Annotated in this window: 39 protein-coding genes and 1 pseudogene; 21 read left to right on the top strand and 19 right to left on the bottom strand. The window is 64.1% G+C overall.

Annotated features, from left to right (window positions below):
* The 3 genes from APH30_RS08905 to APH30_RS08895 all read left to right on the top strand — a co-directional run.
* The coding region (locus APH30_RS08905; RefSeq protein WP_156326395.1) for an aldehyde dehydrogenase family protein at window positions 1–439 on the top strand (439 nt) is incomplete at its 5' end.
* A gap of 155 nt (window positions 440–594) precedes the next feature.
* Window positions 595–1,776 (top strand): hypothetical protein, encoded by a 1,182-nt coding sequence (locus APH30_RS08900; RefSeq protein WP_054912280.1) that lies wholly within the window; start codon window positions 595–597, stop codon window positions 1,774–1,776.
* A gap of 99 nt (window positions 1,777–1,875) precedes the next feature.
* On the top strand, window positions 1,876–4,644 hold the full coding sequence (locus tag APH30_RS08895) for an amino acid adenylation domain-containing protein (RefSeq protein WP_054912279.1): 2,769 nt from the start codon (window positions 1,876–1,878) through the stop codon (window positions 4,642–4,644).
* Here APH30_RS08895 and APH30_RS08890 read toward each other — a convergent pair.
* On the bottom strand, window positions 4,641–5,120 hold the full coding sequence (locus tag APH30_RS08890; RefSeq protein ID WP_054903815.1) for an isochorismatase family protein: 480 nt from the start codon (window positions 5,118–5,120) through the stop codon (window positions 4,641–4,643). The genes APH30_RS08895 and APH30_RS08890 overlap by 4 nt on opposite strands.
* Before the next feature lie 178 nt (window positions 5,121–5,298).
* Between APH30_RS08890 and APH30_RS08885 the strand changes: the two genes are divergently transcribed.
* Window positions 5,299–6,162, top strand: a complete 864-nt coding sequence (locus tag APH30_RS08885; RefSeq protein ID WP_054912278.1) for a sensor domain-containing diguanylate cyclase — start codon at window positions 5,299–5,301, stop codon at window positions 6,160–6,162.
* A 6-nt stretch (window positions 6,163–6,168) separates the two neighbouring features.
* Window positions 6,169–6,282: pseudogene (locus APH30_RS29480) on the top strand (class I SAM-dependent methyltransferase); the annotation flags it as partial.
* A 25-nt stretch (window positions 6,283–6,307) separates the two neighbouring features.
* Here APH30_RS29480 and quiC read toward each other — a convergent pair.
* Window positions 6,308–8,215, bottom strand: coding sequence for a 3-dehydroshikimate dehydratase QuiC (gene quiC / locus APH30_RS08880; protein ID WP_054912277.1), 1,908 nt, complete (start codon window positions 8,213–8,215; stop codon window positions 6,308–6,310).
* Window positions 8,216–8,506: 291 nt separating this feature from the next.
* Here quiC and APH30_RS08875 point away from each other — a divergent pair, with 291 nt between their 5' ends.
* Window positions 8,507–9,880: an MFS transporter gene (locus tag APH30_RS08875; protein ID WP_029885538.1), complete on the top strand. Its 1,374-nt coding sequence runs from the start codon at window positions 8,507–8,509 to the stop codon at window positions 9,878–9,880.
* Between the two features lie 33 nt (window positions 9,881–9,913).
* Here APH30_RS08875 and APH30_RS08870 read toward each other — a convergent pair whose 3' ends face one another.
* From APH30_RS08870 to tam, 4 genes are all read right to left on the bottom strand, one after another.
* Window positions 9,914–11,326: a DOPA decarboxylase gene (locus APH30_RS08870; RefSeq protein WP_054912276.1), complete on the bottom strand. Its 1,413-nt coding sequence runs from the start codon at window positions 11,324–11,326 to the stop codon at window positions 9,914–9,916.
* A gap of 164 nt (window positions 11,327–11,490) precedes the next feature.
* On the bottom strand, window positions 11,491–12,435 hold the full coding sequence (locus tag APH30_RS08865) for a LysR family transcriptional regulator (RefSeq protein ID WP_054903811.1): 945 nt from the start codon (window positions 12,433–12,435) through the stop codon (window positions 11,491–11,493).
* Between the two features lie 116 nt (window positions 12,436–12,551).
* Window positions 12,552–13,262, bottom strand: coding sequence for a YebC/PmpR family DNA-binding transcriptional regulator (locus APH30_RS08860; RefSeq protein ID WP_009685578.1), 711 nt, complete (start codon window positions 13,260–13,262; stop codon window positions 12,552–12,554).
* Between the two features lie 153 nt (window positions 13,263–13,415).
* A complete protein-coding gene (gene tam / locus APH30_RS08855; protein ID WP_054912275.1) occupies window positions 13,416–14,192 on the bottom strand; it encodes a trans-aconitate 2-methyltransferase in 777 nt (258 codons plus the stop codon).
* Between the two features lie 111 nt (window positions 14,193–14,303).
* Between tam and APH30_RS08850 the strand changes: the two genes are divergently transcribed.
* A complete protein-coding gene (locus APH30_RS08850) occupies window positions 14,304–14,483 on the top strand; it encodes a hypothetical protein (RefSeq protein WP_009685580.1) in 180 nt (59 codons plus the stop codon).
* A 3-nt stretch (window positions 14,484–14,486) separates the two neighbouring features.
* On the opposite strand, the gene APH30_RS08845 is transcribed toward APH30_RS08850, so the two are convergent.
* On the bottom strand, window positions 14,487–15,899 hold the full coding sequence (locus tag APH30_RS08845) for an amino acid permease (RefSeq protein ID WP_009685581.1): 1,413 nt from the start codon (window positions 15,897–15,899) through the stop codon (window positions 14,487–14,489).
* Window positions 15,900–16,224: 325 nt separating this feature from the next.
* Here APH30_RS08845 and APH30_RS08840 point away from each other — a divergent pair, with 325 nt between their 5' ends.
* A complete protein-coding gene (locus tag APH30_RS08840) occupies window positions 16,225–17,649 on the top strand; it encodes a PLP-dependent aminotransferase family protein (RefSeq protein WP_054912274.1) in 1,425 nt (474 codons plus the stop codon).
* Between the two features lie 159 nt (window positions 17,650–17,808).
* Here the strand turns inward: APH30_RS08840 and APH30_RS08835 are convergent, their stop codons facing one another.
* Genes APH30_RS08835 through APH30_RS08825 form a run of 3 tightly spaced genes read right to left on the bottom strand, consistent with a single transcriptional unit; the run spans window position 17,809 to window position 21,407 of the window.
* Window positions 17,809–18,831 (bottom strand): histone deacetylase family protein, encoded by a 1,023-nt coding sequence (locus APH30_RS08835; RefSeq protein WP_054912273.1) that lies wholly within the window; start codon window positions 18,829–18,831, stop codon window positions 17,809–17,811.
* Window positions 18,831–20,072 (bottom strand): Zn-dependent hydrolase, encoded by a 1,242-nt coding sequence (locus APH30_RS08830; RefSeq protein WP_054912272.1) that lies wholly within the window; start codon window positions 20,070–20,072, stop codon window positions 18,831–18,833. Before APH30_RS08830 ends, APH30_RS08835 begins: the two co-directional genes overlap by 1 nt.
* A 30-nt stretch (window positions 20,073–20,102) precedes the next feature.
* Window positions 20,103–21,407, bottom strand: coding sequence for an MFS transporter (locus APH30_RS08825; RefSeq protein ID WP_054912271.1), 1,305 nt, complete (start codon window positions 21,405–21,407; stop codon window positions 20,103–20,105).
* A gap of 172 nt (window positions 21,408–21,579) precedes the next feature.
* On the opposite strand from APH30_RS08825, the gene APH30_RS08820 reads away from it, so the two are divergent.
* Both APH30_RS08820 and APH30_RS08815 read left to right on the top strand, forming a co-directional pair.
* Window positions 21,580–22,488 (top strand): LysR family transcriptional regulator, encoded by a 909-nt coding sequence (locus APH30_RS08820; protein WP_054903805.1) that lies wholly within the window; start codon window positions 21,580–21,582, stop codon window positions 22,486–22,488.
* A gap of 162 nt (window positions 22,489–22,650) precedes the next feature.
* Window positions 22,651–23,193 carry a WYL domain-containing protein gene (locus APH30_RS08815; RefSeq protein WP_054912270.1) on the top strand — a complete coding sequence of 181 codons (543 nt, stop codon included), beginning with the start codon at window positions 22,651–22,653 and terminating at the stop codon, window positions 23,191–23,193.
* A 15-nt stretch (window positions 23,194–23,208) separates the two neighbouring features.
* Here APH30_RS08815 and APH30_RS08810 read toward each other — a convergent pair whose 3' ends face one another.
* The gene (locus tag APH30_RS08810; RefSeq protein WP_054912281.1) at window positions 23,209–24,090 is read right to left on the bottom strand and encodes a LysR family transcriptional regulator; all 882 of its coding nucleotides are present in this window, start codon (window positions 24,088–24,090) and stop codon (window positions 23,209–23,211) included.
* Window positions 24,091–24,280: 190 nt separating this feature from the next.
* On the opposite strand from APH30_RS08810, the gene argC reads away from it, so the two are divergent.
* Both argC and APH30_RS08800 read left to right on the top strand, forming a co-directional pair.
* Entirely contained in the window at window positions 24,281–25,222 is a 942-nt protein-coding gene (gene argC, locus APH30_RS08805; protein ID WP_054912269.1) for an N-acetyl-gamma-glutamyl-phosphate reductase, read from the top strand.
* Between the two features lie 81 nt (window positions 25,223–25,303).
* Window positions 25,304–25,990: a GNAT family N-acetyltransferase gene (locus APH30_RS08800; RefSeq protein WP_054912268.1), complete on the top strand. Its 687-nt coding sequence runs from the start codon at window positions 25,304–25,306 to the stop codon at window positions 25,988–25,990.
* 60 nt (window positions 25,991–26,050) lie between these two features.
* Here the strand turns inward: APH30_RS08800 and APH30_RS08795 are convergent, their stop codons facing one another.
* The 5 genes from APH30_RS08795 to APH30_RS08775 form a co-directional block, all read right to left on the bottom strand.
* Entirely contained in the window at window positions 26,051–26,806 is a 756-nt protein-coding gene (locus tag APH30_RS08795) for an ABC transporter permease (RefSeq protein ID WP_009685594.1), read from the bottom strand.
* A complete protein-coding gene (locus APH30_RS08790; protein ID WP_054912267.1) occupies window positions 26,806–28,011 on the bottom strand; it encodes an ABC transporter substrate-binding protein in 1,206 nt (401 codons plus the stop codon). The genes APH30_RS08795 and APH30_RS08790 overlap by 1 nt, the downstream gene beginning before the upstream one ends.
* Window positions 27,998–28,819, bottom strand: coding sequence for an ABC transporter ATP-binding protein (locus APH30_RS08785; RefSeq protein ID WP_054912266.1), 822 nt, complete (start codon window positions 28,817–28,819; stop codon window positions 27,998–28,000). Before APH30_RS08785 ends, APH30_RS08790 begins: the two co-directional genes overlap by 14 nt.
* Entirely contained in the window at window positions 28,816–29,880 is a 1,065-nt protein-coding gene (locus tag APH30_RS08780; RefSeq protein ID WP_054912265.1) for an acyl-CoA dehydrogenase family protein, read from the bottom strand. Before APH30_RS08780 ends, APH30_RS08785 begins: the two co-directional genes overlap by 4 nt.
* 98 nt (window positions 29,881–29,978) lie before the next feature.
* Complete coding sequence (locus tag APH30_RS08775; RefSeq protein ID WP_009685599.1) at window positions 29,979–30,539, bottom strand: carboxymuconolactone decarboxylase family protein; 561 nt, start codon at window positions 30,537–30,539, stop codon at window positions 29,979–29,981.
* Between the two features lie 101 nt (window positions 30,540–30,640).
* Here APH30_RS08775 and APH30_RS08770 point away from each other — a divergent pair, with 101 nt between their 5' ends.
* Entirely contained in the window at window positions 30,641–31,552 is a 912-nt protein-coding gene (locus APH30_RS08770; RefSeq protein WP_054912264.1) for an AraC family transcriptional regulator, read from the top strand.
* A 276-nt stretch (window positions 31,553–31,828) separates the two neighbouring features.
* Complete coding sequence (locus APH30_RS08765) at window positions 31,829–33,454, top strand: methyl-accepting chemotaxis protein (protein WP_054912263.1); 1,626 nt, start codon at window positions 31,829–31,831, stop codon at window positions 33,452–33,454.
* Window positions 33,455–33,555: 101 nt separating this feature from the next.
* Here APH30_RS08765 and APH30_RS08760 read toward each other — a convergent pair whose 3' ends face one another.
* The 3 genes from APH30_RS08760 to APH30_RS08755 all read right to left on the bottom strand — a co-directional run bounded on the left by APH30_RS08760 (window position 33,556) and on the right by APH30_RS08755 (window position 35,911).
* On the bottom strand, window positions 33,556–33,807 hold the full coding sequence (locus APH30_RS08760; protein ID WP_054912262.1) for a DUF3077 domain-containing protein: 252 nt from the start codon (window positions 33,805–33,807) through the stop codon (window positions 33,556–33,558).
* Entirely contained in the window at window positions 33,797–34,072 is a 276-nt protein-coding gene (locus APH30_RS27715; protein ID WP_082416133.1) for a hypothetical protein, read from the bottom strand. Before APH30_RS27715 ends, APH30_RS08760 begins: the two co-directional genes overlap by 11 nt.
* Window positions 34,073–34,504: 432 nt before the next feature.
* Complete coding sequence (locus tag APH30_RS08755; protein WP_054912261.1) at window positions 34,505–35,911, bottom strand: cytosine permease; 1,407 nt, start codon at window positions 35,909–35,911, stop codon at window positions 34,505–34,507.
* A gap of 316 nt (window positions 35,912–36,227) precedes the next feature.
* Between APH30_RS08755 and APH30_RS08750 the strand changes: the two genes are divergently transcribed.
* The 7 genes from APH30_RS08750 to APH30_RS08720 all read left to right on the top strand — a co-directional run.
* Window positions 36,228–36,713 carry a flavin reductase family protein gene (locus APH30_RS08750; RefSeq protein ID WP_054912260.1) on the top strand — a complete coding sequence of 162 codons (486 nt, stop codon included), beginning with the start codon at window positions 36,228–36,230 and terminating at the stop codon, window positions 36,711–36,713.
* A gap of 75 nt (window positions 36,714–36,788) precedes the next feature.
* The gene (locus APH30_RS08745; RefSeq protein ID WP_009683733.1) at window positions 36,789–37,829 is read left to right on the top strand and encodes an LLM class flavin-dependent oxidoreductase; all 1,041 of its coding nucleotides are present in this window, start codon (window positions 36,789–36,791) and stop codon (window positions 37,827–37,829) included.
* A gap of 322 nt (window positions 37,830–38,151) precedes the next feature.
* Entirely contained in the window at window positions 38,152–38,748 is a 597-nt protein-coding gene (locus tag APH30_RS08740; protein ID WP_029613156.1) for an amino acid synthesis family protein, read from the top strand.
* A gap of 68 nt (window positions 38,749–38,816) precedes the next feature.
* Window positions 38,817–39,650 carry an alpha/beta fold hydrolase gene (locus tag APH30_RS08735; RefSeq protein ID WP_029887620.1) on the top strand — a complete coding sequence of 278 codons (834 nt, stop codon included), beginning with the start codon at window positions 38,817–38,819 and terminating at the stop codon, window positions 39,648–39,650.
* Window positions 39,647–41,128: an aldehyde dehydrogenase gene (locus APH30_RS08730; protein WP_054912259.1), complete on the top strand. Its 1,482-nt coding sequence runs from the start codon at window positions 39,647–39,649 to the stop codon at window positions 41,126–41,128. The genes APH30_RS08735 and APH30_RS08730 overlap by 4 nt, the downstream gene beginning before the upstream one ends.
* 13 nt (window positions 41,129–41,141) lie before the next feature.
* Window positions 41,142–41,627: a flavin reductase family protein gene (locus tag APH30_RS08725; RefSeq protein WP_047150252.1), complete on the top strand. Its 486-nt coding sequence runs from the start codon at window positions 41,142–41,144 to the stop codon at window positions 41,625–41,627.
* Between the two features lie 151 nt (window positions 41,628–41,778).
* On the top strand, window positions 41,779–42,133 hold a 355-nt coding region (locus APH30_RS08720), incomplete at its 3' end, for a carboxymuconolactone decarboxylase family protein (protein WP_054912258.1).

Genomic DNA, 42,133 nt, shown 5'->3' with positions numbered 1-42,133 from the left:
GTTCTTCTTCCCGGCGCTGTTGTACCCGGTCAACCACAGCATGCGGGTGTACCACGAAGAACAGTTCGGCCCGCTGGTACCGGTGGTGCCCTACCGCGACCTGCAAACGGTGATCGACTATGTGCTGGACTCTGACTACGGCCAGCAACTGAGCCTGTTCGGCAACGACCCGCAGACCATCGGCAGCCTGGTCGATATATTCGCCAACCAGGTCGGGCGCATCAACATCAACGCGCAATGCCAGCGGGGCCCTGACACCTACCCGTTCAACGGCCGCAAGAACAGCGCCGAAGGCACGTTGTCGGTGGATGATGCCTTGCGGGTATTCTCGATCCGTACATTGGTCGCCACACGCTTCCAGGACGCCAACAAGGAACTGATCAGCGACATCATCCGCAATCGCCAGTCCAGCTTCCTGACCACGGACTACATCTTCTGACCGCTCGCTTTTGCGCCTGCATGACCGATTCCAGGCAACAGGGCACCGCACCGGTGCCCCTTGCCCAGGAGCATCGACTCGGCGGTAACCGAGCGGCCAGTTGAAAGCGGCAGCGCTTTGCTTGAAGCTTGAGGCTCGTAGCTTGGAGCTGCTTCATGCGAATCATCGACAAAACCGCCACCCAGGTGCGCAGCCTGACCCCCGCCGAAGAAGAGCTGCTGGTCGGCTTTGCCACCGGCACCCTGGGCGGCCCGCGCCTGCTGCAGGCCAACCAGCTGCTGATGAAGGTGCGCAATGCCAACCAGTGGCTGGCTTGCGATTGCCGCAACGATGCCTTGCCGGTGCTGAATGTCACGCTCAATGGCAACACCGGCACGCTGTTCCTGAAGAACAACCCGGGGACCGCCGAGCATACGGCCGGTTGCCCCTTCAGCAAAGACGAGCGCGAAGCCGCCGAGCGCGAAAACGACCCCGCGCCACCCGCCGCCTGGCTGCCACCCGACACGCCCCTGCGGCTGATTGGTGATTTCCGTGCCGGCAGCGCTGGCGACGGTGGCGAAGGCAGCGAGCGACGCGCACAGCAGCGCCTGCTGGCGCTGTTGCTGACCTGGATCGAGACCAGTGGCCTGAACCTGTATGCCACGCACCTGAAGAAGGACCTGACCGGGCAGTTTGCCGAACTGCGCAGCGTGGCGAGCCGTTACCCGCTGCTGGAGCGGGTGCCGGCCAGCAACTACCTGGAAACCCGCCTGGACATGAAGCACATGATGATGCTCAAGGCGCGGTTGCGCGAAGCCAAGGTGTTCGGCAACCACCGCCGGCACGGCCTGTTGCTTGACTGCGTCGATCAGATCAAGGGTCGCAAGCTGTTCAACAACCGCAACGAAGACGGGTTCGATTTCCAGGGGCATCACTTGTACTGGGGCGGCAGCCGCACCAGCGGACCGCTGCTGGCACTGATGCTGTACTCGCCGACCAGTGCCGGCAGCCACTACTACGAGCTGATCCATGTGGCCAGCGTACCCGTGCTGTCCCGCGCCCACCTGTTCCCCGTGTACCGCGACGAGGAGCGCGAGCCGCTCAAGGCGTTGGTGTCGCTGGTCGACTGGATGGCCAGCAAGGGTGTGAAAGTGCAGATGCGCCGGCCGGTGATCGGCGGCGCGCTGGCAGACGAGTTGGTGATGACCTCGGATCAGGACCGGGTATTGTCGATATCGCTCCTAGAGCAACCGCTGGGCCCCGAGCCGGACGCGGAGAACTTCAAGCGCTACGCCGATTTCAAGAGCCCGGAAACCTTCCGCAAGTTCGTTGCCGGGTTCTTCATGCGCGAACGCTGATAATCGCCTGTTGTTCGCACCCATTGGCGCCATGGGCCAGCCTGCACTAGCGTTGTGCTACCAGCCAGGCAAAACGTTCATGCGGAGCCCCAACCCATCATGCCGGACCTGCGCCCGAACCCGACGCTGTGCCTGCAGTACCGTGCCGAGCAGCCTATTCACCAAGCCTTCCTGCAACAGGCTGAGCGTCGCCCCGAAGCCCCTGCAATCATCACCGCGCACAAGCTTTGCACATACGCCCAGCTGGCGCAGATCAGCCAAGGCATCGCTGCGTATTTGCTGGAAAAAACCGTCAATAGCGACGATCGTGTGCTGATTGTTGCCGAGCGGGGCGCGGCATTGGTCTACGCCATGCTTGGCTGCCTGCGCGCCGGGCGGGCGTTCAGCGTGGCCGATGCGGCCTACCCTGCCGCCCGCCTGCAGCAGCTCGCCAGCAGCTTGGCACCTCGGGTAGTCCTGCGTTGTGGCCAGGCACACGTCGAAGCCGCAGACGCCTGTGTGGTAACTGTGCCTCAGGACCCGGTCGAGGCACTGCATGCCTTTCACCGGCCAACGGCGCAACTGCCCGCGGTCAGCGCAGGGCAACCGGCCTACATCACCTTCACCTCGGGCAGCACCGGCGAGCCCAAGGCGATCGTTACCCATCACGCGCCGCTGGTGCACTTCATCGACTGGCATGTGCACCAGCACGGGCTGACCCAGGCGGATACGTTCTCGCTACTGTCCGGCCTCGGCCACGACCCGGTTTATCGCGATGTGTTCACGCCACTGTCGCTGGGCGCCAGCATTGCCTGCCCGGCCCAGGCCAGCCTTACCGACCCTGCACAGCTGGCCAGCTGGATTGCGTTGCACCGCGTCAGCGTCATTCACCTCACCCCACCGCTGGGCAAGCTGATCGAGACCGGCGCGCAGCTGCAGGGCCAGCTGTTCAGGCAACTGCGTTACCTGTTCTGGGGCGGCGATGCACTCAGCCCGGCGCTGTACCAGCAAATGCGTGCCGTGGCGCCGAATGCCGTCAACGTAAATTTCTATGGCACCACCGAAACCCCGCAAGCCATGGCGTACCACACGCTCGACCCGACCGCGGAACAGGCCCGGGTGCCCCTGGGCAAAGGCATCGCCGATGCGCAACTGCTGGTCGTGAACGCGGCCGGGCAACTGGTGGGCGAAGGTGAAACCGGCGAAATCCTGATCCGCAGCCCCTACCTGTCCCTTGGCTATTGGGGCGACCCGGCGCTGACCGAAGCCAGGTTCATCACCAACCCGTTCACCGGGCTGGCCAGCGACCGCTGCTACCGCACTGGCGACCTGGGCACTTACCTGGCCGATGGCAGTGCCTGTTTCCTCGGCCGGGCTGACGGCCAGGTGAAAGTGCGGGGGCACCGCGTGGAACTGGCGGAGATAGAAAACACCATCAGCCGCCTGCCTGCCGTCCGGCAGTGCGTAGTACTGGCCAACCATGACCACCCACTGCCCCGCCTGATTGCCTACTGCGTGTTGCATCAGCCCGGCAGCGCCGACGACCTGCGCCTGGCTATCGCCCGCCAATTGCCGGACTACATGGTGCCGGCACTGTTCATCTTCGTGCAGGCCATACCGCTCACCCCGAACGGCAAGGTCGACAAACGCGCCCTGCCCGCCCCGATTCAAGCGCCGACCAGCCAACCCTCGTCAGCGCTGGCCGAGAAGCTGTGCAGCGAGTGGGCACGAATACTGCGGGTGCCGCGCCTGGACCCACGCTTGAGCTTTGTCGAGCTGGGCGGTGACTCGCTTTCATTCGTACAGGCCTCGAGGGTGCTCGAGCGGTTGATCGGCCACCTGCCAGACCGTTGGGAAAGCCTGTCGGTCAACCGCCTGGCTGAGCTCAGCGCACCGCATGAAGGCGGGTGGCGGGTCATGGAGATGCCGGTGTTCGTGCGTATGCTCGCCATCATCCTGATCGTGGTCGGCCACCTCAGCGGCATGACCCCTTGGCCGATCGTGGGCGAAACGTCGGTACTGTTCCTGGTCTCTGGCATCAGCCTGGCGCGTTTCCAGCTCAAGGCCATTGAAACCCGGGGGGATGCACGCACACTGCTGCCGTCCCTGGCCGCCATCGTGGTGCCGACCGTGCTGTATACCGCGCTGCTGCAACTGGTGTTCGACCGGGTGCATTGGCAATCGCTGCTGTTGGTGTCCAACTGGTTTGCGACCGGCGAGGTTGGCCTGTTCAACTACTGGTATATCGAAGTGCTGGTGCAGATGATCGTGATCATTGGCCTGGTGTTGTCGAGCAAGCGGGTGCGTCACGCCGTCAACGCCGCCCCGTTCCGCTGGCTGATCCTGGCTGCCTGTACGCTGGTAGCGGTGGATGTGTTGCTCAACCGCTGGGTGTTCGACGCCAGTGGCCTGCTGCACCGGGTGCCGCAACACTTCCTGGCGGTGATGGTGCTGGGCATGGCCGTGCACCATGCCGATACCCCCGCCAGCAAAGCGGTGGCCAGCGCGGTCGCGGTGCTGGTGGTCGCAGAACTGGACCTGATGGCGGTGGCCGGTATTGGCTGGCAGGCCGTCACCCACTATGTCGATATTGCCTTGCCGGCGATGCTGGCGCTGATCTGGCTGCGCGCAATCCCCGTACCCGCCTGGCTGGCACGTGCGGGTGCGGTGATTGCTTCGGCCACCCTGTTCATCTACCTGACCCACTTCCAGTTCCAGTCGGTGGCGGAGCGTATCGCCCCGAACCTGCTGTTCGAGGTTGCCTTGGCCATCGCCGGGGGCGTGGCGGTGAGTGTGGCCTGGAATACCGCCACGCGCTGGCTGCTCAGCCGCTGGCGCGCTGGCCGAAAAACGCGCCGGGATGATGACGGGGTGCAACGCGTGACCTAGCCCGCCAGTTCAGCCAGGACTTCAGCCGACGTGGTGACCTGGCGGAAGTGGTGCTGCCATAGCTCGATGCCAAGCTTGCCGGAACGGTCCAGCGAGGAGCCGACCGTCATGTCGGTGACCAGGGTAGGCATCAGCCCGGCATCGAACAGGGCAAAGCCGGCGGCCAGCACACAGGTTTCGGTCTGCAGGCCACACACCAGCACGCGCTCCACGCCCATTTGCCGGATGTGGGCGATCGCTTCGGCACTTTGCCCGTAGCCGTGCTTGACGAACACCTGGTCAGCCTCCACCAGGCTTTCGTCCTCTGCCGCCGGGTGCCAGCCGAGCTGGCGTGCAAACGGCGTGACCCGCTCGTCGTGCAGTTCGACCGAGGCTACGGTAGGAATATTGGCTGACAACCGACGCAGCCCATCGACCAGCCACTCGGGCGGGCTGAAGGTGGACTGGACATCGACGATTAACAACACCTGGCGCATGGGCGAATTCCGGCACGGGCAAAAGCGCGGAGTATAACGCGCCTGCACGGCTGCGGTGGCTCCCCACCCCTGGCTGGCGCTCAGGCACGGCCAAACTGCCCTGTAAAGGCTTGCCCCCCGGTCACATCCGGCGCTGTTTCAGCTATGATCGGGCATCCCGCCGAGGACGCCGTGAACCATGCCCGTAGACCTGCACGCGTTGTACCCCAGGCTGATCCACCTGATGCTCGACACGGTCTTCGTGGTCGACCGGGACAACCAGATCATCTTTGTCAGCGATGCCTGCGAAGCGCTGTTGGGCTACCGGGCATGCGAGCTGGTCGGTACCGCAATTACCGACTACATGCACCCCGAAGACCTGGCAACCACTCGCGCTTCGATCCTGCGGGTCATGAATGGCCAACCGCATTACGACTTCCACAACCGTTACATCCGCAAGGACGGTGGCGTGGTGCATATACTCTGGGCTGCCTGCTGGTCAGATGAGGCCCAGGCTCGCATCGGCGTGGCGCGGGACATTACCGCCCAGCACCAGGCCGAAGCCGAACTGCGCTTTCTGGCGCATCACGACCCGCTGACCCGGCTGGCCAACCGGGCCATGTTCAACCAACGGCTGGACGCCGCCCTGGCCAGCGCTCGGCGGCATGACCGCCCATTGGCATTGCTGTTTATCGATATCAACGATTTCAAGCAGATCAACGATAACCACGGCCACAGCGTGGGCGACCGGGTACTGTGCACACTGGCCCAGCGCCTGGAAAGCTGCGTAGCGGGCAGCGCGACGGTGGCGCGGATGGGCGGTGACGAGTTCACCGTGCTGTTGCCCGATTGCCCGTCAGCCGAGGTCGTGGCCACACAGGTGCAGCATATCCTGGCCGTCATGGCCGAACCGCTGGATGGCGAGTTGGCCGGGCTCCAGGCACCTTCCTGCAGCATCGGCATCGCGCGCTTCCCCGAAGACGGCACCGATGCCGACATGCTGCTGCGCCATGCTGACGGCCACATGTACCGGGTCAAACGGCAACGCACCGCGGCAGGCTGAACACAGATGAACAGGCGCGACCCTGAAGACGCTTTGCTCGACAGCTGGCAGCACAATGCCCAGGCCTGGATTGACGCGGTACGCAGCGGCGCCATCGAGCGCCGCCGCGAGGTGACTGACGCCCAGGCTCCAGGGCACCGCGTGGTCAGAGCACTGGCTTGCGCACCGCGCCGCTCCGGGCTTTGGCCATGGCCGCCAGGCGCACCGCGACGTTAGCCGCACCGTAGCCGCTATAACCCCCCTTGCGCTGGATGATCTCGAAGAAAAAGCGCTCTTCGAAGGGCTCGGTGTACACGTGGAACAGCTCGCCACCCTGGGCATCGCGGTCATAGAGCACGTTGTAGTAAGCCAACTCGCTGAGGAACTCGTCGTCGAAATCGAAGCGCGCCGCCAGGTCGTCATAGTAGTTCAGCGGAATTTCCAGCAACGGCACACCGGCCAGCTTGGCGCGCGCCACTTCGCTGAAGATGTCGTCGCAATCGAAGGCAATATGGTGCACCCCGGAACCGCGGTAGCTGGACAGCGCATGGGCAATGGCGGTGTTGCGGTTTTCCGAAATGTTCAACGGCAGGCGCAAGGTGCCGCACTGGCTGCGCAGGGCGCGGCTCTTGACCAGGCCGTACGGGTCGGGCAGCACCACCTCGTCGTCGGCGGCGAAATCGAACAGGCTCTTGTAGAACAACACCCAACTGTCCAGCGACTCGGCTGGCAGCGCCAGGGCCATGTGGTCGATGCGGCGCAGGCCACCGGTGGCGCTCACGCTCGGGTCCAGGCTGAAGTCGGTGTCATACAGCGTATGCCCGGCGGTGCCCTGCTCTACCAGGTACAACAGGCTGCCATCCGGTGCGCGTACCGCCGGCACCTCGCACTCGTTGGGGCCGACCAGGCCGCGGAACGGCTGGCCACGGTAGGCAGTGGCACGCTTGAGCGCAGCCTGCTGGTCCTTGACCCGCAGCGCGGTGGCGCACAATGACGGGCCATGGGCTTCGAAGAAGTTGTGGCCAAAGGAGTAAGGCTCTGCGTTCAGCACGATGTTGATATCGCCCTGGCGCAGCAGTTGCACTTCCTTGCTGCGGTGCTTGCCCGCTTCGGCGAAGCCCAGCCGCTTCAGCCAACTGCCCAGGCGCGCGCCAACGGCCTCATCGACCGCAAATTCCAGGAACTCGACGCCGTCATAGCGACTGGCCGCGGGTGGGGTGAACAGTACGCCAGGCTCGATCGGGGTATTTTCCTGTTCCAGGCGCAGCCGGGTTTGCTCTTCCAGGTACAACAACGAGCGCAGGCCGTCGGCGGCGTTCTGCCGGGTGGGCGCTGCACGGAAGCCGTCATTGAATATTTCCAGCGACAGCGGGCCACGGTAGCCGGTGGCCAGGATCGGCGCAAGGAAGCCGGCCATGTCCATTTCGCCTTGCCCCGGGAAGCAGCGGAAGTGGCGGCTCCACTCCAGCACGTCCATCGCCAGGATCGGTGCGTCAGCCATCTGTACGAAGAAAATCTTGTCGCCAGGGATGTCGCGGATCGCGCGCGGGTCGCCCTTCAGCGACAAGGTATGGAAACTGTCGAGGATCACCCCGAGGGCCGGGTGGTCAGCCTGGCGCACCAGGTTCCAGACCTGCTGGTAGGTGTTGACGTGGCGGCCCCAGGCCAGCGCTTCGTAACCGATACGCAGGCCACGCTTGCCGGCATGTTCGGCAAGCAGCCGCAGGTCGTCGACCAGCACCTGTTCATCGCCCAGGGCATCGGCCTGGACGTTGCTGCACACCAGCACCAGGTCGGTACCCAGCTCCTGCATCAGGTCGAACTTGCGCTCGGCGCGGTCCAGGTTTTTCTGCAGGCGGTCGCGGCGGCAGCCTTCGAAATCACGAAACGGCTGGAACAAGGTAATGGCAATACCCAGGTCGGCGCACATCTGCCGCACCTGGCGGGGGCTGCCGGCATAGTAGAGCAAGTCATTTTCGAAGATCTCGACGCCGTCGAAACCGGCGGCGGCGATGGCTTCGAGCTTTTCCGGCAGGGTGCCGCTCAAGGACACGGTAGCGATCGAACGCTGCATGGCGGGAGTTCCTTGTTGTTTGGAAGGTATACAGTGCCAGACAGGCAGAAAGACCTGTCACAGTTTATGGCACGATCGATTATTCGCAGGTAGAGTCGCTGCTTCAATCTCTTTGTACGGAATGGTTAGTTTTGCGTTCGATTATCGCACAAAACCCGTTTTAGCGAATTGCCAGTCAACTGGCCCGTGGTCAACATGACCCACAGACGCAGGCACACCGACCGCTGCCTCCTGCCTTGGCAAACACCCCTGGCGGAACCTGCGCAAACAACAATAACAACGGAGACAACGATGGCTCACTCCAGCTCGCAAGCAAAAAAAGCGACCGCCAGTGGATGGATAGGCTCGGCACTCGAGTACTACGACTTTTTCATCTATGCCCAGGCCGCTGCACTGATTTTCCCGCAGATATTCTTCCCCAATACCGACCCGAAAATGGCCATCATCGCTTCGCTGGCCACCTATGGCGTGGGTTACCTGGCCCGCCCAGTGGGCGCCTTCGTACTGGGCCACTGGGGTGATACCCGTGGCCGCAAGAACGTGTTGCTGCTGTGCATGTTCCTGATGGGCCTGTCGACCATGGCCGTGGGCCTGCTGCCCACCTACCACGACATCGGCTTCCTGGCACCGGCCTTGCTGGTGGTGCTGCGCCTGATCCAGGGCTTCGCCGTGGCCGGGGAAATCTCCGGCGCCAGTTCGATGATCATGGAGCACGCGCCCTTCGGCCGAAGGGGCTACTACGCCAGCTTCACCCTGCAGGGGGTACAGGCGGGCCAGGTCATGGCAGCGGCGGTCTTCCTGCCACTGGCGTACTTCATGCCCAGCGAGGCCTTCAATGACTGGGGCTGGCGGATTCCCTTCCTGATGAGCGCCATCGTGCTGATCGCCGGTTTCATCATCCGCAAGGAAGTGCACGAAACCCCGGCATTCGTGAAGGAAGAGAAACAGGACAAAGTGGCCAAGTCGCCGATCAGCGAAGCGTTCCGCCACAGCTGGAAGCACATGGTGCTGGTCATGTTCATGGCCCTGATGAACGTGATTCCGGTAGTCGCCACCATCTTCGGTGCGGCCTACGCGGTGCAGCCGGCCTATGGCATCGGCTTCGACAAGAGCGTCTACCTGTGGATCCCCGTGGTCGGCAACATCGTCGCGGTGCTGGTGATTCCGTTCGTCGGCAACCTGTCGGACAAGATCGGCCGCCGCCCGACCATGATTGCGGGTTGCCTGGGCTCGGGCCTGCTGGCGTTCGTCTACCTGTATGCGATCAGCATTCAGAACGTGCCACTGGCATTCATCACCTCAATCGTCATGTGGGGCATGGTCTACCAGGGTTACAACGCGGTATTCCCAAGCTTCTACCCTGAGTTGTTCCAAACCCGCTACCGCGTTTCGGCCATGGCCATTGCGCAGAACATCGGCACCATGCTGACCGCCATGTTGCCGGCGCTGTTCGCCCTGGTTGCGCCACCCGGCTCGGACAACATCCCGCTGGTGGTCGGTGGGCTGGCGTTCTTCATCACTTGCGTGTGTGCCCTGGCGGCCTACATTGCCCCGGAAACCCATCGCCTGGCGATGGAAGACCTGGGTAACCCGCAGGCCAAGCCGATGGAAAAGGAAGCCTATGAAGCCAGCCGTAAAGGCAGCGTCCAGGCGGTAAGCCACTGACAGGCGCGGGGCCGCAAAGCGGCCCCAGCCATTTCAGCCCTGAACCACGCCCTGCAAGCGCGCCCACAGCCGCTCCACATCGCCCCGCTCGGTCGGCAAGGCGCCGATCGACACCCGTACCATCCAGCGGCCATCCAGCGTCGCCGGGGTCACGTAGGCATCGCCGCTGGCGTTGAGCCGCTGCGCCCAAGCCTGGGTGTACGTGTCCAACGCCTCGCCCTCCAGCCCCTGCGGCCGATGACGAATGCACAAGGTCTGCAACTGCACGGGCGCCAACAGCTCCCAACCTTGCGCAGCGCTGACCTGCCCTGCCAGCCAACGGGCATTGTCCAGGTCGCGTCGCAGCCGCGCCTGCAACGCTTCCACGCCCTCGCTGCGCAACATGAACCACAGTTTCAACGCACGGAACCGGCGCCCCAGCGGGATGCCCCAGTCACGCAGATTCTTCACCTCGCCATCCACTGCCGACTGCAGGTAGCTGGGGTTGGTGCTCATCACTCGGATCAGGTGCTGCGGGTCACGCACGTAATAGATCGAGCAATCGAACGCCACGCCCAGCCACTTGTGCGCGTTGACCACCACCGAGTCGGCCAGCTCGATGCCGTCCCACATCCAGCGGCATTCCGGCAGGATCATCGCCGAACCGGCCATGGCCGAGTCGACGTGCAGCCACAGGCCGTGGGCCTGGGCAATTTCGCCGATCGGGCGCAGCGGGTCCACGGCTGTGGTGGTGGTGGTGCCGGTGGTGGCCACGACAGCGCAGGGCTGGTTGCCGGCAGCCAGGTCCTGCTCGATGGCTGCCTGCAAGGCCTGCGGGCGCAGCGCGTAGTGTTCGTCGGTGGGGATCAGGCGAATGTTGTCACGCCCGAAGCCGGCCAGCAGCGCGGCCTTGTCCACCGAGCTGTGGGCGTGGGCACTGACATACACGATCAATGGCCTGGCTTCGGCCTGCAGGCCACCCCGCACCAAAGCGTAACCGGTGGCGCGTTCGCGCGCGCTGATCAACGCCACCAGGGTGCTGGTCGAGGCGGTGTCCTGGATGACCCCGCTCCATTGGCTGGACAAACCCAGCAACCGGCGCAGCCAGTCGAGGGTGGTTTCTTCCAGTTCGCTCAGGGCCGGGCTGGACTGCCATGACAGGCCCAGCACACCCAGGCCGGTACTGAGGAAGTCACCCAGTACCGAGGACAAGGTGCCATTGGAGGGGAAGTAGCCATAGAAGTCAGGGTGCTGCCAGTGGGACAGGCCAGGCATGAGCAGTGCGTTGACGTCGTCGAGAATGGCCTCGAAGGGTTCACCTTGCTGGGGGGCTTGCCCTGGCAAGGCGGCCTTGAGGTAACCGGGTTCGACCTGGGCCATGACCGGGCGCTCGCCCACGGTCTGGCGGTAGTCGGCGATCAGGTCGATCAGCTGGTGGCCGTATTGGCGGAATTGTTCGGGGGTCACGCGGGCTCTCCTTTGGGTCATCCGTAGCCTGTTATGGCCCTATCGCAGGCAAGCCAGCGCCTACAGAACAGGACGCTGGCTTGGACAGGGCCAGCACAGGCAACACAATGCCCCCAGTCTAGGCGCCTATGCCCAGACGAATAACCCCATGTCACGCATAGTTGCTATGGCAAACGCGCATGCCCACCCTGCACGCCGAACTGCGACTGGCGCCACAACTCGAATACCCGGTTGCGTAACCAGCGGTGCTCGGCCGACGCCTGCAAACGCTGGTGCCACACCACCCAGTAGCGCTGGCTATGGTCGATAAAGCCCAGCGGCCGCCAAGCCAGGCCATGCAAGCGGCTCAGTTGCCGGGCGATGTGCTCGGGGACGGTGGCCACGGCCTGGCTGCCGGCAACCACCTTGACCGTGGCGCAGAAGAACGGCACCTCCAGGCTGACCCGCCGCTGCAGGCCCTGGGCGCGCAGGTGGCGGTCGATGAAGCTGTCCTTGTCGCCGCCACCGGAAATCCGCACGTGCTTGTGCGCCAGGTAGTCCGCCTGGCTGAGGGTGGCTTGCGCCGTCAGCGGATGATCGCGGCGCATCAGGCACACCGCGCGGTCCTCACCCAGCAGGCGCCCGTGCAGGTTGGGTGGCGACTCGTCGAACAGCGTGGTCGCCAGGTCGATCTCGCCGCTGGCCAGCAAGGCGTACTGGCCGGCCTGCCAGGTGCGGTATTCCAGGGAAACTCCCGGCGCTTCCTGTTCCAGCGCAGCCACCAGCAACGGCAGCATGTGTTCGGCCACGTAGTCCGAGGCAGCCAGGCAGAAGCGCCGCTCGCAGCGGGCCGGGTCGAAGACTGCAGGCTGACGCAGGGCCTGCAGCTCTTCAAGCACTTGTCGCAGGGGCTCGACCAAGGTTTCGGCGTGTTCGCTGAGCACGTAGCCACGGCCTTGGCGGACCAGCAAGGGGTCGCCGAACGCTTCGCGCAGCAGGGCCAGCTGGCGGCTCAGGGCCGGCTGGCTGACGCCGAGGCGCTCGGCAGCATGGCTGAGGTTCTTAAGCTGCAGCAGGTGGTCGAGGGTGCGCAGGTGGGCGAGGCTGAGGGAGGCGAAGGTGGGGTTCATCGGGTTCGGCTCCGGACCGCTGCGAGGGGCTTTGCCCTCGTTTCGCGACACAAGGCCGCGCCTACAGAAGCGGCCTTGCGACGCGATGGGCCGCAAAGCGGCCCCGATTGCACAGATCAGTCGGTCAGACCAACATAAACATTCTGCACATCATCGTTCTCGTCGATCGCTTCGAGGAACGCTTCAACCTCAGCCAGCGCTTCAGCACTCAGGCTGGCCGCGCTTACCGGGTTCTTCGGGGTATAGCCGATTTTCGCCGAGGTCACGGTGAAGCCATGCTCGGGCAGGGCCTTCTGCACCGCGTCCAGGTCGGTAGTGTCGGTAATGAACAGGGTCGAGCCCTCTTCTTCACCTTCTTCGAAGTCCTGGGCGCCGGCTTCGATCGCGGCCATTTCCGGGTCGGCATCGCCTTCGGGGGTGGCTTCGATAAGGCCGACATGGTTGAAGTCCCAGGTCACCGAACCGCTGGCGCCCAGCTGGCCCTTGCGGAACAGCACGCGGATCTGCGCAACGGTGCGGTTGACGTTATCGGTGAGGCACTCGACGATCAGCGGCACCTGGTGCGGGGCAAACCCTTCGTAGCTGACGGCATGGTACTGCACGGCCTCGCCGTCCAGGCCAGCGCCTTTCTTGATGGCGCGTTCCAGGGTTTCACGGGTCATCGAGGCTTTCTTGGCCTGGACGATGGCCAGACGCAGGCGCGGGTTCATGTCCGGGTCGGCGCCAGATTTGGCCGCAATCTGAATTTCCTTGGCCAGCTTGCCCATGATCTTGCCCTTGGCATTGGCAGCTGTTTCTCTATGCTTGGCTTTCCACTGTGCGCCCATGTCGACTCTCTTTGTTTCAGCGGCCGGTTCAGGAAGCGACCGGCCAAAAGTGGGTGCAGTTTATACGCCCTCGCGCATGGGTTCGACAAGAAATCTCATCAGCCTCGATCCGCTTGCCTGCCGCCCTGGCAGCCGCCTGGCGCTGAACTGCCCCTAGCGGGTAGCGATCACGAACAGCCTCGGGAACGGCAACAGCACCTTGCCATCGCTGGCCGGCGGGTAGTCGCGCTGCATGGCCTGCAGGTACATCTGCAGGAAATCACCCTGCGCGCGCTCATCGAGCCTGGCCAGGTAAGGGCGCAAAGCCGAGCCTTTGAACCACTCCACCACCGCCTCGGCGCCGCCCACCAGCGGGTGGTGATAGGTGGTACGCCACACATCGACCCGCGCGCACAGCGGGCTGAGCAGGTCGTAGTAAAAGGCCGCCCCGTGCCGGGGCGGCAGTTGCAGGTCGGCGAACTTCGCGGCCCACGGGCCCTGGCTGGCAATCTCGCGCAATTGCCGGTGGGCCGGCTCATCGAGGTTGTCCGGGGTCTGCACCGCCAGGCTGGCGCCTTCGCTCAACTGGCGCACCAGGTGCGGGTACAGCTTGGCATGCTCGGGCACCCACTGCAGCGAGGCATTGGCAAGGATCAGGTCCTGCGGCTCCGGGGCCGACCAGCCGCTGATGTAGGCAACCACCGTGCGCACCCGGGGGATGCACAGGCGTTTGCGTTCCCGGGCCTTGGCGATCATGTCCGGGTCGCTGTCCAGCGCCATTACCTGGGCATCGGGGTAACGTTGCAGCAGTACCTCGGTGGAGTTGCCAGGGCCGCAACCCAGGTCGGTGGCGTGGCGTACCGGGCGTGACGGCACGGCGGCCAGCAGGTCGCGCACGGCGCGGGTACGTTCGTCTTCGAACAGCGAATACTGGGTGGCGGACCAGGCCATGTGCAGCTCCTCCAGGCGGGTGATAGGTGGAGCATACGCCATGTGGCGGCCGGCGCGTTCGTTGCGGCACACGCAATGAACTGTCTGGCTGGGTGCAGGGTCATCTGCTGTATGCGCAGCCACCTGAAAACCTATATCGCCATTGCCATCCTGGCCCTGATCGCGGCCGCCGCCCTGCTCGGCTCACCGTGGATGAACCAGGGCTTTCACATGCCCGCCGAAAAAACCCAGGCCCAACAACGCGAAACGGCCGGGTCCCCACGGGAGCCGGCCGTTTCCAAGCGCGAGTGACGCTTAGTGCTGCTTGCTGCCAGAGCGGATCTGGTGCACCACACCCATGGCCACCACGATGGCCGCCGCCACACCGGTGGAGATCACCAGGATCTGGTAGTCAGGCATGAAGGCCATGGTGACCAGTGCCGCCACGATGAAGGCGATGACCAGGTAGGTCAGCCAAGGGAACAGCCACATCTTCAGGCGCACTTCCTTGCCCTCGGCGATCAGCTTGCGGCGCATGCGCAGCTGCGAGAAAGCGATCACCAGGTACACCAGCAGGGCAATCATGCCAGTGGTGTTCATCAGGGTTTCCAGCACGTCTTTGGGGCGCAGGGTCTCGCTGAAGTTGATCAGCGCGCAGACCACGGCCACCGCGCACGAACCCATGATCGCGTACACCGGTACACCGGTGCCGGCGCGGGTGATCTTGAAGAACGACGGTGCATCGCCCCGCTGGGCCAGCGAGAACAGCATGCGCGAAGCGGTGTAGTGGCCCGAGATCAGGCAGCTGCTGACCGAGGTCAGTACCACGAAGTTCATCAGCAGTTCGGCGTACGGCACGCCCAGCAGCTCCAGGGTACGGCGGTAGGCGCCATAGCCGGAAACCCCCAGGTGCGGGTCGTTCCACGGTACCAGGCAGACGATCAGGAAGATCGAACCGACGTAGAACAGGCACACCCGCCACACCACCGAGTTGGTCGCCTTGACGATCTGTGCGGCCGGGTCTTTGGCTTCGGAAGCGGCAATGGTGACGATTTCTGCGCCGAGGAAGGCGAACATCACCCCCAGCAAGGCGCCAATGACCGTGGTAATGCCGTTGGGCATGAACCCTTCGGCGGTGAGGTGGCTGATGCCCCGCACTTCACCGAATTGCCAGACATTGGTTACCGCAGCGGTACACACGATCAGGAAGCAGACGATCGCGATCACCTTGATCAGGGCGAACCAGAACTCGAACTCACCGTAGTGCTTGACGTTGAAGAAGTTGACGGTGATCAGCAACAGGGTCGTGGCCAGCACGAACACGTTGACGCTCACATCCGGGAAGAACCCATGCAGGATCTTGCCGGCTACGTAAGCTTCCCAGGCCATGAGAATGACCCAGTACCACCAGTACAGCCAGCCAATGGTGAAGCCGGCCCAGCGGCCGATGGCGCGGTCTGCGTAAGTGGAGAACGAGCCGGTATCAGGCGAGGAAGTCGCCATTTCACCCAGCATGCGCATGATCAGCACCACCAGGATGCCGCCCGCCAGATAGGCCAGGACAGCGGCTGGGCCGGCGCTGTGGATCACGCTGCCGGAACCGACGAACAAGGCGCCGCCGATAACCCCGGCGATCGACATCATCGTCAGGTGGCGCGACTTCAGCGAGGCACTGAGCTTGCTCTCGTGCCCGCTTTTCGCGGTGGTGGTAGTGGATGTTGCGTCCATCAGTTGTGTACCCCGTGCTTCTTTTTATCCAAGGAAAACCGTGAAACCCCGATGGCTGGCGGTTTCACCTGTACATCAGTGCTAATGCGGGCAGGATGGTGCGCGCGAACACACGCAGGCCTTCCATGGCGGCCTGCTGACGCGCCCCAGGGCTGGCGCCTGGCGCGAACTGAACATGCTATTGGTGGCGATATCTGACACCTAATGTAAAAATGTCCGACGCAGAGAGCCATGCACAGTGGCATCAAACTCGCACTGCACTGTACAGGTCGCCTATGCAGTACACCCTGCAATTGCCTGGCGATACGCACCCTGAAGGCCCCGAATGTTCGAACTACATCCAGACTCCTCGACCCCGTTGGTGAACCAGATCATCGACGCGCTGCGCGAGCTGATCGATAACCAGACCCTCAAGCCTGGCGCCAAGGTGCCCTCGATTCGCGCCTTTGCCGCGAGCTACTCGGTGAGTACCTTCACCGTGGTCGAGGCATACGATCGCCTGGTGGCCCAGGGCTTGCTGGTAAGCCGGGGCAATGCAGGTTTTTTCGTCAACCGCGCGGCAGCCGAGCTGCTGGAGCAGCACAACGCCGAGGCCGACACCAGTCGACCAACGTTCAACTCCGAGTGGTACCTGCAACAGATCTTCGAGATCCGTCAGTTGCCCTACAAACCCGGATGTGGCTGGCTGCCCAACGACTGGATGTACGAAGAGGGCCTGCGCCGTGGCCTGCGCCAGGTGGCCGGCAGCCCGCTGGAACTGTCGGGGTATGGCGACCCCATGGGCCTGCCGGAGTTGCGTGCACTGACCGCGCAGAACCTGCAGCAGGAATTGTCGATCGTCGCCAACCCGGCGCAGCTGATGCTGACCCACGGCGCCAGCCAGGCGCTGGACCTGGCCGCACGCACGCTAGTCCGGCCGGGGGACGTGGTACTGGTGGACGACCCGGGCTACCCGAACCTGATGAGCATCTTGCGTACCCAGGGCGCGACGCTGGTCGGCGTCCCGCGTACCCCGGCGGGCTACGACCTGAACCAGTTGGAGCAGTTGCTCGCCCATCACCGCCCGACGGCGTTCTTCACCCAGCCGCATTTGCACAGCCCGACCTGCTCGCGCACCCCGCTGCCGCAGTTGCACCGGCTGTTGCAGCTGGCCAGCCAGCACGGCTTCCGCCTGGTCGAGAACAACCTGTACGCCGACATGGTCGCCGAGCCGCAGCCCTGCCTGGCCAGCCTCGACCACCTGCAGCAGGTGGTGTACGTAGGCAGCTACTCGAAGAGCATTTCGCCCAATGTGCGCGTCGGCTACATGCTGGCCAACCCCGAGCTGATGCAGAAGCTGCTGCAGCTGAAAATGCGTTCGGGCCTGACCACATCGCAGGTGATGGAGCGTGTGGTCTATGCCGCGGTCATCGACGGCCGCTGGCGCAAGCACCTCAAGCGTCTGCGCCAGCGCCTGGCCGAGGCGCATCAGGAAGTTGGCCGGCATCTGCATCGATTGGGCTTTGAACTGTTCATCGAATCCGACGAAGGCATGTACATCTGGACCCGCCATCCGGCGCTCCCGGACAGCGCGGCATTGCTGGACGACGCGCTGGAGAAAGGGATCATGCTCGGGCCTGGGCAGTTGTTCATGGTCGATGCCAAAGCCACCGGCTGGATGCGCTTCAACGTGGCGTTCAGCACCGACCCGGCGATGTGGGAGTTGCTGGAGAAAGTGTTGGTCAAGCATGTGCGTCGGGCTGGGCTGTAAGCGATACCGGTCGTGTGAACTTGAGGTGTGCTCAGTACGTGTGGGAGCGGGCGTGCCCGCGAAAGGGCCGGGCCTGCGGGCCGAGTTCTGCCTGACATAGCGCTTTGCCGGTATACCCTGTTCGCCGGTAAACCCGCGAAACAGAAAGCCTGGTAGCACTTACCGCCAATCCGCTATGTCAGCAAAAAACGCCCGAGCGTTCGCCTCCAGGCTCTGCAGATGGTACCCGCCCTCCTGCACGATCAGGCATGGCAAGCGCAACGCGCGGATACGCTCACCCAACACGGCAAAGCCCTCGGTCGTCACCGCCACCTTGCTCTGGGGGTCCAGCTCGTAAATGTCGAAGCCCAGCGACAACACCAACACTTGCGCACCAAAATCCTTCACCGCAGCCAGTGCGGTGTCCAGCCGGCTCAGGAAGTCCGCTTCGCTGGCGCCGTGGGGCATCGGCAGGTTCAGGTTGTACCCCTCCCCCTCACCACGGCCGCGCTCGTCCTCGAACCCGGCCACGCCTGGGTAGAAGTTGGTCGGGTCGCCGTGCACCGACACATACAGCACATCGCGCCGGTCGTAGAAGATTTCCTGGATGCCTTGCCCGTGGTGCATGTCGGTGTCGAGCACCGCCACCCGGCTGTAGCGGCCGCGCAAGGCCTGGGCAGCGACGGCAGCATTGTTGATGTAACAGAAGCCACCCGCCGCATCGAACCGCGCATGGTGCCCCGGTGGCCGGCACAGCGCGTAGGCCGCGGGCTCACCCTCGGCAATGGCCTTGGCGCCAGCTACCGCGCTCTGCGCGGACCAGTAGGCCGAATGCCAGGTACGCTCGCCTACCGGGCAGCTGCCATCGGCCAGGTAGCGCGCGGCCTGGGCGAGAATGCCACGCAAGGCGTTGGGCTCACGCACGAAGATATTGGACATGACCTCGTCGCCCCAGTCCTCGGGCACTTCCTTCCAGCGCGCATGGGCTTCTTCGAGGAAGGCCAGGTAGGCCTCGCCATGCACCGCCGCCAGCGGCTGCAGGCCAGCATCCTCTGGCTGGCGGATGTCGAAGCCAAGGTCCTTGGCAGCCTGCAACAGGCGCTGGGCGCGCTCGGGCACTTCCTGGGGGGTGCGCATGGCGCCACGCGAGTAGTAGCTGCGCGGGTGGTGCAGCAATTGTTCAGGGTGGAAGTAGCAACGCATCAGGCTTCTCCTGGTTCGACACGGCCGGCGCGGGCCAGCACGGCATTGAGCAATACATCGGCACCCTGGCGGGCATCGTCGGGCAGCACATCCTCGGCTTCGTTGTGGCTGAGGCCGCCGATGCAGGGAATGAACACCATCGCCGTCGGGCAATAGCGGGCCAACAGGATGGCATCGTGCCCAGCGCCACTGACGATCGACTGCTGCGCATAACCCAGGGCATCCACCGCTTGCTGAACAGCGGCCACACAGTCCACGTCAAACGGCGTGGCCGGGCTGACCCAGTGCCGCTCGATACGCACCTGCAAACCGCGCTGGCGGGCGATGGCCTGCAGCGCCAGGATCAGGTCGCGTTCCATGGCCTCGATGGTTTCATCGCGGTGGTGGCGCAGGTCTACCGTGAATTGCAACACCCCGGGGATGGTGTTGCGTGACGACTTGGCGATGGTCAGCTCGCCGACAGTGGTCAGCGCCTCGGGGGCATAGTCTGCCGCCAGCCGCTCGAGCGCCTGAATCATCTGCGCCGCACCGTACAAAGCGTCCTTGCGCAACGGCATCGGCGTGGTGCCGGCGTGCGCGGCCATGCCTTCAACGGTCACATCCAGCCAACGAATAGCCTGGCCGCCGCTGACCACACCAATGGCCTTGGCGTTATCTTCAAGGATCGGGCCTTGCTCGATATGCGCTTCAAAATAGGCATCCACCGGCCCGCCCAGCGGCCGCTGGCCAGCGTAACCGGTACGCTGCAACGCGTCGGCGACGCTGATGCCTTGCGCATCGCGTATGGCCAAGGCTTGCTCCAGCGCCAGGGTGCCGGTGAACACGGCCGAACCGAACATCGCCGGGGTAAACCGGGCGCCTTCCTCGTTGGTCCACACCGCGAGCTCCAGCGGCTTGCGGGTGCTGATGCCCAACTCGTCAAGGCGGCGCACCACCTCCAGCCCGGCCAGCACGCCGTAGACACCGTCGAAACGGCCGCCCTCCGGCTGGGTATCCAGGTGGCTGCCGATCATCACCGGGGCGGCATCGGGGTCGGTGCCAGGGCGGCGCGCGAACAGGTTGCCGATGGCATCCACGCTCAGCGTCAGGCCCGCTTCGCGGCACCAGTGGCTGAACAGCTCACGGCCAGCCTTGTCTTCGTCGCTGAGGGCCAGGCGGCAGCTGCCACCGCGCGCGGTGGCGCCGATTTCGGCCATGGCCATCAAGCTCGCCCACAGGCGTTCGCCATTGCTTTTCAACATGTGCAGGTACTCCAGAATGAATCGGTTCGCTCAGGCCAGCTCAAGCTGCTGGCTGCGCGCGTACTGGCGCGCCAGGGCAAGCACGCAGACCAGCGAAAGGGTGGCGATCAGCGTGTAGAACACTGCCATCGGCCACCACTGCCCTGTGAAATGGTGGGCCAGCCAGGTGCCGATCAACGGGGTCAGGCCCCCGGCGATGGCGCCACACACCTGGTAGGCCAGGGAAATGGCGGTATAGCGCACACGGGTGTCGAACATGCCGCTGACGTAGCCTGCGATGACCGCGTAGAACGAGGCCATGCAGGCAGCGGCCAAGCCGATGCCGAGCACGATCAAAGGGCCTTGGCCCGAGCTGACCAGGGTGAACATGGGGTAAGGCGAGGCCATGGCCAGCACGGCCACCAAGGCCAGGAAGCGAGTGGCGCCGAGCTTTTCCGACAGCCAGGCAGCCAAGGGCTGCACGCAAAACTGGATGATCGCCACGAAGAACAGGCACTCCAGGATCAGCGAGCGCTCCAGGTGCAGCTGCTGGGTGGTGTAGCTGATCATGAAGGTATTGGTGAAGTAGACCCCGGCAATGCCCAGGGTGTTGGCACCGATGCACAGCAACAGCGGGCGCCAGGCGCTGCGCAGCACCTCGAAGACCGGGGCCTGCTCCTTGCGCCGGGCCGTTTCTGCCTGCTCGCGGCTGGCGATGAACTCGGGCGACTCGTTCACCCCCAGGCGAATGGCCAGGCCGACCAACAGCAGCAAGGCGCTGGCCAGGAACGGCACGCGCCAACCCCAGCTCATCAGGTCTTCTTCCGGAAGGCGGGTGACCGCGCCAAAAGCCAGCAGTGACAGAATCAGGCCCGCCGGGCTGCCGAGCTGGGCGAACGAGGCGAAGAAGTTGCGCCGCCCTTTGGGGGCATGCTCGCCGGCCATCAGCACGGCCCCGCCCCACTCGCCGCCCACCGCAATGCCCTGGACGATGCGCAGCAGCACCAGCAGCACCGGCGCGCTGGCGCCGATTTGCGCATAGGTCGGCAACAGGCCGATGCACACCGTGACGATGCCCATCATCAGCAAGGTGATGACCAGCGATTTCTTGCGGCCGATACGGTCGCCCACATGGCCGAAGACGATTCCGCCCAGCGGCCGGGCGAAAAAGCCCACGGCGAAGGTGCCAAACGCTGCCATGGTGCTGAACAGGCTGTCATCGGAGGGGAAGAACAAGGCACCGAACACCAGGGCCGCGGCGGTGGCATAGATGTAAAAGTCGTACCATTCGATCATGGTACCGATGAAAGCGGCGGCAGCGGCACGGCGTGGCTGGGCGCAAGTGACGGGCTTCATGGGGGCTCCTTTGCTTGTTGTTCTGGCAGGAGTGACGGGAATTCACGGTCGCGCTCTGGCGGCGCTTGGCTTGTGGGCCTCGATGCCTGTGATTTATCGGGCCAGGGCTATGATTAGTCAATTTTCTATTTATTATTCCAACTATTAACCCTGCTTATCATAGAGCCTTGCCATGTCTGACCGCCTGCTCAACGACCGCCTCGACTGGAACCTGCTGCGTACCTTCCGCGTCATTGGCCAGGAACTGTCCATCAGCCGCGCCGCTGCCCGCCTGCATCTCACCCAGCCGGCAGTCAGCCAGGCCTTGAAGCGCCTGGAAGAACAGCTTGGCCGCCAACTCATCGCCCGCCGTGGGCCGCGTTTCGTGCTGACCGAAATGGGCGAACAGCTGTTCCAACTGGCCGGCGAGGTGTACGGGCAGATGTCGCAGATCGGCAGTTTGCTGGCGCAGCCCACCGACGAACTGGTGGGCAAGGTGCGCTTGCTGATGATCAGCCGCATCGTCAGCGACCGCTTCGACGACTTCCTCGCCGACTTCCATCGCCAGCACCCACGGGTGGACCTGGAAATCGACGTGATGCGCAGCTCCGACATCGTCGCAGCCTTGCAAGAGAAAACCGCCAGCGCAGGCTTGAGCTTGAACCGGCGCGCCCAGCCCAGGCTGGAGCAACGGCTGTTCCTGCGCCAGCGTTACGCGTTCTTCTGTGGCAAGCACCATGCACTGTTCGGCCAGGCAGAGGGCGACTTGCAGCGGGAGAACTTCGTCAGCTTCACCAGCGACCAGATTGGCGGCATGTTGTCGCCACTGACCATTTTCCGCGACCAGCAGGGCTTTGCCGGGCGCATCGTGGCCTCGTCACCCAGCCTTGAGGAAGTGCGCCGCCTGGTAATTGCCGGGTTCGGCATCGGCTGCCTGCCCGAGCACGTGGTAGCGCCGGATGTTGCAGCTGGGCTGCTGTGGAAGCTGCACCCGCTGGAGGGCATTGCCGATGTGGACATTCACCTGTTGTGGAACCGGGACCAGCGCTTCAGCCGGGCCGAACAGGTGTTCATCGAGGGGCTGCAACAGCGCCTTGACTGACCTGCAGCGCCATCACCGGCGCTGCTAAGCGCGCGCAACGCGCCGGTGGCCTTGGCCGCCTTGTAGTGCAACTTGGATCCGATCAGGGGAAAGGGTATGCTGATATATAGCTAAATGCCATCACCCAGGTCGGCGCGATGCCTGCCTTCAAGGACGAACCCTTTGCCCAGCCACCCTACCCGCCATACCATTGCCCGCCAGTGGCAATTGCTCAAGCTGCTGCCAGGCCGCCACCCGGGCGTGAGCTCCACCCAGTTGCAACGTGCCCTGAGCGGCGTGGGCCACACCACCAGCAAGCGTACCGTAGAGCGCGACCTGGTCGAACTGGCCGCCCTGTTCCCGCTGCAATGCAACAGCAAGGGCATGCCCTATGGCTGGTACTGGCAACCGGGCCTGAGCCTGGAGCAAGCGCACCAGTTGCAACCCGACGCGCTATGCCCGGCGGCCCAGGTGGAGCTGCGCGCCTGGGTCGATGACGCCCTTGCCCGGCGCCTGGAGCAGGCGCCGCTGTCGGCCGACATGCAACTGACTGCGCAAGCCGACGGTGGCGCAGTGCTGGTGGCCACGGTAGACGACAACCGGGCGCTGATGAGCTGGCTGCTGTCCCAGGCCGGCGCTATCCGCGTGCAGGCCCCCAAGGCGCTGCGCCTGGCCATGCTGGCGCAATTGCGCCAGAGCCTGGCCCTGCACGAAGCGGTTGGTTGAAACCGTTGGCGGGCGCTACTGGCGCAGCCGCTCCAGCGCCTGCAGCACGAACGCGGTAGCGCGCTCCACCTGCCCTTCCCTGCAGGCGATACCCAACTGCCGCCACAGCCCGGGCCGCAGCGGCCGGTGGGCAATGCGCTGATCAAGCTCGGCGGCCTCCCCCTCCTGCGGCAGCAACGTCGCGCCATACCCGGCACCGACCAGCTTCTTGATGGCATCGTTGTAGTTCAGCTCGATACGCGGCTCGGGGTGCAACCCCGCCGCCGCAAACCACTCGTTAGTCACCCGCGACAGCTGGGTACTGCTGTCATTCAGGATCAACGCCCGTTGCGCCAGCCAGGCCGGCGTGACCTTGGCCGGGGGCTGCCAGTCGGCCGGCACGTAGGCCAGGATCGGGTCGCGCCGCCAGGGTGTTACGGCCAGCCCCTTGACCGCCACCTGCGGCAACGCCACCAGCGCGACATCCAGGGTGCCCTCGCGCAAACGCGCCAGCGACGCTTGCGAAGTGAGCACCTGCACTTGCACATCGATCCCCGGATGCTCCACCCGCAAGGCGGCCAACGCCTGTGGCAGCAGGTGGGCGATGGCCCCGGTCGAGGCCCCCAGGCGTACCCGGCCGCTAAGGCCCTGCACCTGGCGGCGAACTTCGTCCAACGCCAGGTCCGCGTCGGCCAGCAAGCGGCGGGCGCGGGCCAGCAGCGTTTCACCGATGGCCGTGGGCCGTACCTGGCCGCGGGTACGGTTGAGCAACGGGGCGCCGACGCGCGCCTCCAGCTCGGCCACGTGCAGGCTGATGGTGGGCGGTGCCAGGTTGAGCTGGCGAGCCGCCTCGGCAAATGAACCCAGGTCGCTGATGACCACCAGCGTACGCAGGCGGTCGAGGCTGATTTCGCGCATGGTCGCTGCGGCTTCCTCACAAAACAAAGACTGACGGCTGAATGCCAAGGCAGCTTTCAGGGGCAGGTTCACCGCCAAAAGGCCAGCACATCGTTCAGAAAAGCTGAATGCGGTGGTCATGATATTCAAATTTTCTTTATCAACGCCCCCCGCGAACATAGGCCATCCCGCCCCAACCCGGACCCCGACCATGCATACCCCTGTTGTCTTCATCGACGGCGACCAAGGCACCACCGGCCTGCAGATCCACGCTCGCCTGCAAGGCCGCAGCGACTTGCGCCTGCTGACCCTGCCCGAAGCCGAACGCAAAGACCCTCAACGGCGTGGCGAGGCGATCAACAGCGCCGACATCGCCCTGCTGTGCCTGCCCGATGCCGCCGCGCGCGAAGCGGTGGCCGCCATCCACAACCCGCAGGTGCGGGTGATCGATGCCAGCTCGGCACACCGCACCAGCCCAGGCTGGGTGTATGGCCTGCCCGAACTGGACCCGCAACAAGCCGAACGCATTGCCCAAAGCAAGCGCGTCAGCAACCCCGGCTGCTACCCCACGGGCGCCATCGCGTTGCTGCGCCCGCTGGTCAAGGCCGGCCTGCTGCCTGCCGATTACCCGCTGAACATCCACGCCATTTCCGGCTACTCCGGCGGCGGCCGCGCGGCGGTAGAACGGCATGAACAGCCCGCTGCCGACAAAGCTCCGGCCTTGCAGCTGTACGGCCTGGACCTGGCGCACAAGCATGTGCCCGAGATCCAGCAGCACGCCGGGCTCTCGGCACGGCCCCTGTTCATGCCTGGCTACGGCGCCTACCGCCAGGGCATCGTGCTGAGCATCCCGCTGCAATTGCGCCTGCTGCCCGGGCAGGTCAGCGCCGAACAGCTGCAAGCCTGCCTGGAACAGCATTACCAGGGTGCCCGCCATGTTCAGGTAATGCCCCTGCACCAACAAGGTGGCGCGGCCAACCTCGACCCTGAAACCCTGAACGGCAGCAACGACCTGCGCCTGGCGCTGTACGCCAACCCTGAACACGGCCAGGTGCTGCTCACCGCCATCTTCGACAACCTGGGCAAAGGCGCGTCGGGTGCGGCGGTGCAAAACCTGGACTTGATGCTCGGCGCACTACAGGCACGCGGCTGATGGGTCAAAACCGGTTAGACTGTACAGCCCGCGCCCTCCCGGTGCGGGCTGTACAATCCAACCGCCGGAGCCTGCCCCCCGATGTTCATCCTGAGCCGCCTTGACAGCGTGCCGCCCGAGTCTTTCCAGAACCAGATCCGCGAGCTGGTGATTCACAACGTCGGTGAATTGAGCAGTGTCGCGATCAGTGCAGACAACCCGCTGTACCCGCTGTACCAGTACGGCGTCGGCATGGAGGTGCACCAGTACCTGCAAGCCCTGGACGGCACTCGCGGCCTGGCCGTGGCACTGACCCTGGCACTGGATGCCGAAGCGCCTGACCAGTTGCTGGGCTTTGCCTTGTCGCTACCCGCCGAGGACGATGAGCAGGCCTGTGCCCTGGCATTCATGGCCGTACGCGCCAGCCATCGCCGCCAGGGCATCGCCCGGGCGCTGCTGGGCGACCTGCAGGCGCGCCATGCCTGCGTCGAGCTGAACGCCTTCGCCAACCAGGTACCGTGGTTCGAAGCCATGGGTATGCAGGTGGTGGCCGCCAAGGGTCCGCAGGTGCTGATGAGCAGCACCGGCCAGGCCAGCGGGGCACTGATCGGCCGCCTGGACATCGCCCCCATCTACCAGACCGCCGAGGTGCTGCAGATTCATACCTACCTGCTCAACCAGCAAGGCGAGGATGCGATGATCGAAGCGGAGCAGATGCGCGACGAGCGGCTGGACGCGCTGACCGCACAGGCGCAGGAGTGTGTGCGCCAGCGCCAGCACGTGCACTGATCGCACCGTCAAGCACAACGCTCAGGGCCGCACCGCTCAAGCTCGGCGCGGCCCGGCGGCTCAGCCATGCACCCAGCGCCGGTGCAGCCCGCGCGCCAGGGCATCGAGCAGAAAGCCCAGCACACCGATCAACAGCACCATGGCCATCAGCTCGGAGTACGCCAGGCGGTCGCGGGTATCGAGAATGAAATAGCCCAGCCCTGCACTGACGCCCAGCATTTCGCAGGGCACCAGCACGATCCACAGGATCCCGATGGCCAGGCGCACGCCCGTCAGCACATGGCCAATCACCCCCGGCACGATCACCTTGCACAAGGTTTCCCAGCGCGTGGCACTCAGGCTGCGGCTCAACTGCAGCCAGCGCGGGTCCAGTTGCCGCACCCCGGCGGCGGTGTTGAGCAGGATCGGCCACAACGCGGCGAACGCCAGCAAAAAGTAGATCGGCTGGTCACCCACGCCCATCAGCATCACCACCACCGGCATCCACGACAACGGCGAGATCATGCGCAGAAACTGGAATGCCGGCGTGGTCGCCGCCTCCAGGTGCCGGTAGCTACCTACCAGCAACCCCAACGGCACACCGATCAGCAACGCCAGCAACAAACCGACCAGGATGCGCTTGAGGCTGACCCAGATATGCCCGTAGACCTCGCCCTGCCCCAGCAGCTCGACCAGGCTGGCCAACGTGGCCTGCGGTGCAAACCGGGCCGACAGGCCATCGGCCTGGCCGAACACGGCGACCCCGGCCCACCACAGTGCCAGCAAGCCCAGCAAACCGGCCAGGCCAAGCCCGGCATGTACTACGTGCGTACGCATCAGACGGCGAACTCCTCGCTGCGCTCGTAGTTGTCGGCTATGCCGAACACCGACGGCCCGCCCACGGCGGCAATGGCGTTACGCACGAAGCGGTCATCCACCAGGTCGCGGGCAGTCTGCGCCGGGTCCAGGCCGGCGAGGAACGCGTGGTCACCTTCGATCAGGGTGTGCTGCAAGCGCTTGACCAGTGTTTCGGTGTAGCTCGGGAACGGGTAAGGCTGGAAATCGATGCGCTTTTCGTCCCACTGCTGGTGGCGAATAGCGCCGCTGGCGATGTAGCCGGCACGGTCCTCGGCCGCCGGGGCAAGGACCTTGGCCAGCACCGCCGGGTCATGGGGCGTGTACTTGTTGGCGCCAGCACGCGACAGCAAGGCTGCTGCTTCGGCGCGGTGGTCGCGGGTCCAGTGCTGGGCCTTGACGATGGCATTGACCACCTTCTGCGACCACTCGGGGCGGTTGTCGAGGTCGTGTTCGTGCATGAACACCACGCAGCAGGCATGGTTGCGCCAGACATCGCCCGTGAAACGCTGCACGCGGCCAACCTTGAGGTTCTCGGCCAGGGCGTTGAACGGCTCGGCGACGATGTAACCGGCTATGCGCTTGCTGGCCAGGGCCGGCGGCATGTCGGAGGGCGGCAACACCAGCAGGTTCACTTCATTGTCTGCCAATGCCGCACTGGCCTGCTTCGACACCGGTGTCAGGCCGTTGTCGTTAAGCATCTGCTGCAGCACGACGTTATGGATCGAGTACCAGAAGGGTATGGCCACGGTCTTGCCACCCAACTGCTTCATGTCTGTGATGTCGGGGGCGACGGTCAGGCCCGAACCGCCCACGTGGTTCCACGCCACCACCTTGGCCGGCACCTTGCTGGCATAGCGCGCCCACACGGTCATCGGCGACAGCAGGTGAATCACGTTCACCTGGCCAGAGATGAACGCCTCGATCACCTGTGCCCAACTGCGCAGCAATACCGGGCGTTCGGCCTTGATACCCTCGGCTTCGAACAGGCCGTTGTTGTGCGCCACCAGCAAGGGCGTGGCGTCGGTGATAGGCAGGTAGCCGATACGTACCGGCGCGTCCGGTTCGGCAGCGGCGCGGGCCTGCAGGCTCGACAGCAACGGCAGTGCACCGGCGGCGGTGAGCATGGCGCCCAGCTTGAGAAAATCACGTCGTGAAGACGAGGAACAGCAGTCATCCATGCACATGGGCAGCCTCCGAGGCCTGTGGGGTTGGGGTGGGTTCGACCGTGCGGCTTGCTCGCCGGAGCGTCTTGAGGATTTCGATGCGCAGGGCGCCCAGTTCTTCGACCCGCTGCGTGCGTGGCTGCGGCAGGCCGATCTGCCATTGGCCGAGGATGTGCGCTGGATGGTCGCCCAGCAGCAGCACACGGTCGGACAGCAACAGGGCTTCGTCGATATCGTGGGTGATCAGTACCGCTGCCGTGTTGTGGGTGGCGATCAATTGCAGCAGCAATTGCTGCATGTCGGCACGGGTGACTTCATCCAGCGCGCCGAACGGTTCGTCGAGCAACAGCACTTCCGGCTGCCGTGCCAGGCAACGGGCCAGCGCGGTCCGCTGGGCCATGCCGCCAGAGAGCTGCGCCGGGTAATGGCTGCGGGCGTGGCCCAGGCCCACGGCGGCGATAGCGTGGTCGATACGTGCACGGCGGTCGGCAGCCGCCAGCTTGGGCTGGCGGGCGAAGTCCAGGCCGAAGGCGACGTTTTTCTCCAGGCTCAGCCAAGGCAGCAGGCTGGGGTCCTGGAAGGCTACCGCCAGGCGCGGGTGTGGGCCCTGCAGCGGCTGGCCATGCAGCCGCACGCTGCCACCACCCGGCTGCTGCAGGCCGGCCAATACCCGCAACAGGCTGGACTTGCCAACGCCGCTGGGGCCCAGAATGCTCACCACCTCGCCGCGCCCCAGCTGCAGGTCGAACTGCGCCAGCACTTGCTGCCAGCCGCCCTCGCCCGGGTAGCCCAGGCTGATGTCACGGGCTTCGAGCAACATTGCATTCATGCCCCGCCTGCCTGGCGGTGCAGCTCGGCCCGCAGCTGCACCAGGCTGGGCGTGACGATCGGCACGAACGCCGATTCGCGCCAGCGGCGGGCAAAACCTTCGCCATACTCGCTGAGGTAGGCTTTGCCACCACTGGCCTGCAATTCCAGTTGCACCGCGTCGGCGGCACTTTCGGCCAGGGTGATGCGCAGCTTGAACAAAGCTGCCGGTTGTTGCAGGAAGCGGCCGTCGAGCAAACCTTGCTTGAGTTCGCTGACGGTATTCTCCAGGCGCTCGCTGAGCACCTGGCGGGCTTCGTCCAGGAATGAGGCACGCCCCTGCAGGTGGGCCTGCACTTCGTCCAGTGCCCGGCGCGCCAGGCCAATGGCCATGCCGCACTGCAACCCCAGGAAGGCGGGGCGTACCTGCGGCAGGAACGCGCGGGCATTGTCGTGCAGCAACCAGTCACGTGCCAGCGGCACCTGGTGGAAGGCCAAGGCAGCGGTGTTGCTCGACTGCAAGCCCATCAGTTGCAAGTCGTCGGAACGTTGCAGGCCCTGGGCATCCGAAGGAATGGCCAGTACGAACGGAGCACCGCCCGCGTCGTCCTCGATGGCCGCCGCTACCACGAACCCACTCTTGCGCAGGTTGGTCACCCAGTGCAGGCGGCCCTCCAGGTGCCAGCCATCGCCCGCCGGGCGGCCGCGCACTTGCAGGGCTTCGATGCCAGAGAGGAACTTCATGGCATTGGACAGGCCGGTGGCACCGGCCAGCTCGCCGGCCAGCAGCTGTGGCAGCAAGCGCGCGCGCAGCGGCTGGTTGGGGCTTTGCAACAGGTACTCGATAAAGGCGCGCTGGCCCCAACTCACGAAAGCGGCAGCCAGCGAGCGGCTGGCAATGGCAGCGATGGCCTCGACGGCGTCGGTCACCTGCCCGCCCGTACCGCCCAGGGCCGGGTCGACGCCCACGCGCAGCAGTTGCGATTCGGCGATTTGCGCCAGCACGTGCTGCGGCTCGCACAGGCCCCGATCTATGGCCTCGGCATTGGCATCCAGCCACTGTCGAAATGCACAATCCTGCATGGTCTTGCTCCTTTGAGAACGCCGGGCCGCCTAACGGCCCCTTTGCGGCACATGGCCACTCCTACAACTACCGCTGTACCGCCGCTAGCAGGGGCAGATCATGCAGTGGGCTGCCAGCGGTACTTGCCAAGCTCGTCATTGAGCGGCGTTTGGGCGAACACATTAGCAAAGTTGCACAGGGTTGCGAGGCTCACGCCAAGAATCACTTCCAGCGCATTGCCTTCGCTGAAGCCGGCATCCCGGAATGCCTGGTACGTGGCCTGGCTCACATTGCCGCGGGTCGCGATCACTTCGCGGGCGAAGGCGGCCAGGGCTTCGTAACGGGCATTGGGCAGCTCGCCGCGGGCCCGCAGGGCATCGACCACCTCCTGCGGCAGCTTGGCCTTGTTCAACGCCACGGCGGTGTGCCCCGCCACACAGAAATCACAGCCATGTTGGGTGGCGGCAATCAGTTGCACCACTTCGCGGTCGGCCAGGCTCAGGTCGGACTTGCCGTTCAATGCCGAAACGGTCACGTAGGTTTCCAGTGCCGCTGGCGCGTTGGCCAGCACGCCGAGCAGGTTGGGGATGAAGCCCGAATTCTTCTGCGCGTTCTCAAGGAACGGGCGCGCTGCTTCCGGGGCGCTTTCCAGGGTGTGTAAGGTAATGCGCGAGGACATGGAGTGGTCTCCCTGATGGATGTCACTACAGTCTGGTGGTTATAAGAAGTACCCTCCATATTCATCAGTCGCCTTTCCTTGCTCCTGAGTCTTTGCATTAGATGATTTCGTCCGCCGCGCTCGTCGATTGGTTATTAGAAGGCCTGGAGCTGGATGCCAGCCTGTTTCATGTCGGCCGCTACTGTGGCGGCTGGCACGCCAGCACCCAGGGTATGGGCCATGCCAGCTTCCACTTGGTGGTGCAGGGCGATTGCTGGCTGCACCTCGACGGCCAGGCGCAGCCGGTGTGCCTGAGAAAAGGCGACGCCGTATTCCTGTTGCGCGACCTGGGTTATCGCCTGTCCAGCGACCAGGACGCGACAGGCGCCTGTGCGCAACCGCGTCAAACCATGCAGGCGCTGGACAGCGCCGCCAGCGATGGGGTCGGCCTGGTCTGTGGCTTCTTCCGCTTCCAGTCGGGTTTGTCTTCGCTGATTGTCGAGGGCCTGGCCGACTGGATCCTGCTGCGTGCCGAAGACCCCGCCGGGAGCGCGGCGGCGGCGTTGTTCGGGCTGATCCTGGACGAATGCCAACGCCAAACCGGGCCTTCGCAAACCTTTCTGGAGCGCCTGACGCACTTGCTCTTTCTGTATGCACTGCGCCAGCAAGTGCATGCCGGGCAGCCCCTGGGCGGGCTGATCGCGCTTGCTCGGCAGCCGGCGTTCGCCGGGTTGCTCGAGCAACTGATCGAGCAACCCGGCCAAGCCTGGACACTGGAGAGCATGGCGGCCTGCACCGGGTTGTCGCGCTCGGCTTTCTTCAAACGCTTCAGCGAGCTGGCCGGGCAGTCGCCAGGGCAAGTGCTGCTGGCGTTGCGCATGCGCCATGCTTGCCGGTTGCTGCAGGCGGGCAACACGGTGGAGCAAGTGGGTGCACAGGTGGGGTACCAATCGGTGGCCGCTTTTACCCGGGCCTTCGCCAAGGCAGTAGGCATACAGCCAGGGGCCTACCGGCGGGGCCACGAAGGGCGTTAAGCGGCTCTACTGCGCCGCAAGCCGGCTTGCGAGACGCCACGTTGAAGCTGATTTCCCGGATAAAACCGACAATTTTCCTTGGGTTTATCAGCAGATCCCGTAACTTGAATGCCTGTTCAAGAATGATGGCCATATGGCATCATCGCATCCAAAAACAGTAAAGAGGGTGAGACCTACAATCGACTTTGCGGTGCATCCCGAGCCTGGCGCCACTGCGGTGACACCGGTAGCCGCCTGCGTTCTCGAGGCCTGCACGCCACCATCAAGGAGTACTTCATGCAGTTAAGGAATTTGAAGATCGGCATTCGCGCAGCAAGCGCATTCACCCTGTTGGGCGTTCTGGTGCTGGTGATGGGCCTGATCGCACTTTACGAAACCCGGCAGATGGACAGCGCTACGGACGAGATCCGGGTGACCTGGATGCCGGCAGTGGTAGCCCTCAGTGGAATCAGCACCGACTTGGGCCGCGCCCGCGCCCTTACGTTACGTGCCGCGCTCGACGACAACAGCGATGATCGCAAGCGCAACCTGCAGATGCTGGACAGCATCAACATCGAGCTTTCCAAGGGCTTGAAGCATTACGCTGGCATGGTAGCTGCCACCGATGACCAATCCCTGTTCAACGCTTTCATGACTGCCCATCAGCAGTATTCCGACGTACAGGGGCGTGTGCTGCAGGGGCTCACCAGCGGGCGGATGGACGACGCCAGGCAACTGATCAGCGGGCCGCTGACCCAGAGCGCCGATAGCATGATGCAGGCCATGACCGCGCTGATTGCCTATAACGGCACAAGTGCCGAGCAAGCCTCGCAGCGCAGCAGCGATGTGGCTGACGAAGCGTTCCAGGCGCTGATAGGCGCGCTGTTGGTGATTGTTCTGGCGCTTGCCGCCATCGCCACCCTGCTCACCCGCAGTATCGTGCGGCCGTTGGCCGAGGCCGTAGCCGTGGCTGAACGCGTGGCCACCGGCGACCTGACTCGCGAAATCCAGGTGGTGGGCCGCGACGAGCCGGCCTTGCTGCTGCGCGCGTTGAGCCGCATGCAGACCAGCCTGCGCGACACCATTCGGCAGATAGCCGCCTCGTCCGACCAACTGGCCTCGGCGTCCGAAGAGCTGCACACCGTCACCGAAGACACCAGCCGCGGTCTGCACCAGCAAAGTGCCGAAATCGACCAGGCGGCAACGGCCGTCAACCAGATGACCGCGGCGGTCGAAGAAGTGGCCAACAATGCGGTGAGCACCGCAGACGCCTCCAGAGGTGCCGACCAGACTACCCGCGATGGCCGCGACCGGGTCAACCAGGCGCTGGCCTCCATCCAGCACTTGGTGGCGGACGTGACCGGCACTTCCAGCGAAATCGAACAGCTGGCCAGCAACGCCAACGAGATCAGCCGGGTGCTGGATGTGATCGGTGCAATTGCCGGGCAGACCAACCTGCTGGCGCTCAACGCCGCCATCGAAGCCGCCCGCGCCGGTGAGGCAGGCCGTGGCTTTGCGGTGGTGGCGGACGAAGTTCGTGCCCTCGCCCATCGTACCCAGCAGTCGACGGCCGAAATCGAGCAGATGATTGCCGGGATCCAGAACGGCACCGAGCGCGCGGTGACCGCGATGCACAGCAGCCAGGGGCGTGCCACGGGCACGCTGGAAGTGGCCGAGGGCGCCGGGCAGGCGCTGGAGGTGATTGCCGAAGCGATGGCCTCGATCAACCAGCGTAACCTGGTGATAGCCAGTGCCTCGGAACAACAGGCGCAGGTGGCCCGTGAGGTGGACCGCAACCTGGTGAATATCCGTGACCTGGCCATGCAGACCTCGGCGGGGGCCAACCAGACCAGTGCGGCAGCGCAGGACCTGTCGCGCCTTGCCGTGGACCTGAATGGCATGGTGGCACAGTTCAAGGTCTGATCTGAAATAGCCGGGCCCGCATCGCGGCCCATCGCAGGCAAGCCAGCTCCTACAAAGCAGGGGCTGGGCTTTCGGCAGGGCCTGGCGGCGGGCCGGTGAATTTATCTTCTTTGAAGGCCCATCCCTCGCTCCATATCATCAATCAACGCTTTCGCCATCTCACTGAGAATACGCGCAGCGCTACCCGCAATCCGATCATTCTCCATCTCTGCTTCTGTCGTGAGGTGACGGATGCAGCCAAGTAGCACAGACAACTGCGTGAACGCATGACTGAATGGCACGTTTGGTCGCAGGCAGAAGAGATCGAACGTTTCCAAACCCGCTGTGAAGGAGTTTCTTGGATCATCGCTCATGACATTGCTCCAAGATGCGGGTGCTGGTGTGGTTCGACAACGCGTGAATGGCCCTACACAGCAGACGAATGTTCATTCCCATGGCGTCCCGAGTTAGGCCGGGACCGCTGTCGATCAGGACGGTCGTGGTGTGATTGACGGTATGAATCAAAGCAATGAGAAGCTGCTCACATTCTTCGATGCTAGGAAGATCTTGAAACAAGAGATTGGGTGGGTCGAGTTGCAGAAGTTCTGAGGCAGGTGGATCGGGTACGAGCTTTTTCATGATTGAGCTCCCTTGAACGAACCAGGAACTGCCCCCTCGCCGTCTCAAGGATTTGGGTGGCAGTCGTGCGCGGTTTGAGACCCGGGACACATGAATACCGGCCAGGCCGAAGCCTGCCCGCGCACGACCGCCATGAAGCGGTGCCAACACATGTAGTCCGGGTGTCTCAAGCCCGGTCACCTGAAAAGGCGACGCAAGGAAGTTATCTCAGGGTGGGCTTTCCCGGCTACGTAGCGACTTCTGACGCACCTGTAGGATAATTCGCCGCGCGAGGTGAACTAAAGCAGTTTGCTTCATGTTCGGAAATTTCTTACAGGTCGATGGCCCTGGCGGGTGCTACGCCCTCCATTCCAGGGCTTGCGCGCCCCCTGTGGGAGCTGGCTTGCCTGCGATGGGCTGCGAAGCAGCCCCTGTTGCAGCCACACGTGACTATCAGTCGTTCACACTCAAAACCCGCCCCGCCTTCTCGCCAGCCTTGCTGCGCGTGGCCAGGCAGTAGTACAGCGGCACCGTCACCAGCAAGCCGAACAGCCAGGACAGGTCGGCGCCTTCGACCAGGTTGGAGTACGGCCCGACATACAGAGAGGTATTGGCAAACGGCAGCTGCACCAGGATGCCGCAGGCATAGGCAACGATCGCATGGTGATTGAAACGGCCATAGATGCCACCGTCGGCACTGAAGATCGAGGCGATGTCGTACTGGCCCTTCTTGATCAGGTAGAAGTCGATCAGGTTGATCGAGGCCCACGGCACCAGCACCAACAGCAGCGCCAGGATCAGGCCGATGAACTGGCCGATGAAATCTGCCGAGGCGTTCAGCGCGACCATACCGCAGCCCAGCAGTATGACCGAGGCCAGGATCACCCGAACCTTCACGCTGGGGGTCCACTGGGCAATGAAGGTCTGGATTGCAGTCACGATCGACAGCACCGCGCCATACAGGTTGAGGGCGTTGTGGCTGATGATGTTGAGCAGGAACAGCACCATCAGGATCGGCCCCAGCCAGCCGGTGGCCTGCTTCACCGCGTCCATCGCATCGGTGCCTTGCGGCACGCACAGCACCGCCACCGCACCGAAGCTGAAGCACAAGATGGTGCCCAGGGTAGCGCCGAAATAAGTCGCCCAGAACGGCTTGGCAATGCCGACTTCACGCGGCAGGTAGCGTGAGTAGTCGGAGGTGTAAGGCGAGAAGCTGATCTGCCAGATCACACCCAGCGAGACGGTGGCGATGAAGCCCGACAGGTTGAAGGCGCCGCGGCTGAAGAAATCGGCAGGCAGGTCCTGGATGAACATCATGATGAAGCCGGCCAGCAGTGCCGAGCCCATCACCCAGGTGCCGATACGGTTGAGGATGTGGATGAAACGGTAGCCGACCACGCCGATGGCGGTGGCGCTCAAGGCGCCGATCACGATCGCCCCTGGCATCGGCACGCTCGGGCTGATGCCGTGGATGGTCTTGCCGGCCAACACGATGTTGGAAATGAAGAAGCCAACATAGATCAACGCCGTGAAGAACACGATCAGCAAGGCGCCATAGCGGCCGAATTGGCCACGGCTCTGCACCATCTGCGGAATGCCCAGCTGCGGTCCCTGCGCAGAGGCCAGGGCGATGACCACGCCCCCGACAAGATGGCCCAGCACGATGGCTACCAGCCCCCACAACAGGTTCAGGTGGAACACCTGTACCACCATCGCACCGGTGACGATCGGCAGTGGCGCAATGTTGGTGCTGAACCAGAGGGTGAACAGGTCGCGCGCCTTCCCATGGCGCTCGGCAGGTGGCACATAATCGACCGTGTGATTCTCGACAAACTGGTGTTGCGACGACGGTTGGGACATGGTTTTCAGCTCGAAAGGTCGTTTTTATCGTTGTAAGGAAACCGCATCTAGGCGGCCTCTCAGCTGCGGACCATATTATGGTATTCCAAACTTTTGACAACACTGATCCGCACGATAAAGCGGCCACTGTTCTGCTTGAAAAACCCCTGCGACAAACCACCACACCGAGCAAAGCCCCGTATTCCGTGGCTTTCCGCCGCTCATCGTGAAAATGTGCGGCTGAAAATTCTGCTTGCAAAATAGGTATTACGGTATACCATCAGACACATCAACGATAAAAACCGCGGACCACCGCAGCCTTTTAGAGGTAAACCCGATGATCGACGCAACCGTCTACAAGAACGTCCTGGGCTCCTTCCCGTCCGGCGTTACCGTCATCACCACCCTGGACGACGACAGCTCGGTCGTCGGCCTGACCGCCAGCGCATTTTCCTCCCTGTCGATGGAGCCGCCGCTGGTGCTGTTCTGCCCCAACTACAGCTCCGACTCCTACCCGGTACTGATCAAGCAAAAGCGCTTCGCCATTCACCTGCTCTCGGGTGAGCAACAGGCACACGCCTATGCGTTCGCCAAGAAAGGCAAAGACAAGGCCAACGGTATCGAGTGGACCCTCAGCGAGCTGGGCAACCCGATCCTGGCCGGCGCCACGGCGGTCATCGAGTGCGAACTGTGGCGCGAATACGAAGGTGGCGACCACGCCATCATGGTCGGCAAGGTGCACAACCTGATCGTTCCAGCCCAAGCGCCGCGGCCGATGGTGTACTGCCGCGGCAAGATGGCCAGCCTGCCGGCCTTGGCGTGAAGCCCATTGTGAATCGAGACAGCTGGCGCCCCCCCTGCCTGGCGCCAGCCCCTTTCAAGCGTTGAGGAAAGCCCCATGAAATTTTCGTTGTTCGTACACATGGAACGTTGGGATGAACAGGTCAGCCACCGCCAGTTGTTCGAAGACCTGACCGAACTGACCCTGATGGCCGAAGACGGCGGTTTCAGCACCGTGTGGATCGGCGAACACCACGCCATGGAATACACCATTTCGCCAAGCCCGATGCCATTGCTGGCGTACCTGGCGGCACGCACCGAAAAGATCCGCCTGGGTGCCGGCACCATCATCGCGCCGTTCTGGAACCCGATTCGCGTGGCAGGTGAATGTGCCCTGCTCGACGTGATCAGCAACGGCCGCATGGAAGTGGGCCTGGCCCGTGGCGCGTACCAGTTCGAATTCGACCGCATGGCCGGTGGCATGCCGGCGACCGACGGCGGCAAGGCCCTGCGCGAGATGGTGCCGGTGGTGCGCAAGCTCTGGGAAGGTGACTATGCCCACGACGGCGAAGTCTACAAATTCCCCACTTCCACCAGCGTACCGAAGCCGTTCAACGCTACGCCGCCCATGTGGATCGCCGCCCGCGACCCGGACTCGCACAACTTTGCCGTGGCCAACGGCTGCAACGTCATGGTCACGCCGCTGATGAAGGGCGACGAAGAAGTACTCGACCTGAAGAACAAGTTCCAGGCCGCCCTGGACAACAACCCCGACGTACCGCGCCCGCAATTGATGGTGCTGCGCCACACCCACGTGCACAGCCCGGCCGAGCCGGATGGCTGGAAGGTCGGCGCCCAGGCCATTTCACGCTTCTACCGCACCTTCGATGCCTGGTTCGGCAACAAGACCACCCCGGTCAACGGCTTCCTGGAGCCAAGCCCGGAGTCCAAGTTTGCCGAAGTGCCGGCGTTCCAGCTGGAGAACATCCGCAAGAACACCATGATCGGCACCCCGGAAGAGATCATCGCGCGTATCCGCTATTACCAGGAGCTGGGTGTCGACGAGTTCAGCTTCTGGTGCGACAACAGCCTGCCCCACGCCGAGAAGAAGAAGTCCCTCGAACTGTTCATCAAGGAAGTGGTACCGGCGTTCGCCTGAATTCCCATTGCCTGAAACATTGCGGGACACAGCCCGCTCCCGTAGGCCCATGCGGCTTGCGCGAGCGGGCTTTTTTAGCGGCAAGCTGCAAGCTGCAAGCTGCAAGCTGCAAGCTGCAAGCTGCAAGCAAAAGCAAAAGCAAAAGCAAAAGCAAAAGCAGATCTGCTTTCGACTTTCGACTTTCGACTTTCGACTTGCAGCTTACGACTAGCAACCTCCCGTCCCTCCCCAGCAAGAGAAATTTCCACCCCCCTCTTGCACAACAAATATTATGGTATACCATCAGACAACAAGAGCTGATAACCCTCACCAGGAGCCACCCATGAGTTTCGAAATCCGCAAGATCGTCACCTACTCCGAAGAGACCCGCATCGAAGGCGGCAAGGCCACCGACAAGCCGGTGACCATGGTCGGCCTGGCCGTGGTGATCAAGAACCCATGGGCCGGTCGCGGTTTCGTTGAAGATCTGAAGCCGGAAATCCGCGCCAACTGCTCGGAGCTGGGCGCACTGATGGTCGAGCGCCTGACTGCCGCCATTGGTGGTGCCGACAAGATCGAGGCCTACGGCAAGGCCGCCGTGGTGGGTGCCGATGGCGAAATCGAGCACGCTTCGGCGGTGATCCACACCCTGCGCTTTGGCAACCACTACCGCGAAGCAGTACAGGCCAAGAGCTACCTGAGCTTCACCAACAAGCGTGGTGGCCCAGGCACCTCGATCCAGATCCCGATGATGCAGAAAGACGACGAGGGCCTGCGCTCGCACTACATCACCCTGGAGATGCAGATCGAAGACGCACCGCGTGCCGATGAAATCGTCGTGGTGCTGGGCGCTGCCGACGGCGGCCGCCTGCACCCGCGCATCGGCAACCGCTACATCGACCTGGAAGAACTGGCTGCCGAAAAAGCCAGCGCTCAATAACAACAACCAAGACGGGCCGGGGCGTGGCGTGCTTACCCGCCGCGCCCGACCTTCAAGGAGCGCCCTCCATGATTCAGCCTGTCGCTGAACGCACACCTGCCGGCACCAGCTACCTGTCCGTCGGCCAGGGCCAACCCGTGGTACTGATCCACGGCGTGGGCCTGAACAAGGAAATGTGGGGCGGTCAGTTCGTTGGCCTGGCCAACGACTACCGCGTCATCGCCTATGACATGCTCGGCCACGGGCAAAGCCGCGTGCCGGCTGCCGATACCCCGCTGGAAGGCTATGCCGACCAGCTCGCCGAACTGCTTGACCACCTGCAAATCGCCCAGGCCACGGTAATCGGCTTTTCCATGGGCGGCCTGGTTGCCCGGGCCTTTGCCCTCAACTACCCGCAGCGCCTGGCGGCACTGGTGGTTCTCAACAGCGTGTTCAACCGCAGCCCCGAGCAGAGCGCCGGCGTTATCGCCCGCGCCGCCCAGGCCGCAGAGCTGGGCCCCGACGCCAACGTCGACGCCGCCCTCGAGCGCTGGTTCAGCCGTGAATACAAGGCCGCCAACCCGGCCCAGGTCGCCGCTATCCGCCAGGTCCTGGCGAGCAATGACCCGCAGGGCTACCACACCACTTATTCGCTGTTCGCCACCCAGGACATGTACCGCGCCAGCGACCTGGGCAGCATCCAGGTGCCGACACTGATCGCCACCGGCGAGCTCGACTCGGGCTCCACACCGGCCATGACCCGCCAGCTCGCGGCGCGCATCCCGGGTGCGCACAGTGTGGTGCTGGCCGAGCAACGGCATATGATGGCGGTGGAAGCACCGCGTGAAGTCAACAAGATGCTGCTGGACTTCCTCGCGCAAGCCCGCACCCTTACCGAATCCGCCAAGGGGATTGTTGCATGACCCTCGTTCGTTTCCAGATGTGCATCGACGGCCAATGGCGCGATGCCCAGAGCGGCAAGACCTTCGACAGCCTCAACCCGGCCACCGCCCAGGCCTGGGCACAGTTGCCCGATGCCGACGAGGCCGATGTGGAGCTGGCCGTGCAGGCCGCCCAGCGTGCCTTCGACAGCAAGCAGTGGCGCAGCATCACGGCCACCGCGCGCGGCAAGCTGCTGCGTCGCCTGGGTGACCTGATTGCCGAGAACAAAGAGCACCTGGCGCAGCTGGAGAGCCGTGACAACGGCAAGCTGATTCGCGAAACCCGCGGCCAGGTCGGTTACCTGCCCGAGTTCTTCCACTACACCGCCGGCCTGGCCGACAAGCTCGAAGGTGGCACCCTGCCGCTAGACAAGCCCGACCTGTTCGCCTACACCGTGCACGAGCCGATCGGTGTGGTCGCCGGCATCATCCCGTGGAACAGCCCGCTGTACCTTACCGCGATCAAACTGGCCCCGGCCCTGGCGGCCGGCAACACCATCGTGCTCAAGCCATCCGAGCACGCTTCGGCGACCATCCTGGAGCTGGCCCGCCTGGCCCTGGAAGCCGGCTTCCCGCCGGGTGTCGTCAACGTGGTCACCGGCTACGGTCCAAGCACCGGCGCGGCGCTGACCCGCCACCCGCTGGTGCGCAAGATCGCCTTCACCGGCGGTGCAGCCACTGCCCGCCACGTGGTGCGCAGCAGTGCCGAGAACTTCGCCAAGCTGTCGCTGGAGCTGGGCGGCAAATCGCCGAACATCATCTTCGCCGATGCCGACCTGGACAGCGCCATCAACGGCGCTGTGGCCGGCATCTATGCCGCCTCAGGGCAAAGCTGCGTCGCCGGCTCGCGCCTGCTGGTGCAGGACGAGATCTTCGACGAGTTCGTCGAGCGCCTGATTGCCCGCGCCAAGCGCATCCGCATCGGCAACCCGCAGGACGATGCCAGCGAAATGGGCCCGATGGCGACCGCGCAGCAGTTGGCCGTGGTCGAAGGCCTGGTCGCTGCGGCCAAGGCTGAAGGCGCCAAGCTGCACATGGGTGGCAAGCGGGCCGAGGTCGAAGGCGAAGGCTGGTTCTACGAACCGACCCTGTTCGAGTGCGACAGCAACTCGATGACCATCATGCAGGAAGAAGTGTTCGGCCCGGTCGCGGCGGTCATCCGCTTCAAGACCGAGGAGCAGGCGCTGGAAATCGCCAACGACTCGCAGTTCGGCCTGGCGGCCGGTATCTGGACCCGCGACCTGGGCCGCGCCCACCGCCTGGCCCGTGACGTGCGCTCGGGCATCATCTGGGTCAACACCTACCGCGCCGTGTCGGCCATGGCCCCGATCGGCGGTTTCAAGAACAGCGGCTACGGCCGTGAGAGTGGCATCGATTCGGTGCTGGCCTATACCGAGCTGAAGACCGTGTGGATCAACCTGTCCACCGCGCCCATGCCCGACCCGTTTGTGATGCGCTAAGAGGTAGCACGAGATGATCGAACCTGGCATCTACAAAGACGTGATGGGCTCCTTCCCGTCCGGCGTCACGGTTGTCACCACCCTGGACGCCGACGGTGGCATCGTCGGCATCACCGCCAGTGCCTTCAGCGCCCTGTCGATCGACCCGGCGCTGGTGCTGTTCTGCCCCAATTACGCCTCTGACACCTACCCGATCCTGCGCGACAGCAAGCAGTTCGCGATCCACCTGCTGTCGGCCGAGCAAACCGCCGAGGCCTATGCGTTTGCCGGCAAGGGCAAGGACAAGGCCAAGGGCATCGAGTGGCACCTGAGCGAGCTGGGCAACCCGCTGCTGGCGAAGGCCACGGCGATCATCGAGTGCGAACTGTGGCGCGAGTATGACGGCGGGGACCATGCGATCATCGTGGGTGCGGTGAAGAACCTGGTGCTGCCCGAGCAGCCGGTAACGCCGATGGTGTACCACAAGGGCAAGCTGGGCGCCCTGCCGCCTTTGGGCTGATAGACCTTTGAGCCGGTGTTGGCTGCTTCGCGGGCTTGCCCGCTCCCACAGGGCCGGCGCAGTTCCCGAGACCTGCGCATGACCTGTGGGAGCGGGCAAGCCCGCGAACAAGCCACCGCCGATGTCCCTGTTTCATTCCGGAGCACTGCGCATGAGCAATGACAAGTACGAGAAAGGCCTGCAAATCCGCACCCAGGTACTGGGCGAAGACTACGTCAACCGCTCGATCCAGAACGCCGACGACTTCACCAAGCCGTTGCAGGAACTGGTCACCGAATACTGCTGGGGCCACGTCTGGGGCCGTGAAGGCCTCTCGCTCAAAGAGCGCAGCATGATAAACTTGGCCATGATTTCCGCGCTCAACCGGCCCCACGAGCTCAAGCTGCACATTCGCGGCGCATTGCGTAATGGCCTGAGCCGTGAACAGATTCGCGAGATCCTGCTCCAGGTCGGCATTTATTGCGGCGTGCCCGCGGCGGTGGACAGCTTCCGCCTGGCCCGCGAAG

It is taken from the genome of Pseudomonas sp. NBRC 111127, assembly GCF_001320345.1.
Taxonomy (GTDB): Bacteria; Pseudomonadota; Gammaproteobacteria; order Pseudomonadales; family Pseudomonadaceae; genus Aquipseudomonas; species Aquipseudomonas juntendi.
Note: the sequence above shows the minus strand (reverse complement) of the source record. Positions and strands in the feature narration are given on the sequence as shown.

Coding starts and splice junctions, on each gene's coding strand:
- APH30_RS08900 (WP_054912280.1), top strand. CDS start 595: ATGCGAATCATCGACAAAACCGCCACCCAGGTGCGCAGCCTGACCCCC.
- APH30_RS08895 (WP_054912279.1), top strand. CDS start 1,876: ATGCCGGACCTGCGCCCGAACCCGACGCTGTGCCTGCAGTACCGTGCC.
- APH30_RS08890 (WP_054903815.1), bottom strand. CDS start 5,120: ATGCGCCAGGTGTTGTTAATCGTCGATGTCCAGTCCACCTTCAGCCCG.
- APH30_RS08885 (WP_054912278.1), top strand. CDS start 5,299: ATGCCCGTAGACCTGCACGCGTTGTACCCCAGGCTGATCCACCTGATG.
- quiC (WP_054912277.1), bottom strand. CDS start 8,215: ATGCAGCGTTCGATCGCTACCGTGTCCTTGAGCGGCACCCTGCCGGAA.
- APH30_RS08875 (WP_029885538.1), top strand. CDS start 8,507: ATGGCTCACTCCAGCTCGCAAGCAAAAAAAGCGACCGCCAGTGGATGG.
- APH30_RS08865 (WP_054903811.1), bottom strand. CDS start 12,435: ATGAACCCCACCTTCGCCTCCCTCAGCCTCGCCCACCTGCGCACCCTC.
- APH30_RS08860 (WP_009685578.1), bottom strand. CDS start 13,262: ATGGGCGCACAGTGGAAAGCCAAGCATAGAGAAACAGCTGCCAATGCC.
- tam (WP_054912275.1), bottom strand. CDS start 14,192: ATGGCCTGGTCCGCCACCCAGTATTCGCTGTTCGAAGACGAACGTACC.
- APH30_RS08850 (WP_009685580.1), top strand. CDS start 14,304: ATGCGCAGCCACCTGAAAACCTATATCGCCATTGCCATCCTGGCCCTG.
- APH30_RS08845 (WP_009685581.1), bottom strand. CDS start 15,899: ATGGACGCAACATCCACTACCACCACCGCGAAAAGCGGGCACGAGAGC.
- APH30_RS08840 (WP_054912274.1), top strand. CDS start 16,225: ATGTTCGAACTACATCCAGACTCCTCGACCCCGTTGGTGAACCAGATC.
- APH30_RS08835 (WP_054912273.1), bottom strand. CDS start 18,831: ATGCGTTGCTACTTCCACCCTGAACAATTGCTGCACCACCCGCGCAGC.
- APH30_RS08830 (WP_054912272.1), bottom strand. CDS start 20,072: ATGTTGAAAAGCAATGGCGAACGCCTGTGGGCGAGCTTGATGGCCATG.
- APH30_RS08825 (WP_054912271.1), bottom strand. CDS start 21,407: ATGAAGCCCGTCACTTGCGCCCAGCCACGCCGTGCCGCTGCCGCCGCT.
- APH30_RS08820 (WP_054903805.1), top strand. CDS start 21,580: ATGTCTGACCGCCTGCTCAACGACCGCCTCGACTGGAACCTGCTGCGT.
- APH30_RS08810 (WP_054912281.1), bottom strand. CDS start 24,090: ATGCGCGAAATCAGCCTCGACCGCCTGCGTACGCTGGTGGTCATCAGC.
- argC (WP_054912269.1), top strand. CDS start 24,281: ATGCATACCCCTGTTGTCTTCATCGACGGCGACCAAGGCACCACCGGC.
- APH30_RS08800 (WP_054912268.1), top strand. CDS start 25,304: ATGTTCATCCTGAGCCGCCTTGACAGCGTGCCGCCCGAGTCTTTCCAG.
- APH30_RS08795 (WP_009685594.1), bottom strand. CDS start 26,806: ATGCGTACGCACGTAGTACATGCCGGGCTTGGCCTGGCCGGTTTGCTG.
- APH30_RS08790 (WP_054912267.1), bottom strand. CDS start 28,011: ATGTGCATGGATGACTGCTGTTCCTCGTCTTCACGACGTGATTTTCTC.
- APH30_RS08785 (WP_054912266.1), bottom strand. CDS start 28,819: ATGAATGCAATGTTGCTCGAAGCCCGTGACATCAGCCTGGGCTACCCG.
- APH30_RS08780 (WP_054912265.1), bottom strand. CDS start 29,880: ATGCAGGATTGTGCATTTCGACAGTGGCTGGATGCCAATGCCGAGGCC.
- APH30_RS08775 (WP_009685599.1), bottom strand. CDS start 30,539: ATGTCCTCGCGCATTACCTTACACACCCTGGAAAGCGCCCCGGAAGCA.
- APH30_RS08770 (WP_054912264.1), top strand. CDS start 30,641: ATGATTTCGTCCGCCGCGCTCGTCGATTGGTTATTAGAAGGCCTGGAG.
- APH30_RS08765 (WP_054912263.1), top strand. CDS start 31,829: ATGCAGTTAAGGAATTTGAAGATCGGCATTCGCGCAGCAAGCGCATTC.
- APH30_RS08760 (WP_054912262.1), bottom strand. CDS start 33,807: ATGAGCGATGATCCAAGAAACTCCTTCACAGCGGGTTTGGAAACGTTC.
- APH30_RS27715 (WP_082416133.1), bottom strand. CDS start 34,072: ATGAAAAAGCTCGTACCCGATCCACCTGCCTCAGAACTTCTGCAACTC.
- APH30_RS08755 (WP_054912261.1), bottom strand. CDS start 35,911: ATGTCCCAACCGTCGTCGCAACACCAGTTTGTCGAGAATCACACGGTC.
- APH30_RS08750 (WP_054912260.1), top strand. CDS start 36,228: ATGATCGACGCAACCGTCTACAAGAACGTCCTGGGCTCCTTCCCGTCC.
- APH30_RS08745 (WP_009683733.1), top strand. CDS start 36,789: ATGAAATTTTCGTTGTTCGTACACATGGAACGTTGGGATGAACAGGTC.
- APH30_RS08740 (WP_029613156.1), top strand. CDS start 38,152: ATGAGTTTCGAAATCCGCAAGATCGTCACCTACTCCGAAGAGACCCGC.
- APH30_RS08735 (WP_029887620.1), top strand. CDS start 38,817: ATGATTCAGCCTGTCGCTGAACGCACACCTGCCGGCACCAGCTACCTG.
- APH30_RS08730 (WP_054912259.1), top strand. CDS start 39,647: ATGACCCTCGTTCGTTTCCAGATGTGCATCGACGGCCAATGGCGCGAT.
- APH30_RS08725 (WP_047150252.1), top strand. CDS start 41,142: ATGATCGAACCTGGCATCTACAAAGACGTGATGGGCTCCTTCCCGTCC.